The organism is Microbispora corallina, from assembly GCF_016863035.1.
GTDB lineage: Bacteria > Actinomycetota > Actinomycetes > Streptosporangiales > Streptosporangiaceae > Microbispora > Microbispora corallina.
In genome coordinates, this window is the sequence record NZ_BOOC01000001.1 from 1 (window position 1) to 54,403 (window position 54,403).

Sequence of the window (54,403 nt, forward strand, 5' to 3'; positions counted from 1 at the left end):
GCCGTCGGTCCAGAACGAATAGAAGTAGCCGTTGTTCGTGCCGGTCTGGTTGCTGGTGATCGCCGCGTGGGCGACGCCGGGCACCAGCGCCACGGCCATGGCCAGCGCCACGGCGCAGGCGCGGGCGAACAGCCCGGCACGGCCGCGCCCGCGGCCTCTGCGGCGGATGGGGATGTCGTACATCTGCGTGTTCCTCCTGGTGTGAGCCGGCTGGAGGCCGGGGGCGCGCGACGACCACGGCGGTGGCGGGCGGCCGGGTGGCGGCCGCCGCTCGCCGATGTCGTGCGGCGCGCGGGGGGTGGGCCGGTCGTCGTGCGGTCGACGTCCGGGGGACCAGGTCGCGACGGAGCGATTCGGATCGACGGAGCGCCCCGTCGGCAGCGAAACTATCGGTTGACTGGCGAAAGTATCGGCTCGCTGTCAGGCGCTTGTCAACGGTTCTCGAAACATCCCGGTAACCTCACCGTGGACGGAAGATTCCCGCGCAGCTCGGTCCCCGCCGCCACCTGCGCAGCCGCCATCCATGTCGATCGCCGAAGCATGCCGAAGCCGCGCCCCTGTCTCCGAAAGTTTCGGAAACCTTCTCGGTCTCCGTCAGACGGGCTCCGACCCTCCTGATGACGTCTCCCGTCGCGGTGTCGATCCGGGGACGAGTCGTTCGTATAGCTGGTGACGGGCCGGCGAGGGGCCGGCCGCGACGTGAGGAGGTCACCGTGGGCAGGGTCGTCGTGGTCGAGAACGTGACGCTCGACGGGGTCATGCAGGCGCCGGGCGGCGCTGACGAGGACGCGCGGGGAGGCTTCCGGCACGGCGGCTGGGCCCGCCCGTACGCCGATCCGGTCATCGCGGAGAAGATGGGCATGGGCAGGGCCATGAGCGGGGACGGCGGGCTGCTCTTCGGCCGCCGCACCTACGAGCAGTTCCACGGCTTCTGGCCGAAGCAGACCGACGGCAACCCGTTCACCGAGGTGCTCGACCGGCGACGCAAGTACGTCGCCTCGCGAAGCCTCGTGGAGCCCCTGCCCTGGAAGAACTCGGTCCTCGTGCAGGGTGACGCGGCCGATTCCGTGGCCGCGCTCAGGCGCGACGTCGAGGGCGACCTGGTCGTGCTCGGCAGCGGCGAGCTGGTGCGGTCACTGGCGCGGGCCGGTCTGGTCGACGTCTACACGCTGGCGATCCATCCGCTCACGCTCGGCACCGGGACGAGGCTGTTCGCCGAGGGTGAGCACGCGTACGGCACGCTGGAGCTGGTCGAGGCCTCGCCGGCCCCCAACGGCGTCATCGTCGCGACCTACCGCCCGGCCGGCTGAGAGGATCACGTGACATGCGGCAGTACCTGCTCAGTGTGTACCAGCCCGACGGCGAGCCCCCGCCACCGGAGGTCCTCGCCCCGATCATGGCCGACCTCGGCGTCCTCGCCGAGGAGATGAAGGCCGCCGGCGCCTGGGTCTTCTCGGTCGGTCTGCGCCCGGCGAGCAGCGCGACCGTCGTGCGCTACCGCGATGGCGAGGCGCTGCTCACGGACGGCCCGTTCACCGAGGGGAAGGAGCACCTCGGCGGCTTCACCGTCATCAACGCGCCCGACCTCGACGCCGCGCTGGAGTGGGGCGCCAGGATGTCCCGCGCCGCCACGCTGCCGGTCGAGGTGCGGCCCCTGGCATGAACGGCGACATGACCGGCGACATGAACGGCGATACGAACCGCGGTATGAACGGCGGCGACATCGAGGGGATCTTCCGGAAGGAGTACGGCCGGGCGGTCGCCGTCCTGGTCCGCGTGTTCGGCGACATCGACCTCGCCGAGGAGGCGGTGCAGGACGCGTTCGCCTCGGCCGTGCGGCGCTGGCCGGTCGACGGGCCGCCCCCCAGCCCGGCCGGGTGGATCATCACGACGGCCCGCAACCGGGCGATCGACCGCCTGCGCCGCGAGTCGACGCGAGCCGGCCGGCAGGCCGAGGCGCTGCTGGTGCACGCGCCCGGCGACGCACCCGATCCCGGACAGGAGGGCCCGGTGGACGACGACCGGCTCCGGCTGATCTTCACCTGCTGCCATCCGGCGCTCGCGCCCGCCGCCCGCGTGGCGCTCACGCTCCGGCTGCTCGGAGGGCTGTCCACGGCCGAGATCGCGCGTGCGTTCCTCGTGCCGGAACCGACCATGGCCCAGCGGCTCGTCCGGGCCAAGGCCAAGATCCGTGACGCCGGCATCCCGTACCGGGTGCCGCGCGACGCCGATCTGCCCGACCGCCTCCACGCGGTCCTCGCCGTCGTCTACCTGATCTTCAACGAGGGCTACACCGCGAGCTCGGGCGGCGAGCTCGCCCGCGACGACCTGAGCGCAGAGGCCGTACGGCTCGGGCGGCTGCTCGCGGCGCTGATGCCCGACGAGCCGGAGGTGCTCGGCCTGCTCGCGCTCATGCTGCTGATCGAGGCGCGGCGGCCGGCCCGCACCGGTCCGGACGGCGAGCTCGTGCGGCTCGGCGACCAGGACCGCGGGCTGTGGGACCGCGCGCTGATCGCGGAGGGCCGCGCGCTGCTCAGGGAGTGCCTGCGCCGGGACCGGCCCGGCCCCTACCAGGTGCAGGCCGCCGTCAACGCCGTGCACAGCGAGGCCGCCACCGCCGCCGGCACCGACTGGCGGCAGATCCTCGCCCTGTACGACCACCTGGCCGCGCTGACGCCCACGCCGGTCGTCGCGCTGCACCGTGCGGTCGCGGTGGCCGAGGTGCACGGCCCCGCCGCCGCCCTGCCGCTCGTGGACGCCCTCCACGGCCTCGACCGCCACCACGTCCTCCACGCCGTGCGCGCCGACCTGCTCCGCCGCCTCGGCCGTACGGAGGACGCGGCGGCGGCCTACCGGCGGGCCGCCGAGCTCACCGGCAACGCCGCCGAGCGCCGCTACCTCCGCTCCCGGGCCGCCTGCTGAATGTGTCGGCGCGTCGGGGGTCACGTGCCGGGCCGGTCGACGCGCTTCGCGGCCGTCGGGCTCGCCTGGTCTCCGACTGCGGTCAGGAGGATCCGGCGTTGCCGGTCGCTGAGGTCGGCGACCTGCTCTCCGGCGCCGATGCCGGTGGCGGCGAGAAGGGTGCGGACGGACTGGGCGGTGGCGCCGGGCAGGGCGCGCAGGACGCTGCGGACGGGGGTCTGCCGGGTGACCGGATCCGTGCGCTCGAGGACCTGGGTGAGGCTGAGCCGTCCGGACCTGACCGCCCGGCTCAGCTCACTCCGGCTGAGCGGCGCGGCCGCCTCCGGCGGCTGATCAGGCAGGCGGCCATGTGCCGTTGAACCCGCCGATGAGGTGGTGTGCGAGGTCGGCGGGAGCCCTGAGGCCGGGTGGTCCTGCTGCTTGCGGCGCGGGGGCGCGGTGGGTGCGGGCGTCACCGTCATGGCCGCCTCCGCGCTGTCCAGCTCGGCGGACATCGTCCCGCCGGCGGCCTCCTCGTGACCGTCGTCGCCGTCGAGGGTGTGCGCGCCGGCCAGGAGGATGCCCGCCCCCGCCGCCGCGCCGGCGGCGATGGCGATGTGCCGCGGGGACAGGCGCCCGCTCTCCTGTCTGCCGGCGGCGAGCTTCATCCCGACGATGGCGGTGCGACAGAGCACGCCCATGACGACGGCGAGCAGGATCGGGACGATCCGGTCCGGCAGGGGGCTGAGGGACGCGGTCAGCACGCCGACCGCCGGGCTGAGGCAGGCCACGACCAGCCAGGGGACGAGCCGCCGCCTGGCGATGTCGAGCAGCGCGGCCAGCGCCAGGCCCTCGCTGGCCGAGTGCACGACCAGGGCGATGACGACCACGACGGAGGCCGTCAGGGCGAGGGCGGCGCCCTCGATGGCCCGGTGCAGGGTGAGCGCGGCGGCGGTGCCCATGCCGCCGAAGACCGCCGCGTCCACGCCCTGTTTCACCCGCCGGTGCAGGCCGGGGGCGTGCATCCCGGCTCGGGGCGGCTGGTCGTCCGGGCAGGCGCAGCCGCGGCGGGTGAAGTAGGTGATGACGAGGAACCCGAATCCGGCCGACAGGCCCAGCGCCCAGGGCGGGACGCCGGCCTCGGCCGCCTCCGCCCACGCGTCGGGGGCGAGGTCGACGAGAGCGGTGACCAGGATCATCGCCGACGCGACGGCCAGCCACAGGCTCATCCGCTTCGAGTTGCGCCGGGCGAGGAACGCGCCGACGAGGGTGGAGACGCAGACGAGCAGGACCGCGCCCACCGCCTCCGGCCGGGGCGCCTGAACGGCGGACACGGGCCCCATGGCCCACACGACGGTCCATGACGACATGCGTGAGCACCTCCTTGATCTGCTGAACGGGTGGAAAGTCGTGGCCGGACCGCACGGCGGACGCCGGATGCGGCCTGTTTACTCTCCGTAGTTATCCAGTTACCTTCCCACTTACACATGTGAGCGAGTGGGCAAGTATGGATTGCCCGTTCGTGGCGGCGGCGAGAGGGTGACAGACCGATGGCCAGGCCAGGAGATGTCTTGACGGCAGGAATCGGCGGACACATACTCCGTCGAATGAGCGAGCGTTCACATGTCGTGCCCCTGGCGCCCGACGGCTGCGCGGTCCGGGTGGTGGACGCCGAACGGGTGGCCGGTGTCCGCGAGGCGTTGCCGTCCGAGGAGACGGTCGGCGACCTGGCGCGGGTCTTCGGGCTGCTCGCCGATCCGGGGCGGCTGCGCCTGATAGCGGCGATGCTCGAAGGGGGAGAGATGTGCGTGTGCGACCTGGCGGCCGCGACCGGCCACAGCATGTCGGCCGCGTCGCACGCCCTGCGACTGCTGCGCGCCAACCGGGTGGTGAGGGTCCGCCGCAGCGGGCGGATGTCCTACTACCGGCTCGCCGACAGCCACGTCCGGATGCTGTTCGACCTGGCCCTCGTCCACGTCCGGCACGAGGGTCACGCGCGTCCGGACGACGAAAGCGAGATGAGGCGATGACCGAGCACCCGCCCGCCCTGCCGTCCACTCCTGCGGACACCCCGGCCTGCGCCTGCGCGGACGCCTGCTGCGGCTCCGCCGCCGCGGCGGCGGTCCCCGCCTCCGGGGCGCAGCGAGCCGGTCGCGACGAGGGCTGGGTGCGGGCGGCCCGCTGGGCCAGGGCCCTGTCATGGGTCAGCCTGGTCTGGATGACGGTCGAAGGGGCCGCCGGCATCGCCGCGGGCGTGGCCGCCGCCTCCATCGCGCTGATCGGGTGGGCGCTGTCATCCGCCGTGGAGGGGCTGGCAAGCGTCATCGTCATCTGGCGCTTCACCGGCTCCCGCACCCTGTCGGAGACCGCCGAAGGGCGCGCCCAGAAGGCCGTCGCGGTCTCGTTCTGGCTGCTGGCCCCCTACGTGGCCGTCGAGGCCGTGCACAAGCTCGTCTCCGGGCAGGCGGCCGAGTCCAGCGTGCCCGGCATCGTCCTCACCGCGCTCAGCCTCGTCCTCATGCCGCTGCTCGGCATCGCCAAGCACCGGCTCGGCGCCCGGCTCGGCTCCGGCGCCACCGCCGGGGAGGGCACCCAGAATCTCCTGTGCGCCTATCTGGCCGGCGCGGTCCTGGCCGGTCTGGCCGCCAACGCGTGGCTCGGCTGGTGGTGGCTGGATCCCCTGATCGGCCTGGCCGTCGCCGCCGTCGCCGTCACGGAGGGACGCGACGCGTGGCGCGGTGAGGAGTGCTGCTGACGGCGCCACGAGCTGTATCGCGAGTCGGACTCATACCTTTACGGGCCTTCACGGATTCTCCAACTGCGGCTAGTTTTCCCGATCAGTACGTATCGGGGACCCCTGTCATTGGACCCGGAGGAGAGCCCAATGCGCATCGCCCTCGGCACGAGAGTGGGCGCCGCCACCGCGGCCGCCGCCCTCATGCTTCCGCTCGTACCGGCCTCGCCGGCGAGCGCCGACCCCGACCCCGCGCAGATCGCGCAGTCGGTGGCCGTGTCCGGCATCAAGAAGCACCTGCAGAAACTGCAGGAGATCGCCAACGCCAACGGCGGCACCCGCGCCGCCGGGACGCCCGGTTTCGACGCCTCTCGCGACTATGTGGCGAGCCAGCTCAAGAAGGCCGGCTACGCCGTCACCGTCCAGCCGTTCCAGTTCCCGTACTTCCGGGAGAACTCCACAGCGGTGCTCCAGCGGACCGCGCCCTCCCCCAAGACGTACGCCCCCACCCCGCCCGACGGCAGCAGTGTGGGCGACTTCGCCACGATGACCTACTCGGGGTCCGGCGACGTCACAGCCTCCGTGCAGAACGTCGACCTGATGCTGCCGCCCGGCCCCACGCCGAGCAGCTCGACCTCCGGGTGCGAGGCCGCCGACTTCGCCGGGTTCACGCCGGGCGGCATCGCGCTGCTCCAGCGCGGCACCTGCACCTTCCAGGTCAAGGCGGAGAACGCGCAGGCCGCGGGCGCGTCCGGGGCGATCATCATGAACGAGGGCCAGCCGGGGCGCACCGACACGCTCCAGGGCACGCTGGGCGAGCCGACCGTGCACATCCCCGTGGTCGGCGTCAGCTTCGCCGTCGGCCAGGAGCTCTCCACCGCCGGGACCGCGGTGCGCGTGAAGACCGACACCACGAGCGAGATCCGCACGACCCAGAACGTCATCGCCGACTCCAAGTGGGGCGACCCGGCCAAGGTGGTCCAGCTCGGAGCGCACCTCGACAGCGTGCCGGCGGGACCGGGAATCAACGACAACGGCTCGGGCAGCGCCACGATCCTGGAGATCGCCTCGAAGCTCGGCAGGATCCCGACGCGCAACAAGCTGCGTTTCTCCTTCTGGAGCGCGGAGGAGCTGGGCCTGCTCGGGTCCGAGCACTACGTCGCGAGCCTGTCGCCGGCCGACCTGGCCAAGATCAGGCTGTACCTGAACTTCGACATGGTCGCCTCCCCCAACTACGCGCTGAAGATCTACGACGGTGACGACTCGGACGCGGTGGGCTCGCCCGCCGGTCCCCCCGGATCCGACGAGATCGAGAAGCTCTTCGAGAAGTACTTCGACACCATCCGTCAGGGCCACGTGGGCACCGACTTCGACGGCCGGTCCGACTACGGCCCGTTCATCGCGGCCGGCATCCCGGCGGGCGGGCTGTTCACCGGCGCCGAGGGCGTCAAGACCCCCGAGGAGCAGGCGTTGTTCGGCGGCACCGCCGGCCAGGCCTACGACTCCTGCTACCACCAGGCCTGCGACACGATCGCCAACATCAACGACAAGGCCCTGCTGCTGAACGCCGGCGCCATCGCCACCGCGACCGTGGTGTACGCGTTCAGCCGCGACCTGCCCGGCCCGGACACGCGTACCACCGCGCGGACCGCGGCGGCTCGATCCGCCCAGACCGGCCTCCGCGGGCGGGCCGCCGAGTAACAGGACAGACCCGGCCGTGGCGTGGCCGTGACCGCGTCGAAGGACCCGGCCGGCGGCCCGCCGGCCGGGCCCAGGCGTCCGGCGATCCCCGAGATCCTGATCGCCGGACGCCTTCCCGTCGTCACGGTTGTGACAGAGCGGCCCGGTCCGTTCCGCCAGTGACAGTGGCCGGCGGGCCCCGGGTACCGGACCTGCTCGACGGGGTCAGCCGGCTTCCAGTGGCGCCCAGTCGCTCCAGCCGCCGTTCTTCGCGGTCTGCCAGATGTGGTACGGCTGACCGTCGCCGCGGGTGGCGACCACCTCGAGCCTGCCGTCCTTGTTGCGGCCCACGCCGAGCCCTGAGCGGGTGAAGCCGGTGAACGTGCCGAGCCTGTCCCAGCCGCTCCAGCCGCCGTTCTTCGCGGTCTGCCACATGTGCTGGATGACGCCGTCGACGCGAACCGTGAACGCCTCGATGCGTCCGTCATCGTTGTTGGCGATCGCCACCGGGGCCGTCGTGTCGATCTCGCCGTTGCCGCGGTTGTCGAAGCCGGACCAGCCGCCGGTGCTCAGCTGCCACATGTGGCAGAAGTCTCCCCGGTACACGTTGTTGGTCGGCATGATCGCGACGAGCTCGAGTCGTCCGTCCTCGTTCTTGGCGGCGGCTATCGTCGCCAGAGTGGTCTCGTTGCAGTGCTCCATCGGCGCCCAGCCGCTCCAGGCGCCACCGGGAGCGAGCTGCCACTTGTGGTAGATCGCCGGAATGCCGCAACCGTATGGGCTCGCTATGCCGCACCCCACGGCGAACGCCTCCAGCCGCCCGCCGTCGTTCTGCGCGGAGGCCACCGGGCCGTTGATCAGGAACGTGGTGGTCGGCCTGCCGAGGTTGAGCGACGACCAGGAGGTTCCCGGCGTGGCCGAGGTCTGGAAGACCGACCACAGGTCGGCGCCGTCCGAGAGGAGCACCTCGATGCGGCCGTCCTTGTTGGTGGTCACCGAGAGACCGGTCATCAGGTTCCACTTGCCGAGCTGCGCCCAGCCGCTCCAGCCGCCGTTCGCTGCGAGCTGCCACATGTGGTAAAGCCTGCCGTCGGCCGTCCCGGCGAACACCTCCATGCGGCCGTCCTTGTTCGACCTGACGATCGGCCCCTGGGTAACGACACCGTCGGGAATTCGGGCGCGGGCCTGCCAGCCGTTCCAGCCGCCGCTGGGAAGCTGGAAGTTCGCGTAGAGAGTGTCATCGAGACCGAACGCGAAGACTTCCAGTCGCCCGTCCTCATTTGTACCGACGACCGTGCCCCACAGGGCGGGTGCCGCCGACGCCGGTATCGCCGTCGAGACACCCAACGCCGTCAGCATGACCGCGACGACGGACAGCCCCATGAATCGCTTCATGAGCCGTCTCAAACTCTTGTCCGGCATCCAGCCCTCCAGTTCCGCGAGCCGGGAATCGGCTCGGGGTGAGGGTCGGACACGCGGTATAGGTCCGATATAGCCCCTGGTAGGCCGCCATTTCCTACCCGGGGTCGGCTCGGCCCGCCGCGCGAATCAGGGGCGCGGGAGAACGAGCTCGGCGCCGAGCTGGGCGTACAGTTCGAGCTGGTCGTAGAAGACGCAGTGGACGGCGATGCGATCGCCGTCCATGGTGCGCAGGGAGCACCCCCGCACGTTGACGCACCGGCCGGTGGCCTCGATGATCTCGCCGTTCGGCATCGAGAACGGGCCGTGGTGAGTGCCGGTGATGACCCACTGCGTGATCAGGACGTTGCCGCAGACGACGACCCTGCTCCAGGGAGTCCAGCGGACGTCGGGGAAGGCGGTGAGGAACGCGCCCAGGAACGAGGCGATCTCGTCGCGGCCCTCACCCACGCCGACCGGCGAGACGTAGACCGCTCCTTCGGTGTAGCACCGCAGGGCGCCGTCCAGGTCGTGCCTGTTCATCGCGTTGATCAGGTCGTCCGAAAGGCCGGTCAGGTTCGACATGCGCGAGTCCCCCTCGTCGCGGTCTCCACCCATCCACCACGCTATCCGGACGTGGGGAACCGTCTCAGCCCGAGGGTGCTCATCGAGCGAACGGCCACTCAGGCCCGAGCAGGCGACTCGGCGTCACGGGCCGCGGCGCTCAGCTTGGCCAGGGCGTCCTGGGAGGGACCCCCGGGCTCCGCCCTGGCGATGGGAAGACGCCGGCCGGTGGCACGTGGACGTGACCTTCCAGGGCCTCCCCCGTGAACGCTATGCGGACGCCGGATCGTCCTTCGCCAGGTGCAGGCCGAGCTGTGTGTACAGCTCCAACTGATCGAAGTACTCCCGGTGCGTGACGACCCTTCCGTTCTCGATGAACGAGGCGCAGGTCCCGCGCAGCGTGATGCGGCGGCCTGTCGGCTCCAGTTCCCGCCCGTCGGGCAGCAGGAACGGCCCGGTTTGCGTGCCGGTCCCCGTCCATTCGACCACCAGGGGATTGTCGGTGCCGGTGGCCTCGTACCACACCGTCAGGTGGAGGTCCGGAAAGCCCTTGAAGAACTGCTCGAAGATCCAAGCGATCTGTTCGCGTCCCTCTGCCAGTCCTACGGGCGAGACGAAGACGGCGTTCTCAGTGAACAAATCGAGCATTCGGGGCACGTCGTGGTCGTTGATCGCGTCGGCCAGCCTGCGCTTGATCTCCCACTTGTCAGCCATGGCCGTGGCTCCTCCGTGGTCGGATGTCAACCCATGATCACACTACCGAGAGTGAGGTCGATCACGAACCACGAGGCCGTCGCGGACACGCCAGGGAATGCCGGGCAATCTCCCAGTCGGGGCAAATGGGTGTATACCCGCGCCGCACCGCCGTTTCGAGCGGACAGCCCGTCCTGCCCTCGATCATGCAGGTGGACGGTACAGGGTGCGCAGGACGTCGAACTCGTTGCCCTCGGGGTCGGCCATGACCACCCAGCTCCGGCCGGCACCCTGTCCCACGTCCACCTTGACGGCGCCGAGGCCGAGCAGCCTGGCCACCTCGTCGTCGGTGCTGCCGTCGATCGGGCTGACATCGAGGTGGAGCCGGTTCTTCACGGTCTTGCCCTCGGGCACCCGGATGAACGTCAGGGTGGGCGGCATCTGGCGGGCCCGGACCTCCTCGACGGTCGGCTCCCAGGAGCCGATCTCGACCTTGCCCTCGGTCCGGTCGATCACCGTGAAGTCCAGGACCGCGCACCAGAAGGCCGCGAGCCGCTCCGGATCGTGGCAGTCGACGACCAATTCAGTGAACCTACTGGTCATGACTCCCTCAGACGGTACGGACGGGGGCTCAGTCTACGGGGGCCGCACCGCCCGTCCGGTACGTCCGGGTAGGCCAGGGCCAACCCTCGGGAATCGATCGCCTGAGGCATGTCATCCGCCCGCGACGTCCTCGGCCTCCCAGCGCAGCAGGTCGCCCGGCTGGCACTGGAGCACCTCGCAGAGCGCGGCGAGCGTCGCGAAGCGCACCGCCTTGGCGCGGCCGTTCTTGAGCACCGCCAGGTTGGCGGGCGTGATCCCCACCCGGTCCGCGAGCTCGCCCACGGACATCTTCCGCCTGGCCAGCATCACGTCGATGTCGACGGCGATCGGCATCAGATCACCTCGTCCAGCTCGGCCTGCATCTGCGCCGCCTCGACGTCGCGCGCGACGGCCTGGGCGAGCAGCATCCGCAGCACGAGCACGATGAGCGCGACCCCGAGGATGCCCACGCCGACCCCGCCCATGATCAGGGTGACGCCCGGGTCGTCCCGCTGGCCCGGCGCGTTGACGATCGTGACCGCGAACCACACGAGAGCGGCCGCCACGATCGCACCGATCACGCCGTCCACGTACCGGAAGGCGGCGTGGGAGAACACGGTTCCACGTCGCACCATCGACACCAGCCGCAGTACGCAGACCAGGGCGACCTGGACCGACACCATGCCCAGGATCGTGATCACGCGCAGCGGGGTCAGCGGGAGCGACCCGTCCTCCGGATCGGTGGCCAACGCCCACACCATCGATACCTGTATCAACACCGTGCCGGCGAGCACCACCAGGAGCACGGCACGCAGCGCATGCACTGTCAGCTTTCCCACGGCCTATCCTTCCATCGAGTCACGATAGGAATCTATCGAATGTCGATAGATGACGCAAGGTCGAAGCCGGCCTCACCGGAGCTGAAAGACCTGATGGCCAGTATGGGCCCGCAGACGGCAGAGGGCCGGCGACGGCAGGTACGGCGCCCCCGCCGGAGGCGGCGGCCATCACATGGCCGCGGGCCGCAGGCCCAGCCACTGCTCGGCGTCCCAGGCCTGGAACCGCTCGACCTCGGTGAACCCCAGCTTTGCCGCGAGGCGCATCGAGCCGACGTTGGCGCTCTGGGTGGTGAGCACCACCGGCTCGCCGGGAAGGACGCCGTCGAACCAGTCGAGTGCCGCCGCGCACGCCTCGGCGGCGTACCCGTGCCCCCAGGCTCTCGGAAGGAACAGGTAACCGAGATCGGCCTTCCCCACGGCAGCCGGGCGACGGTGCCCGGCCGCTCTCCTGAGCAGGATCTGGCCGATCATCGCCCCGTCGAGCTCGACGACGAAACTCCCCGGCCATCGCTCCGGCACCTCCGGCATCTCACGCTCAAGCTCGTCACGTGGGCGGGGACCGCCGAGGTAGGTGTGCACCTCCGGCGAGGCGAGCAGCTCGACGAACGTTGTACGGTCCCGCGCCTCGGGCTCACGGAGCACGAGCCGCTCGGTCCGGATCAGCTCAGGCGGCCAAGCCACATGTCCTAGATCTGACATGCGCGCACGCTAACAACCCTCTAGAACGACGTTCAACTCGGGGATGAACGCATGGCTCACCGGCCGAGCCATGGGCGCGGCCGGGTGAACAATCCCGGCTCGGGTGTTTCGTGATGCCCGCCGTGGCGGTGCAGTTCGCGGACGAGCACAGGCATGGGTCAGCGCGTCAGCCTCGATGGGCCACAAGATCGTCATGCAGGCCGATGCGCCCGATCTTGCCGCTCTTGGGATGAGGCCATCGTCGTGATCGCGCGGTCCGAGATTGGGCTGGAGTAGACGACGCTGGTCATGACGGAGCCGAGTCCGGCGATTCGGCCCGTCGTTGTTTCGAGGTGGCGCATGGAAGCGGCGAGGACCTTGAGCACGAAGCAGTCTTCGCCTGTGACGTGGTGGGCTTCTATGATTTCAGGTGTGGTCGCAACCAGATCATGGAACGGTTTGTAGTTGCCCGTGGGGTAGCGGAGGCGCACGAAGGCCAGGATGCCGAGTCCCAGCTGTTGCGGGTCCACCACTGCCGAGTACCCGCGGATCACACCGCTTTCTTCCAGCCGCCGCACCCGCTCGCTGACAGCACTGGCCGACATGGACACGATCCGTGCTAGCTCGGCGTAACTGGCCCGTCCGTTCTCCTGCAGGGCTTCCAGGATGCGCATGTCGGTCTGGTCGATGAAATCGGCGGCCATAGACAACAAATACCATTAGATCCCCGGTCGCAGCCCGGAACAGCCGGGGATCGCCTGTTCCGGTGTGTGGTGACACTTCGTAGTGTTTCACGCATGAACAACCCTGCTGCAAGCCCTGCACTGCGCGTGCCGCCCGCGCCTCCCATCGAAGCCGCCGCCTTCTTTACCGCACGCCTCACCTTCCAGGCGGACGTCTCCGACGTCCGCGCCTCACTCGACTCTGACAACCCGGGCTTCGTTCTGGTCGATTCGCGGGGGAGTGCCGGCTGGCAGCAAGGTCATGTGCCGGGCGCGGTTCACCTGCCCACCGCCGACATCCCGACCCGGGCCACAAGCCTGCTCGACCCCAAGGTCCCGGTCATCACCTACTGCTGGGGGCCTGGCTGCGACGGCGCCACCCGCGCGGCGCTCGCCCTCAGCCAGCTCGGCTACCGGGTCAAGGAAATGATCGGTGGTATCGAGTACTGGATCCGCGAGGGCTTCCCGGTTGTATCTCCGACCGGTACCGAGCAGCGTGAGGCGGACCCGTTGACCGCTCCCATCGGCTCCATCACCTGCGCATGCTGATGGACACCACACGGCTGGGCGGCACGGTCCGCCCAGCCGTGCCGGCCGACCTGCCTACAGTGGCGAGACTGTGCGCCGCCCATGCCACGTTCGAGCGCGCCGAACCTCTCCCTGACGATCTCGCGGCTCGCCTGGAGTCCGCCTTGTTCTCGGCACATCCGAGGGCGTGGTGTTTCGTGGCCGATCACAAGGGAGAACTGATCGGCTACGCAACATGCTCACTTGAGTTCTCCACCTGGCAGGCGGCCGACTACCTCCACCTGGACTGCCTGTTCATCACCGAGCCACACCGAGGGGAAGGCTGGGGGCGCAAACTGCTCGACGCCGTGAAGCGCACAGCAGCGGCCCTCGGCGCGGTGCAGGTGCAATGGCAGACGCCCGACTGGAACGCCGACGCCATCCGCTTCTATGACCGGGCAGGAGCCCAGGCATCCTCAAAGGTCAGGTTCTCGCTCCGCGTCTAGCCAACCGGTATGGGACTCCGGGTGGCGCCACGCTACAGATCACACGTCGTAGTTCTGATTAGTCCTTGATCCCCGCGCTGTCAGCTTGTCGCCGTTTGTTCTGGCACGCATCTGGCACGCGGTTCAGCCTGCGTAGCTGTCACTCGGGCGCTGAGCGCGCCGCCGGAGCTTGGGCTCCTCTCAGAGAGTCCAGCTTCGCCCGTGAGAGGATTGCTGTCATGACAGGTAAAGTGACTCCGGGCCGCGAGGTTGTGCTCGAGACGAGTCGCCTGCTGCTCAGACCTTGGCGGGTAGCCGAGGCTGTCGTCCAGCGTGAGCTGTGGACAGAACGGGATCCACGAGTGCCGCCACACCGCCGAATCGACGCGGATGGACACCCCACGGTCGCAGAGCTCGAGGATTCGATCCGCGCCAACCAGCCATCGTCGATCGGGTTGCTGGCGGTCGAGCGGAAGGCCGCTCGTGACGTTATCGGCTACTGCGGGCTGGTCGACAGCGGACGAGGATCGGAAGGGGAACCGGAACTGGCGTTCGAGCTGCTACGCCGAGTCTGGCGTCAGGGATACACGACCGAGGCCTCGTTGGCGGTTCTGGACTGGGCAAGATCGTCCGGGTACGAACGTCTGTGGGCCACGGTCTGGGAGTGGAACACCGCTTCTCGCCGTGTACTGGCCAAGGTCGGGTTCACCGAGACCGAGCGGAAGGAAGTGGACGCGGTCTACGGGACCACCCTGTTCACCACGAGAAGGCTCTGACGGTCGGCGTGGCTCGGTGCCGGGGTCGGCATTCGTACGGTCGCCGAGTACCTCGGTCACGCCGACCCTGGGTTCACGCTCCGGACGGACACCCACCTGATGCCGAACGCAGCGGATCGGGCGCGCAGGGCCATGGACGCGTTCTTCACGCAAGAGCAGACCGGGTCGAGTGCCCTGGTTGTGCCCTCAGGAAGATCAATACTGGCAGACGCGGGGTGCCCTTACTTCCACTGGAAGTAGACGAACAGGCGGCCGTGGTTCTTGGCGTCCTTGTCGATCCGGTGGTAGAGGGCCTTGATCTCCTTCTGCTCCAGGAAGCGCAGCACCTTCTTCTTGAGCTGCCCCGACCCCTTGCCGGGGATGATCTCCACCTGTGTCGCCTTCTTCCGGACGGCCTCCTGGATGATGCCGTGCAGCGCGCGGTCGATCTCGCTGCCCTTGTTGTAGATGTCGTGGAGATCCAGCTTGAGCTTCACGACCCCGAGTCTAGGACGACGCCCCCTCCCCCGTCTCACCCGAAAATCCCATGAAAAATCGTTCTATAGAACGATCTAGTCTGCAAAATGGTCGCCAGTTAGACTCCCTGTCAGGTTCGGCCACCCGGCACGGGTGGCCGTTCGCTCGTCGCCCACGGGGAGGGCCGCCGTCCTCCCGCGTCTTCCGGGCGGCGCGCACCCTCCTGCCGCCGGACGGCGAGGCCGCACCGGTTACAGGGAGGGTGTCGTGTCAAGGAAGCCCCCGCCTCGCTACTTACGCGCGGCCGCCGTCGTCGGCGGCCTCGGCCTGATCGCCGCGACGATCCCCGCGGGCTCCGCCGCGGCGGACCCGAGCCCCACCCCCTCGCGGTCGTGGACCGCGACGGCGCTGACGGGCGCCGAGCGGACACAGGGCGCCAAGTCCCCCAGCGGCCAGCTCGCCAAGAGCGACGAGGGCCTGTTGAGGTCCACCTCCGCAGACCAGACGACCGTCATGGTCAAGCTCGACTACGACTCCCTGGCCGCGTACAAGGGCGGGCTGTCGGGCCTGCCGGCGACGAGCCCCTCGGTCACCGGCCGCCCGCTCGACCTCAAGAGCGCCGACACGACCAAGTACGCCAAGCACATCGAGGGCATCGAGAACACCTTCCTCGGCGAGCTGGGCAAGAAGATCTCCGGCGCGCGCGTGGGGCAGAAGCTCCGCACGGTGTACGGCGGCGTGGCGCTCACCCTGCCCGCCAACAAGGCGGCCGACCTGCTGAAGCTGCCCGGTGTGGCGGCCGTCCAGGAGGACCGCAGGGAGCAGCCGCTGACCGACTCCAGCCCCGAGTTCATCGGCGCGCCCACGATCTACAACCGCCTGGGCGGGGCGAACTCCTCGGGCAAGGGCGTGATCGTCGGCATCCTCGACTCGGGCGTGTGGCCGGAGCATCCGCAGTTCAACGACCCGGGGACGCTGCCAGCTCCCCCGCCCAAGGCGGACGGCACGCCCCGGACCTGCAACTTCGGGGACAACCCGCTCACCCAGGCGAACGACGTCTTCCCGTGCAACCACAAGCTGATCTCGGGCCAGCCGTTCCTCGCGACGTACAACGCGCTGGTGGGCGGCGACATGTACCCCGACAGCGCCCGCGACTCCAACGGGCACGGCACGCACACGGCCACGACCTCGGCCGGCGGCCCGGCCGACCACGCCAACCCGCTCGGCATCGACCGCGGCCCGATCCACGGCATCGCCCCCGCCGCACACGTCGCCGTCTACAAGGTCTGCGGCGCGGAGGGCTGCTACCAGTCCGACTCGGTCGCGGCGGTCGCCCAGGCCATCGCGGACGGCGTACGGGTGATCAACTTCTCGATCTCCGGCGGCGCCGACCCGTACAGCGACCCGGTGGAGCTGGCGTTCCTCGACGCGTACGCCGCGGGCGTGTTCGTGTCGGCCTCGGCCGGCAACTCGGGCCCGGGCGCCGGTACGACCGACCACCGCGGCCCCTGGGTCACCACGGTAGCGGCCTCCACGCAGTCGCGGACGTTCCAGTCGACGATCACGCTGACCGGCGGGCCGTCGATCAAGGGGGCGTCGATCACGCAGGGGATCTCGACGCCGCTGCCCGTGGTGCTCGCCTCCGACCCGCCGTACAGCGACCCGCTGTGCGTCAACACGCCGCCGGCCGGGCTGTTCGCCGGCAAGATCGTCGCCTGCCAGCGCGGCCCCAACCGGGTGCTCAAGGGCGCGCAGGTCAAGAAGGGCGGCGCGGCGGGCATGATCCTGTACAACGCCACGCCGCTCGACATCATGACCGACAACCACTGGCTGCCGGCCGTGCACATCGACAAGCCGGAGACCGACGTCCTGCTGAGCTTCCTCGCCTCCCACCCGGGCGCGACGGCCACGTTCACGCAGGGCGAGAAGGCGACCTGGCAGGGCGACGTGATGACCACGTTCTCCTCCCGGGGGCCGGGCGGCGACTTCCTCAAGCCGGACGTCACGGCGCCCGGCCTGCACATCCTCGCCGGCCAGACCCCGACACCGGAGTCCGAGCTGGAGGGCCCGCCGGGGAACCTGTACCAGGCCATCGCGGGCACCTCGATGTCGTCGCCGCACGTCGCCGGCGCCGCCGCGCTGCTGTTCGCGCTGCACCCGTCGTGGACGCCCGGCCAGGTGAAGTCGGCGCTGGAGACGACCGCCACGACCAAGGTCGTCAAGCCCGACCGCACCACCCCGGCCGACCCGTTCGACTACGGCGGCGGGCGGATCGACCTGTCCAAGGCCGGGGACGCGGGGCTGACCCTCGACGAGACGGCCGCGCACTACGCGGCCTCGGCGGCCGACCCGCTCAACCGGATCGATCTGAACGTCCCGTCGGTGAACGCCCCGATCATGCCGGGCGTGATCAGCGCGAAGCGCACGTTCGTCAACACGACCAGCGGTTCGCTCACGTACGCGGCGACCGGGACGACCGTCAGCGGCGCGAACATCACCGTGCTGCCGCCGCTGTTCACGGTGAAGCCCGGCAAGAGCGTCACGGTCTCGGTCGTGATCACCGCCCCCGACCTGCCGGAGGGGCAGTACTTCGGCCAGGTCGACCTCAAGCAGGTCGGCGGCTCGCGTCAGCAGCACCTGCCGGTGGCGTTCTACCGGCGTGAGGGCGCGGTGCCGATCGACCAGACCTGCACGCCGACGACGATCGCCCGCAACACCGGCCAGTCCACCTGCACGGTGAACGTCCAGAACACCACCCTGGAGGACGCCGACGTCACCGCGGCGACCGTGCTCGACACCAGGCTCCGGGCGACCGCGGCCACCGGGGCGACCCGGGTCGGCACCCAGCTCGTGACGGCGCGCAAGACCCTCGCCGCGCGGCAGCCGGACAAGCCGTCGATCGCGCCGGGCGCCAACCCGGCCGGCGGGTGGCTCTCGCTGGCGGACTTCGGCATCGCGCCGACGCCCATCGGGGACGAGGAGGCGCTCAACTACAACGTCCCGGCGTTCACCTACGCGGGCGGCACGTTCACCAGGATCGGCGTCGTCTCCGACGGCTACACGGTGGCCGGCGGCACCAACGGCAACGCCGACATCCAGTTCGCGCCGCAGACGCTGCCCGACGCGGCGCCGCCGAACGGCGTCCTCGCGACGTACTGGACCGACCTGAACGGCACCGGCGCGCCCGGCGTCTACGTCGGCACCCTGAGCGACGGGGTGAACCGCTGGCTCGTCGTCGAGTGGCACGTCTACCTGTACGGCACCAGCGACCTGAAGGTCTTCCAGCAGTGGATCGGTCTCAACGGCGCCGAGGACATCTCGTACGCCTACGATCCCGGCCACCTGCCGGGCGACCCAGGGGCGGCGTACGGCCTGACGGTCGGCGCCGAGAACGCCGAGGGCACCGCCGGCAGCCAGATCAGCGGCCCGCCGACGCAGGACTACCGGATCGCCAGCACGCCGGGCGCCCCCGGCGGCACGCTCAGCTACTCCTTCACGGTGAAGGGCGCGTCCCCGGGCACCGGCACGGTCACGACCGGCACCTCCACCCCCCAGGTGAAGGGCATCACGGTCGAGGTCGACCGGATCACCGTCCAGTAGACGGCGCGCGAGGGGCCCGGCGGGTTCGCCCGCCGGGCCCCTTCTCGCCGCCGGTCAGCCGTGGAGGTAGCCGACCAGGGCCTCCTTCTCGGTCTCCAGTTCCTCGATCGCGCTCTTCACCACGTCGCCGATGCTGACGATGCCCACCAGGCGGCCGTCCCTGACGACGGGCACGTGCCTGACCCGGTGGTTCGTCATCGTGCGGCGCAGTTCCTCGACGTTCGCGTCCGGGGAGCAGGTCCGCACCTCGGAGGTCATGATCGAGGACACCGGCTCGTTCAGGACGCGGGCGCCGCGCTCGTGCAGCCGCCGCACCACGTCGCGCTCGGACACGATGCCGTCGATGGTCAGCCCGTCCTCCGACACCACCACCGCGCCGATGTTGAGCTCGGCCAGCGCGGCGAGGAGCTGGGTCACCGTCGCGTGCGGGCGCACGGTCGCCACGCCGGTTCCCTTGTTCTGCAAGATCGTACCGATGAGCATCGACACCGCCTTCCAGGGGCACCCGGGGGAGATCCCCGTCTCCCGCTCCGGCCGGCCGGCTGGAGCGGCATAAGCCTGTTTCCCCAGGCAACAGCGGTCGTCGTGGCCCGTCAAGGGCCTCGCCCCTAGCATGTGAAATAACGCTGCAGCCTTGGGAACGGGATGGCCGATGACGGAGAAGCTGAACACCGGGAGTCACGATCTGCCGATCAGCGACGAGCTCGCGGAGTTCATGCGCACCGGCTGGGGTGCCGCGGCGGGGGCCGATCCCGAGCCGCTCCCCGTCGCCCCGTACGCGGCCAAGCGGCGGGCCCGGCTCGCCGAGCGCTTCCCCGGCGAGCGGCTCGTCGTCCCCTCCGGCGTCCTGGTGGCCCGCAGCAACGACGACGACCACCGCTTCCGGGCGCACAGCGCGTTCGCCCACCTCACCGGCGGACAGCAGCCTGACTGCGTGCTCGTGATCGAGCCCTCCGGCGCCGCCCGGCTGTTCCTGCGTCCCCGCCCGCCCCGTTCCGAGGGGCAGGAGTTCTACCGCGACCGCCGGTACGGCGAGTTCTGGGTGGGGCACCGCCCCGACCTGGCCGAGGCCGAGGCCCTGCACCAGATCGAGTGCGTCCACATCGACCGGCTGCCCGACGCGCTGACCGGCCCGGCCCGGGTGCTGCGCGGCGTCGACCCCTCGGTCGACGCGCTGGTGCCCCCGTCCGGAACGGCCGACGCCGAGCTCGCCGCGGCCCTGTCGGAGCTGCGGCTGGTCAAGGACGAGTGGGAGGTCGCGGAGCTGCAGCGCGCCGTCGACGCCACCGTCCGCGGCTTCGAGGACGTCGTGCGGGCGCTGCCCGCCGCGCTCGCCCACCCGCGGGGCGAGCGGTACGTCGAGGGGGTCTTCGGGCTGCGCTCCCGCCTGGAGGGCAACGCGGTCGGCTACCAGTCGATCGTGGCCTCCGGCGCGCACGCCTGCGTGCTGCACTGGATCCGCAACGACGGCCCGCTCGACGCCGCCGACCTCCTGCTGCTGGACGCCGGGGTGGAGGGCGACAACCTCTACACGGCCGACGTGACGCGCACGCTGCCGCTGTCCGGCGCGTACTCCCCGGTGCAGCGGCAGGTCTACGAGCTGGTGTACGAGGCGCAGAGCGCCGCCATCGGCGTCCTGCGGCCGGGGGCGCGCTTCCGGGAGTTCCACGAGACCGCCATGCGGGTCATCGGCGACGGCCTGGTCGACTGGGGGCTGCTGACCCGGGCTCAGGCGGACGCGGGCCTCCACCGCCGCTACACCCTGTGCAGCAGCGGCCACATGCTCGGCCTCGACGTGCACGACTGCGCCCGGGCGCGCGCCGGGACGTACCTCGACGGCGTGCTGGAGGAGGGGCAGGTGCTCACCGTGGAGCCGGGCCTGTACCTCCAGCCCGACGACCTGACGCTCCCGCCTGAGCTGCGCGGGATCGGCGTGCGCATCGAGGACGACCTGGTGGTCACGGCCGACGGCGCCCGCCTCATGTCGTCCGGGCTCCCCCGCCACCCGGACGAGGTCGAGTCCTGGATGGCCGCCCTCACCGGCTGACCCGCGACGGGCCCGGACGAGGCCCGGCTCGGCGGGGGGCAGTTCACTTGATCGTCACATCGCTCCCCTATCGTGGGCAGCGTGCGCCCCCCGCTCGCCGTGGCCGGCTACACCGACGAGGTGCTCGACGTCGTCGGCGGCACGCTCACCGAGGAGGAGCACCGGCGGGCCGAGCGGTTCACCCGCAAGCGGGACCGCCTCGACTTCGTCGCCGCGCACCTCCTCGTACGACACTGCGCCGCCGAGCTCCTCGGCTCGCGGGCGTGCGTGCTGACCGTGGTGCAGCGGTGCGAGCGGTGCGGCCAGGGCCACGGGCGGCCGTGGCTGGCCGAGGCGCCCGAGGTGTCGATCAGCCTCGCCCACACCTCCGGATACGTGTGCGCGGTCGCCGGGGCCGGGCGGGTCGGGGTCGACGCCGAGCACGCCACCAGCGGCCCGGCCGACCACAACCTGAAGACGCTCGCGCTGACCCCGGCCGAGGCGACGCTGGTGGGCGACGACAACAGCAGGCTGATCCGCCAGTGGGTCCGCAAGGAGGCGCTGGTGAAGCGGGGCGAGCTCACGCTCGACCGGCTGCGCGAGGCGGACCTGTCCGCGCTCCCCCTGGGCGGCGCGCCGGCGGGGACGCTGGAGTGGGAGGGCCGCCACTTCACCGAGTGGGCGGCCGGCACGGTCATCGCCACCGCCGTCACCGACGAGCCGGCCGAGCTACGCCTCCTTGGCGGGTGACCGGCCCGGGGTCGGGTCGAGGAACACCTGCTTGATCTCGGGGAACCGCTCCGTCAGGCGCCGCTCCACCTGGTCGGAGGCGAGCTCCAGCCGCTCGCCGGTCGTCTCGTCCATGAAGTCGATCTTTGCGGCGACCATGACCTGGCCGGGGCCCATCATGACCGTGACGAGGTCGACCACGCCCTCGACCTCCGGCTGCCCGTTGAGCTCGGCGAGGATCTCCTCCTCAAGGATCTTCGGCGCGGCCTGGCCGATCAGCAGCGACGCGTTGGTCCTGATCAGGCTGAGGGCCACCCCGAGCAGCAGCAGGCCGATGACGATCGAGGCCGCGCCGTCCCACGCCGCCGAGCCGGTGAGCTGGGACAGGACGAGCCCGAGGGCCGCGACGGCGATGCCGGCGAGGGCCGCGACGTCCTCCAGCACGACCGCCTTGAGCATGGTGTCGGACGTCCGGGCGAGCAGGTCGCGCGAGCTGACCTGCCACCGGCGGGCCTCGCCGCGCAGCTGCGACAGGCCCTTCCAGAGGGAGACCGACTCGATCGCGAACGACACCGCCAGCACGATGTAGGAGACCAGGATGTCGCCCAGCTCCTCGCCGTGGACGATGGTCTGCCAGCCGTGCGTGAGCGAGAACCCGGCGCCCACGACGAGCGTGAAGCAGGCGGCCACGATCGCCCATAAGTAGCTGGCCCGGCCGTGCCCCAGGGGGTGCCGCCGGTCGGCGGGCCGCTCGCCCTGCCGGATCGCGGTGAACAGCAGCACCTCGGTCGCGGTGTCGGCCGCCGAGTGGGCGGCCTCCGAGAGCATCGCCGACGACGAGCTGAGCAGGCCCGCGACCAGCTTGGCCAGGGCGATCAGGAGGTTGGCCGCACCCGCGACCACCACAGTGCCGACGCTCTCGCCGCCTTCGTCCGCGCTCATCGGCACTCCCGTCCGCTCCGCCCCGCCTCGTGCGATCTTATGCTGGTCGTCATGGAAGACCCCCGCTGGCTAAGCCCGCAGGAGCAGCGCGCGTGGAGGGCGCACCTCGCCGCGCACCGGCTGCTCTTCTATCAGCTCGACCGCGACCTGCAGGGCAGCGGCCTGTCCCTCAACGACTACGAGATCCTGGTGAACCTCTCGGAGAGCCCGGAACACCGGATGCGGATGAGCGAGCTGGCCGACGCCACCATCCAGTCCCGCAGCAGGCTGTCCCACCAGATCTCGCGCATGGAGGCGGCCGGCCTGGTCGTGCGGGAGAACTGCGAGGACGACAGGCGCGGCACCTTCGCCGTCCTCACCGGCCGCGGCTGGGAGATCATCCAGAAGGTGGCTCCCGACCACGTGGTCAGCGTCCGCCGGCATTTCATCGACCTCCTCACGCCCGAGCAGATTGCCCTGCTCGACGAGATCTACACTCCCGTGGTGAACCACCTCCAGTCCGTACGCTCGCCGCGCTGAGCGCCGGGACGAACGGGCGCGCGGCCACTGGCCGCGTGGCGCGACGTGCCGGGGCGGCCCGCGGCCCCTCAGAAGGGGGCCGAACCGATACGCATGGATCCGCGTGCCTGTCGGGGCCGCTCGCTACGATCCGCCATGTGAGAACAATCGCCGGGCTGGTCGCAGCCGCCCTCCTGCTCCTGACGGCCTGCACCTCGACCGGCGGGGCGACCCTCCCCAGCGGGCCTGACCTGCTGAAGAAGTCGGCCGACGCGATGCGGGCGGTGAAGACCGTCGCCTTCACCATCGACACCAAGGACCGGCCCGCCGTCCCCGTCCGCCACGCCGAGGGCAGTCTCACCCGTGCGGGCGACGCCAAGGGCACGCTGCAGATCGAGATCGCCGGCCTGCAGGAGTTCGAGTTCGTGGTGTCCGGCGACACGGTGCGGTTCAAGGGCCCGACCGGCGGTTTCCAGACGATGACCCGGCAGCAGCTGACCGCGCTGTACGACCCGTCGGCCGTGCTGACCGGCGTGCCGGAGCTGCTGGCGACCGCGAAGGACGCCCGCACCGAGGGCGTGGAGAAGGTGGGCGGGTCCGACGCGTACCGGGTGGCGGTCACGCTGGCCCAGCAGACGCTGGCGAAGCTCATCCCCGGCGTGCAGCAGGGCGTCAACGGGACGCTCTGGGTCGACAAGGCCACCAGCCGGCTGCTCAAGATCGACCTTCCCCTCAGCGGCGGCTCTGTCGTCGTGACCCTGGGCGACTACGACGCGCCCGTGACCATCGCCGTCCCCTCCTCCAGCCCGTCGTGACCGCCTCGCTCGGCAGGAGGGTCGCGCTCGGCGCCGGCGGCGCGGCCGTGCTGCTGGCCGCGCTCGACGCGTACGTCGTCGTCACCGTGCTCGTCGACGTCGCGCAGGACGTGGGCGTCCCGCTCAACCACCTCGAACGCGCCACGCCCGTCGTCACCGGGTTCCTGCTCGGATACGTGGCCGCGATGCCGCTGCTCGGCCGCCTGTCCGACCGCTACGGCAGGAGGCCGCTGATCCACGCGTGCCTGGCCGGGTTCGCCGCGGGGTCGCTCGTCACCGCGCTGGCCGGGAGCGTCCCCGCGCTGGTGGCCGGCCGTACGCTCCAGGGGATCGCCGGAGGGGCGCTGCTGCCGATCACGATGGCGCTCGTGGGCGACCTGTGGGACGAGCGCGCCCGTCCGGTGGCGCTCGGCGCGGTCGGCGCCGCCCAGGAGCTCGGCAGCGTACTCGGCCCGCTGTACGGCGCGGGGATCGCCGCCGTCGCCGGCTGGCGCGGCATCTTCTGGATCAACCTGCCGCTCGCCCTCGCCGCCGCCGTGGCCGTCCAGTGGGCCGTCCCCCGCGAACGAGACGCCGCGACGGGCGGCGGAGGCGCCGCGCGCAACGGGGTGGACCTCGGCGGCGGCGTGCTGCTCGCGCTCGCCCTCGGCCTGCTCGTGGCCGGGCTGTACAACCCCTCGCCCGACCGCGCCGTGCTGCCGGCCTGGGGACCGCCCTGCCTCGTCGCGGGGGTCGTCGCGGGGATCCTGTTCGCGGTGTGGGAGGTCCGCTCGCCGGTGCGCCTGCTCGACCTGACCGGCGTCCCCCGGCGGCCGCTGCTCGGGACGCTCGCGGTGAGCCTGGTCGCCGGGGCGGCCCTGCTGGTCACGCTGGTCGACGTGCAGCTGGCCGCGCAGACGCTCATGGGGAAGGACGCCGTCGGCGGCGCCCTGGTCCTCACCCGCTTCCTCCTGGCGCTCGCCGTGGCGGCGTTCCTGGGCGGGGTGGCGGCCCGGCGGTTCGGGGAGCGGGCGGTCGCCGTGGCCGGCATGGCCGTGGCCGCCGCCGGCTATCTGATGATCTCGCGCTGGCCGCTCGACCCGGCGTCGGCCGGCCTGCGGATGGACCTCGACCTCGTCGTCGCCGGGCTCGGGCTGGGCCTTGTCGTCGCCCCGGTCTCGTCGGCGGCCCTGCGGGTCGTGCCCGCCGCCCAGCACGGCGTGGCCTCCGCGGCGGTCGTGGTGGCGCGGATGATGGGCATGCTGCTCGGCGTGTCCGCGCTGTCGGCCTGGGGGTTCCATCGGTTCCAGTCGCTCACCGCCCACCTCGACACGCCGCTGCCGTTCGGCGTGGACGCGGCCGAGTACGCCCGGCGGCTCGCCGCGTACACACGGCAGGTCACGGCGGCCCTGCACAGCGAGTACACCGAGATCTTCCTGATCACCTCGGTCCTGTGCCTGGTGGGAGCCGCGGCGGCCCTCACGCTCCCGGCGGCCCGGGGCGTGACCCGCGGGGTCCCGGCCTCCGCGCGGGTGGCCGAACACGACGGCGTCTGAGCGCCGGCGGGGCGGGCGGCGTCACCGCAGGGACGGCGTCGCCGTCCCTGCGGTGACCGGAGCGACAGGGGGCGGCAACCGGCCCCGGCGCCTGAACGGTCAGGAGCGCAGGTAGGCCAGCACGGCCAGGACCCGGCGGTGCTGGTCGCCGTCCTCGGCGTGCAGCCCGAGCTTGGCGAAGATGCTGCGGATGTGCTTTTCGACCGCGCCCTCGGTGACGACGAGGCGGCGGCCGATCGCCGGGTTCGACCGGCCCTCGGCCATGAGCCCGAGCACCTCCCGCTCGCGCGGGGTCAGCGACGCGAGCGGGTCGTCCCGCCGCCGGCGGACCATGAGCTGCGCCACGACCTGGGGGTCGAACACGGTCCCGCCGCCCGAGACCCGGCGCAGCCCCTCCATGAACTCCTCGACGTCCACCACGCGGTCCTTGAGCAGGTACCCCACCGCGCCGCGGGCGTCCGCCAGCAGGTCGTCGGCGTAGGAGACCTCGACGTACTGCGAGAGGATCAGCACGGGCGCGCCCGGGACCTTCTCCCTGGCCTCGACCGCGGCCCGCAGGCCCTCGTCGGTGAACGTGGGCGGCATCCGCACGTCGACCACGGACACGTCCGGCCGGTGCGCGACGACGGCGTCGACCAGGGCGTCCCCGGTGCCGGCCGTGGCCACGACCTCGCAGCCGAACTCCTCCAGCAGGCGGACGAGGCCCTCCCGGATCAGGACGGCGTCGTCGGCCACCACTACGCGCACGGAACCTCCGCCGTGATCATCGTGGGCCCGCCCGACGGCGAGCTCACCGTCAGCTCCCCCTCGACCGCCCGCAGCCGGTCGGCGAGGCCGGAGAGCCCGTGTCCCTTGGCGACGTGCGCGCCGCCGACTCCATCATCCCCGATCGTCAGCAGCAGGCTGTCGCCGATCCTGGTGAGCGTGACCCAGCAGGACGTGGCCCGGCTGTGCTTGGCGACGTTGGTCAGCGCCTCGGCCGTCACGAAGTACACGGTGTTCTCGATCAGGGCGGGGTAGCGCTCGGCGGTCTGGACGTCCAGCTCGACCGGGACCGTGCAGCGGCCCGCGAGCGCGGCCAGGGCGGGGGCGAGGCCGCGGTCGGCCAGGATGGGTGGCGCGATGCCGCGCGACAGCGCCCGCAGCTCGTCCAGCGTCTCCCGGGTCGCGGTGATGGCCTGCCCGATCGTGGCGTGCGCCGCGGAGGCGTCCCGCTCCAGCTCGCGCTGGGCCCGCGACAGCTCCATGGCGAGGTGCACCAGCCGCTGCTGGGGCCCGTCGTGGATGTCGCGCTCCAGCCGGCGCAGGGCGTTGGCCTCGGCGTGGGCGGCGGCGTTGCGGCCCTCGGTCAGGTCCTCGATGCGCTCCTGAAGCTGGGCCACGCCGGTCAGCAGCGCCTTGCCCAGCGACGCCTGCAGCACCGCGCAGGCCCGGACGACCGGGTAGAGCGTGAGCGCGGCCACCACGCCCATCGCGACGTAGAAGACGCTGTCGATCAGGTACCCCCGGCCGAGCCCGAGCAGCTCGGGCAGGCCGTGGTTGCCGGGGATGTTCGAGAAGATCCAGCCGTACAGGGGGTAGGTCAGCGCGGAGACGGTCGTCGCCCACCAGGTCACGGCCACGCAGAACGTGGCGACCGCGACGGGGAAGACCACCAGGGCGTGCAGGGCGTCGAGCCAGGGCTGCCCCCCGGCCAGCGGCGTGAGCATCCGCCGGAACCACCTCGCGCCGTCCGGGGACCGCGGGTACCGTGGCCGGACCGTGTCGACGCCGAGGACGGCGCGGATGCGGGCCCGCTCCACCTCGCCCATGCCCCGCGCGACGAGCAGGGTGAGGGCGAGGATCGGCACGCCGACCCAGACGACCAGCGTCCCGGCGCCCGCCGACAGGCCGGCCACGACGAGGCAGAACGTGACGGTCGCCAGGGGGAACCCGACGAGCAGGTAGGCCGTGTCACCGGCCAGGCGGGGCAGCAGTCGTCTCATGTCGTCCACGGTATTGAGCGGCGGCCCGCCGATCGATCCCGCCGACGGCAGTCCCGGTGGTAGGGCAGGCCCTACCACCGGGTCCGTCCGCTACTTCTTCTTGCGCTTCTCGCGGATCTTCATGGTGACCTCGATCGGCGATCCGGCGAAGCCGAACTCCTCGCGGATCCGCCGCTCGATGAAGCGCCGGTAGGTCTCCTCCAGGAAGCCCGAGGTGAACAGCACGAACTTGGGCGGCTCGACCGACGCCTCGGTGGCGAAAAGGATCTTGGGCTGCCTGCCGCCGCGCACCGGCGGCGGGGTGGCCTGCACCAGCTCGGTGAAGAACTGGTTGAGCCGGGACGTCGGCACCCGGGTGCCCCACGACTCCAGGGCCCGCTCGATCGCCGGGGCCAGCTTCTCGACGTGGCGCCCGGTCTTGGCGGAGATGTTGACGCGCAGCGCCCACGGCGTGCGGACGAGCTGGCGGTCGATCTCCTTCTCCAGGTAGTGGCGCCGGTCCTCGTCGACCAGGTCCCACTTGTTGAACGCCACGACCATGGCCCGGCCGGACTCGATGACCAGGCCGATGATCCGCAGGTCCTGCTCGGTCAGCACCTCGGAGGCGTCGATCAGCACGACCGCGACCTCCGACCGCTCCAGCGCCGCGCGGGTGCGCATGGCGGCGTAGAAGTCGGCGCCCTTCAGCTCCCGGTCGCGGCGGCGGATGCCGGCCGTGTCGACGAAGCGGTACGTCCGGCCGCCCAGGTCGATCAGCTCGTCGACCGGGTCGCGGGTGGTGCCCGCCACCGGGTCCACGAGCACCCGCTCCTCCCCCGCCAGCCGGTTGAGCAGCGACGACTTGCCCACGTTGGGCTTGCCCAGCAGGGCGATCCTGCGGGGGCCGCCACGCGCGCCGAACGTCTGCGGCGGCGTCTCGGGCAGCGCGTCCAGCACGATGTCGAGCAGGTCGCCGCTGGCCCGGCCGTGCAGGGCGGAGACGGGGTACGGCTCGCCCAGCCCGAGGGACCACAGCCCGGTCGCCTCCAGCTCCATCTGCTGGTTGTCGACCTTGTTGGCGGCCAGCACCACCGGCTTGCCGGCCCGGCGCAGCACGGCGCCCACGGCCTCGTCGGAGTCGGTCACGCCGACGCTCGCGTCGACCACGAAAAGGATCACGTCGGCCAGCTCGGCCGCGATCTGCGCCTGCTCGGCGATGCGCAGCGCCATCCCGGTGGCGTCCGGGTCCCACCCGCCGGTGTCGACCAGCGTGAACCGGCGGCCCCGCCAGGTGGCCTCGTAGGTGACGCGGTCGCGGGTCACGCCCGGGACGTCCTCGACGACCGCCTCGCGGCGGCCGATGATCCGGTTCACCAGCGTCGACTTGCCCACGTTGGGGCGCCCGACCACCGCGACGACCGGGAGCGGCCCCGCGTCGGGCTCCTGCTCGGCCTCGTCGCCGCCCAGATCCGCGAGCTCGGCCTCGATCCAGCCCGCGTCGTCGTCGTCGTAGTCCCCCGCCACGTCCACACCCTGCCTCATCGGCTGCTTCCTCTTTCCCGGCGTCCCGCCGGTCTCCCGGCGCCGGTCGGCCGTCCCGCTGGTCCGCGGGCCCGCCGGCGCCCTGGCCGTACGCCCGGAGGCGTCAGGTCCGCTCCTTCACCAGCCGCAGCACCTCGGCGATCACCTCGTCGAGGTCGAGCGGGGTGGTGTCCAGCTCCACGGCGTCGGCCGCCTTGGCGAGGGGATCGATCGTGCGGGTCGAGTCGAGGGCGTCGCGCCGCGCCATCGCGGCCCGCTGCGCCTCAACCGTGGTCCCGGCGAGCTCGGCCGTACGGCGGACGGCGCGGGCCTCGGCGCTGGCCGTCAGGTACACCTTCACCGGCGCGTCCGGGGCGACCACGGTGCCGATGTCGCGTCCCTCCACGACGATCCCCCCGGACGGGAGGGCCGCGGCGATGATCTCGCGCTGGAGGTCCACGAGCCGCCTGCGCACCTCGGGGACCGCGCTCACCGCGGAGACGGCGCCGGTCACCTCCGAGCCGCGGATGGGTCCGGAGACGTCGGCGCCGTCGACGGCGATGCCCGGGGAGTCGGGGTCGGTGCCCACCGTGAGCGCCGGCTCACCCGCCCGCGCCGCGATCGTCGCGGCGTCGGCGAGGTCGACGCCCCGCTGGAGCATCCACCACGTCACGGCGCGGTACATCGCGCCCGTGTCGAGGTATCGCAGGCCGAGCGCCCGGGCGACGCCGCGCGACGCGCTCGACTTGCCCGACCCCGAGGGACCGTCCATGGCGACGACCAGACCTGACACCGGCTGTCTCCTTCTCCCTGCGCGCCCGCCTTCGAGCTGTCGCCCTTGAGGCTACCGGGAGTCGGGACGCGGCCGGGCATCGGCGGCCGGGCCGGGGACGGTCAGGAGAAGATCCCCGGCCCGGGGGTCAGGATGCGGCCGGGGTCGTACCTGGCCTTGCGGCGCAGCAGGTCGGGCCACCGCTCGCCGTACTGGGCCCGCCAGTCGTCCCCGGTGAAGTCGAGGGAGCCGATGGGGTAGCGGGTGCCGCCGAGCGCCCTGGCCTTGTCGTACAGGCGCCGGTTGCGGTCGAGCATCTCGGCGGCGAAGGCGGGGTCGGGCCCGGGGGCCGGGGAGGAGGTGAGGACGTCGAACAGGTAGACGAACTCGCTGTTCCCCGGCGGGATGCGGAAGAAGGGCCGGGTCAGCTTCGACCGCCGCTGGGGGAAGACGAAGCCGATGCCGGTGGGCGGGCCGAAGTCGCGGGCCGTGAGCGTCGGCACCACCTCGGAGACGTACCCCTGGGCCGTCTCGCCCGGGAGGATCACGTCGAACCAGGGCTTGAGCAGGTCGTCCCAGGCGTACTGCCGCCGCCAGCCGTCGATGACCCGGTCGTACCGCTCCACCCACTCCAGGTAGGTGGAGTCGACCACGGCGGCCGAGGAGGCGGGCGCGCTCAGCCCGCGCAGCAGGCGCCCGTCGTCCGGCGCCCGGCCGTCGTCGTAGAAGACGACGCCGTTGAGCTGGTAGACGACCGTCTTGCCGTCGGGCGCGAACATCAGGATGTAGGCGCCGTCGAGCTCCCGCCGCTCCAGCAGCACGTGCAGGTCGGCCCAGACGCGGGCGGTGTCGGTGGTCGGGTACTGCAGCAGGTAGTTGCGGGCCCGCCCGCGGGCGGGCACCAGGTCGATCGTGGCCCGGGTGATCACGCCGCACTGGCCGAGGCCGCCCAGCATCACCTCGAACAGGTCGCGCTCCCTGTCGGGGGAGCATCGGTGAAGCCGGCCGTCGCCCGTGACCACGTCCAGCTCGCGGACGTGGTCGATCTGCAGGCCGAGCTCGTTCTGCGCGGGGAAGCCGCCGACCGACAGCGTGCCGCCGACCGACAGGCCGACGTACGTCGTGAACAGCGGCGGCGTGAGCCCGCGGGCGGCGGCCGCGTGGGCCGCCTCCCGCCACAGCACGCCGGAGTCGACGCTGATGGAGTCGGCGCCGACCGAGTGGATCGCGGCCAGCGACCGGTTCTCGATGATGAGGCCGTCGGTGAGGCCCTGACCGTGGGTGGAGTGCCCCTGGCCGCGGGTGGCCACCGGGATGCGGTGCTCGCGGCAGAAGGCGATCATCTTCTGCACGTCGCGGACGGAGCCGGGCCGCAGCACCGCGCGCGGCAGGCGCCTGACGATCCTGCCGAGGTCGCGGCCGTCGGCCTGCCGGGTGGGGAGGTCGGTGAGCAGGACGCCGTCCAGGTGGGGGATCCGCTGGACGCTCCGGGAGCCGGTGCTGGTCGCCCAGGCCCGGGTGGTGGGGTCGAAGCCGACAATGAGGGCGCTCGCCCCGAGAGTGCCGAGAAATCGTCGTCGTGTAACCACGTCTGGGACGCTAGTGATCGCCCCGAAGCCGGAACAACGCGCCTTTCGTGACATTGCGGATCACACGTCCAGCGTGCACAGGACCTCGCCGTTGGCGACGGCCTGGCCCACCTTCACGGCCAGCCCCGCGACCCGGCCCGCCCGGTGCGCGAACATCGGCTGCTCCATCTTCATGGCCTCCAGGACGAACAGCAGCTCCCCCTCCTCGGCCGCCTCGCCGTCCTCCTTGAGGATCTTCACGATCGTGCCCTGCATGGGGCTCACGACCGCGCCCTCGGCCGCCGGGGCCCCGCGGCCCCCGCCGCCCCGCCGGGACGTCCTCCGCGCGGCGGGGGCCCTCCCCGCGGGCGCGGGCGCGGCGGCGCCGAGGCCCGCCGGCAGCACGACCTCCACCCGGCGCCCGTCCACCTCCAGCACGACGGTCTCGGTGCCGGCGACGGCGCCGGCCTCCCCCGGCGGCCCGGCGAACGGCTCGATCCCGCCGGCGAACTCCGTCTCGATCCACTGGGTGTGGACCTCCAGGTCGAAGGCGAACGCCGGGTCGTCCACCACGGCCCGGTGGAACGGCAGCGTGGTCGGCAGCCCGCCGATCTCGAACTCGGCGAGCGCGCGGCGGGCCCGGGCGAGGGCCTGCTCCCGGTCGCGCCCGGTCACGATCAGCTTGGCCAGCAGCGAGTCGAACGCCTGGCCGACGGTCGTGCCCTCCACGACTCCGGAGTCCAGGCGGACCCCCGGGCCGGCCGGCGGCCGCCAGCGGGTCACCGTGCCCGGGGACGGCAGGAAGTTCCGCCCCGGGTCCTCGCCGTTGAGCCGGAACTCGATCGAGTGGCCGCGCACCTCGGGGTCGCCGTAGCCGAGCCGCTCCCCCGCCGCGATCCGGAACATCTCCCGGACCAGGTCGATGCCGGTGACCTCCTCGCTCACCGGGTGCTCCACCTGGAGGCGGGTGTTGACCTCCAGGAACGACACCAGGCCGTCCCGGGCCACGAGGAACTCGCAGGTGCCGGCCCCGACGTACCCGGCCTCGCGCAGGATGGCCTTGGAGCTGTCGTACAGGACGCGCAGCTGGCCGGGGGTGAGGAACGGCGCGGGGGCCTCCTCGACCAGCTTCTGGTGGCGACGCTGCAGCGAGCAGTCGCGGGTGGAGACCACGACGACCTCGCCGTGCGCGTCGGCCAGGCACTGGGTCTCGACGTGCCGGGGACGGTCGAGGTACCGCTCGGCGAAGCACTCCCCCCTCCCGAAGGCGGCGACCGCCTCCCGCACGGCGCTCTCGTACAGCTCCGGGATCTCCTCCAGCGTGCGGGCGACCTTGAGGCCCCGGCCGCCGCCGCCGTACGCGGCCTTGATGGCGACGGGCAGGCCGTGCCGCTCGGCGAAGGCCACCACCTCAGCGGCGCCGGAGACCGGGCCGGGGGTGCCCGGGGCGAGCGGCGCGCCCACCCGCGTGGCGATCCGCCGCGCCGACACCTTGTCGCCCAGCTCCATGATCACGGCGGGCGGCGGGCCGATCCAGGTCAGCCCCGCGTCGATCACCGCCTGGGCGAAGTCGGCGTTCTCCGACAGGAACCCCCAGCCCGGATGGACGGCGTCCGCGCCCGACTTCAGCGCCGCGTCGAGCACCTTCCCCACGTCGAGGTAGCTGGTGGCGGGGGTGTCCCCGCCCAGGGCGAACGCCTCCCCCGCCAGTCGCACGTGGGGAGCGCCGGCGTCCGGCGCCGCGTACACGGCGACGCTGTCGAGCCCCGCGTCCCGGCAGCCCCGGACCAGCCGGACCGCCACCTCGCCCCGGTTGGCGATCAGCACCTTGCGCACCGCGTCTCCTCTCGGGTCTCCCCCTCGGACCGCCCGGTGACGGCGGTCACCACCACGTCTCCCGGTCCAGCCGCCAGCCGGCCTCCACCGACCAGCGGGGGCGGGGAGCGGGCCGCTCGGGCTCCCGGCCCTCCCGCGCCCGCCCGGACGCGGCCAGCACGGCCAGGACGGCGGCCAGCTGCTCGTCGGTCGGGGCGCCGCGCACGACCGCCGCAGGCTCGCGCACGACCGGCACGGGCTCGCGCCCGTCCGGCGCCGTCGCCGCGCTCATGCCGGGGGGTTGGCGTGCTTGCGGTGCGGCAGCACGGCCTGCTTGCCCCGGAGCGTGGCGAGGGCGCCGGCCAGCACCCTCCGGGTGTCCCTCGGGTCGATCACGTCGTCCACCAGGCCGCGCTCGACCGCGTAGTACGGGTGCATGAGCTCGGCCCGGTACTCGTCGATCAACTTGGCCCGGGTGGTCTCCGGCTCGGCCGCGGCGGCGATCTCCTTCCGGAAGATCACGTTCGCGGCGGCGTCCGCGCCCATGACCGCGATCTCGTTGGTCGGCCACGCGAACGACAGGTCGGCGCCGATCGAGCGGGAGTCCATGACGATGTACGCCCCGCCGTACGCCTTGCGGACGATCATCTGGATCCGCGGGACGGTGGCGGCGCAGTAGGCGTGCAGCAGCTTGGCGCCGTGCCGGATGACCCCGCCGTGCTCCTGGTCCGTGCCCGGCAGGAAGCCCGGCACGTCGACGAACGTCACCAGCGGGATGTTGAACGCGTCGCACATCTGCACGAACCGCGCCGCCTTCTCCGAGGCGTGGATGTCGAGCACACCGGCCATCGACATCGGCTGGTTGGCGATGACGCCCACCACGTGCCCGTCGATCCGGGCCAGCGCGCAGATCACGTTGGCGGCCCACCGCTCGGAGAACTCCAGGAACTCGCCGTCGTCGACGATCTCCCCGACGACCTCGCGCATGTCGTACGGACGGCCGGCCTCGGCGGGCACGATGTCGAGCAGGGCCTCGCAGCGCCGGTCGGGCGGGTCGAGCGTCGGCGCGACCGGGGGGCTCTCCAGGTTGCTGGCGGGCAGCAGCGAGACGAGATACCGCACGTCCTCCAGGCAGCTCGTCTCGTCGTCGTGGACGAACGTGGCAACGCCCGAGCGGGTGGCGTGCACGTCGGCGCCGCCCAGGCCGTCCTGGCTGATCCGCTCGCCGGTGACCGCCTCCACCACGTCGGGGCCGGTGATGAACATCTGCGAGGTCTCGCGGACCATGAACACCACGTCGGTGAGCGCCGGGGCGTAGGACGCGCCGCCCGCGCATGGGCCGAGCATCACGCTGATCTGCGGGATCACGCCGGAGGCGCGGACGGTCCGCTGGAAGATGCCGCCGTAGCCCGCCAGGCCGGTCACGCCCTCCTGGATGCGGGCGCCGGCGCCGTCGTTGAGGCTGATGAGGGGGGCCCGGGCGGCGTACGCCAGGTCCATCACCTTGTGGATCTTCTGGGCGTGCGCCTCCCCGAGGGAGCCGCCGAACACGCGGAAGTCGTGGGCGTAGACGAACACCCTGCGCCCGTCGATCGTGCCCCACCCGGTGACGACGCCGTCGCCGTACGGGCGGCGCTGCTCCATGCCGAACCCGGTCGCCCGGTGCCGGCGGAAGCCCTCGATCTCGGTGAACGAGCCGGGGTCGAGCAGGATCTCCAGGCGTTCGTGCACGGTGAGCTTCCCCCGTGCGTGCTGCGCCTCCGTCGCCCGCGCGCCCGGCCCATCGGCCAGCCGCCCGCGCATCCGGTCCAGCTCGGCGACCCGGCCCCGCATGGACGCGGGCGGGTCTTCGGCCACGACTTTCCTGTCGTCGAGCAGTGTCATTCGCGAAGGCCTTTCGACAATTCATCCGGGCATTCGCTGGAATGATTTCAAGAAGGGCCGCCGGGGCAAAGGAGAGTCACCCCTAGGAGGCATGCGCATATGTCTTAGGTGACATGGCCCGCGACTCCGCGGAATGATGGGATCGACGCTGTGGAGAACACTGCCCGCAATACAGGAGGAGCCCCGTCGTGAGGATCGACTTCCACGGTGTCACCGTCGGGCCGGACGTCTTCGAGAATTGGTCGGCGCAGGCCGAGAAAATGGGCTACGGCGCCGTGTGGATGTCCGAGACCCAGCACGACCCGTTCGTGAGCCTCGCCGCCGCCGCACTGCGGACCGAGCAGGTGGACATACGGACCGGAATAGCGGTGGTGTTCGCCCGGAACCCCATGTCCACCGCGATCCTGGCGAACGACCTCCAGTTGCTGTCGCGCGGCCGGTTCGCCCTCGGGATCGGGTCGCAGTTGCAGAGCCACATCACCCGGCGGTTCTCGATGCCGTGGTCCCGGCCGGCCGCCCGCATGCGGGAGTACGTGCTGGCCCTGCACGCCATCTGGGACTGCTTCGAGGACGGCGGCCGGCTGCGGTTCCGGGGGGAGTTCTACCGCCACACCGTCATGAGCCCGTTCTTCAACCCCGGGCCCAACCCGTACGGACGGCCGCGCGTGCTGGTCGCCGGCGTGGGCGAGAAGATGACCGAGCTGGCCGGCGAGCTGTCCGACGGCTTCCTGGCGCACATCATCGCCACCCGGAAGGTCCTCGACGAGGCGACGATGCCGCTGCTGCGCGCCGCCCGAGAGCGGGCCGGGCGCACCATGGACGGCTTCGAGCTGCACGTCACCCCCATCGTGGCGACCGGGGCCGACGAGCGGGAGTACGAGACGGCCGTCGCCCGGGCCCGGTCCACCATCGCGTACTACGCCTCGATCCCGAGCTACGCGCCGGTCTTCGACCTGCACGGCCTGAGCGGCCTGTGCGAGGAGCTCTACCGGCTCGCGGCGAGCGGGCGGTCGTCGGAGATGCCCGGCCTGGTCGACGACGAGGTGCTCGACACGTTCGCGGTCACGGGCGAGCCGAAGGAGGCCGCCCGCAAGATCCACGAACGGTTCGCCGATCTCGCGACCAGCGTCGCGTTCTTCCAGCGCGACGACGAGAAGGCCCCCGAGGGGTGGCAGCCCCTCTACGACGAGCTGCGGCACCTGCTCGGGGCTTGAGGGGAAACACGAGAGGGGCTCCGGCGATCCCGGGGCCCCTCGTTCCGTCTCCGGCCCCTGTTCCGAGAGGCCCGCGTCTGGAGCCCGGACGCCGAGGAGCCCGGACGCCGAGGAGCCCGGTCCCCGTACGGGACCGGGCTCCTCTGTGGGTGGGGTGCGGCGGATCAGGCCTGGGCCTCGGCGGCGTCGGCCGGGGTCACGTGCTCGGGGGCGAACAGGCCCAGCTCGCGCAGCAGGGTGAGCTCGTCCCTGGCCCCCCAGTGCTCGACGGCCTGGCCGTTCTCCACCCGGTAGAAGTGCAGGTGCTGGATCTCGAACTCCTTGCCCGTGGGCGGCACCCCCAGGAAGTCGCCGGTGTGGCGTCCGCTGAACGTCACCCGGCAGGCGAACTTGTCGCCCTCGGAGATGAAGTCGTCCACCTGCCAGCGCGCGTCGGAGAACGCCGAGCGCATGTACCGGGCGGTCGCCAGGTACCCCTCGGGGCCGCCGCCGACACCCTCCGACGCCTCGTGGTCGACGAAGTCCGGCGCGATGTAGCGGTGCGCCGCCTCCTCGTCGAGCTCGCCGAAGACCTTGGCGATGCCGATCGCCACCTCGAGGACCTGCTGCGCGGCGTCCGGCGGGCGCTCCTCGAGCGGCGCCAGCATCTCCTGGACCTCGTCAGCCATGCTCGTCCCTCTCTTCGCAGTCGTTCGCAGTCGTTTCTGAGGCGCTCTCAGTGACCCAGTCCCTGGCCGCCGCTGACCGGGACGAGGGCGCCGGTGATGAAGCTCGCCTCGTCGCTCGCGAGGAAGCGCACCACCGGCGCGACCTCCTCCGGCCGGCCCGACCTGCGCAGCGCGGTGATCCCGTGCAGGTACGCCCGGTGCTGGTCGGTGAGGCCCGACACCATGTCGGTCTCGATGAGACCGGGGTAGACGACGTTCACGGTGATCTTGCGGGGGCCGAGCTCCCAGGCCAGCGTGCGGGCGAAGCCCATGAGCGCCGCCTTGGACGCCGAGTAGTTGGTGACGCCGGGCGAGCCCCAGAACGCGGTGGTCGAACCGATCATGATGATCCGCCCCCAGCGGGCCTTCACCATGTCGTGGACGGCGCAGCGGGCGGCCCGCACCGTGCCCATGAGGTTCGTGTCGATCACCGCGGCGAAGTCCTCCTCGGACATCGCCAGGAAGAGGTTGTCCCTGGTCGTGCCGGCGTTGGCCACCAGCACCTCGACCGGCCCCTGCTGGGCCCTGACCTCCTCGAAGGCCCGCTCCACCGAGGCCGAGTCGGTCACGTCGCAGCGGACGCCGAACAATCCCTCCGGGGGCTCGCCCGACCGGTAGGTGATCGCGACCTTGTCGCCGTTGTCGGCGAACGCGCGGGCGATCGCGAGGCCGATGCCCCGGTTCCCGCCCGTGACCAGAACAGAACGGGTCATATGGCCACTCCTAGGTGCTCGTTGAGGGCGGCGACGGCCTCGGCCGTACCGGTGAAGTGGACGGCCCGCCACCCGGCGGCGCGGGCGCCGTCGCAGTTCTTCGGCAGGTCGTCGACGAACAGGGACAGCCCGGCCGGGACGCCGGAGCGCTCCACGGCCAGGTCGAAGATGCGCCGGTCGGGCTTGCGGCAGCCGACCTCGAAGGACAGCACGACGTCGTCGAACAGCTCCGCCGGGTCGACCATCCGCCGCCAGTGCAGGTCCCAGGCGGGGACCATGTTGGACAGCATCCCGACGAACAGCCCGCGCTCCCGCAGGCCGCGCAGCGCGGCGACCCACTCGGCGTTGGCCTCGCGGCCGTCGAACCACGCGTCGGCGAGGGTCGTCAGGCGCATCTCGACGCCGTGGTCGGCCCGCAGCACCTCGCCGATCTGCGCGACCCACTCCGGCTCGCTCACGAGGGGGGTGTCGATCGGCAGCATGATGTCGTCGGTGCCGTACGACGCGGTGACCTTGAGGATGGCGTCGATGAGCGCCTCCTGCGGCAGGTCGTGCGCGGCGCAGAACCGGGCCATCGTCACGCTGATGGGCGGGGTGAGCACCCCGCCGAAGTCGGTCCAGACCGCCGCCACCGGCTCCGCCGTCATCGCCCCGCCTCCCCGCTCAGCCGCAGCCGCATCTCGGCCACGATCCCGTCGCCCTGCGCGAACCTGACCTCGACCGCGCCGCCGGGCCCGGCCTCCGCCTCCGCGACGCAGGGCAGGTCCAGCTCGGCGAAGCGCAGGAAGCGCCCCGACACCTCGTACGGCACGGCCTCGTCGCCGGCCAGGACGACGGCGAGCTGGCGGGCCGCCTCGGCCAGGGTGGTGGCGGGCAGGTGGTCGTACTCGTGGTCGAACAGCGACCGGTTGGCGAACGAGGGCGCGACCAGCGCCCGCGCCCGTCGCGGTGCGCGCTCCACGTCCGCGACGACGACGTTCAGCGGGTTGCTGCGGCCCACCTCGTGGGGCAGCGCGCGCGACACGCCCTCCGGGTCGCCCAGGTCGCGGGTGGACGGCGCGGGCGTGCCCCGCATGAGCCGCCGCAGGGCCTCGTGCTCGCCCGGCGTGACGACGTTGACCTCCATCGTGTGCACGCCGGCCGGCTCGCCGTCCAGGACGAGGTCCTGGGTGACCGAGCCGGTCCGCACCCGGCCGCCGCGCGTCCTGCGGGCGTCGAACCGGTTGTCGATGCGCAGCTCGCCGGGCAGGTGCCCGGCGAGGAGCGGGCCGTCGAGCGTGATCGTGAAGCTCGCGACCATCATCATCGCCCGGGGCGGCAGGCCCAGCAGGTGCGCGCCCGCGATGCCGGCCTGCCGGCCGGCCTCCAGCACCAGCAACGGGTCGAACACAGCGGGCCGCGCGGTGTGGTCGCTGTAGTAGCCGTGGCTGAGCGGAAGCTGCGCCGCGGCCAGGAACCGGGCCTCGCCGGCCGGGCGGATATCGGTCACGAAGACCTCGGCGACCGAGGCGCGGTGCACCAGAGCGCGGTCGATCGTGCGACCGAAACTCAGCTCCACCGGCTCGGCGAGATCGGCGACGGCTTCCGTTGTGGCCGCCATCGTCACCCCCCTGGATAGACGGTTGTGGCATCACTTTCGCAGCCGCCGATGAAAGGCCGCTAAATTCGCGATAAAAGCGGCGCGATGTCACTTTCGATCCGTTCCCTTGTTCCTCGGGAGGGCCGGTGGTTAACGTCGTCGGCGAGAAACGGTCGGATATTGAGAAGGGGAATCCGCGAATGACTGTTGATGTCAGCGCCCTGCAGGAGAAGATTCGCGACATCATCGAGCAGGAACTCGAGCTGGAGCCCGGCGAGCTCACCGGGTCGGGTCATTTCATCGACGAATACGACGCGGACTCGCTGTCGCTCATCACGATTCTCGCCCGGATCGAGAAGGAGCTCGGCGTCGCGGTTCCGCAGGACGAGCTGCCGAACATGCCGAACCTGGACGGCGTCTACGCCGTGGTCACGAAGGTCGCCGGCCGGGAGCCCCAGAATGCCTGACCGGCGCGTCGCCGTTACCGGCCTGGGGGCGGTGAGCTGCATCGGCACCGGTGTCGAGGCGTTCACCGCCGCCATCCGGGAAGGGAGGAACGGCGCCTCCGAGATCTCGAGCTTCGACACGGACGGCTTCCCCTACACGGTGGCCTGCGAGGTCAAGGACTTCGAGCCGGAACGGCTGCTGCGGCGGATCGACACCGCCCGGTGGGGCCGCAGCGCGCTGTTCGCGGCCGCGGCCGCCCGGCTCGCGGTGGAGGACTCCGGCCTCGACCCCGGCGACCTGTCGGCCGCGCGGACCGGGTCCATCATGGGCACCACGGCCGGCGAGTCGCAGGTGCTCATGGAGGTCGTCGACCAGTGGATGAGCCAGGGCCTCAAGGCCGTGGACCCCCGCCTGGTGCCGATGGCCCCGGCCAGCCAGATCGCCAACGCGGTCAGCGCCGAGCTGCACCTGACCGGGGACTCGCAGACGATCCCCACGGCCTGCTCCGCGAGCAACATGGCCCTCGGCTACGCGTACGACCTCGTGCGGACCGGGCAGGCCGACTTCATGCTGGCGGGCGGCGCCGACGCGGTGAACCGCTCGTGCCACGCCGGGTTCTACCGGCTTGGCGCGCTCGCCGAGAAGGTCTGCCGGCCGTTCGACGTGAACCGCTCCGGCATCCTCACCGGTGAGGGCGGCGCCGTCCTCGTGCTGGAGCCCCTGGAGCACGCCCAGGCCCGCGGCGCGCGGATCTACGGCGAGGTGCTCGGCTACGGCGTCAACTGCGACGCAAAGCACATGGTGAACCCGGACGCGTCCAGCTTCGCCGAGTGCATCCGCATCGCCCACCGGTTCGCCGGGGTCGAGGCCTCCCAGGTCGGTTACATCTCGGCCCACGGCACCGGGACGCGGACCAACGACATCACCGAGGTCACCGCGGTCCGGGAGGCGTTCGGCGATCACATCCCGCCGATCAGCTCGGTCAAGTCCATGATCGGGCACACGATGGGCGCGGCCAGCGCCTTCGGCGCCATCGCCTGCCTCAAGGCGATCCAGGAGGGCTTCCTGCCCCCCACCGCCAACCTGGAGGAGCTGGACCCGGCCCTCGGCCCCGGCCTGGACGTCGTGCCGAACGTGGCCCGGCCCGGCCGGGTCGACGTCGCGCAGAACCAGGGACTCGCCTTCGGAGGCAACAACGTGGTGACCGTCTTCGGGAGGGTGGCATGACGGCCGGCGCGGCGGTGGCCGCGCCGGTCCGGCCGCTCCTCGTCACCGGGTGCGGGGTGGTCTCCCCCGCGGGCGTGGGGCTGGCCCCGCTGGCCGGGGCGCTGGAGAGCGGCCCCGCCGCCCCGGGCGCCCCGGAGGACTCGCCCGACGGGTACCCCCCGCAGCCGCTGTGGGCGCTGCCCGAGCTCCCGGTCGCCGAGCACCTCGGCACCAAGGGGCTGCGCCACGTCGACCGGTTCACGCTCATGGCCCTGATCGCCTGCCGGTCGGCGCTGCGGCAGGCGGGCGCCGAGGGCGACGGCGCGGACATCGGCGTGGTCGTCGCCACCAGCACGGGCAGCCTGCGGACGCTCTCGGAGGTCGCCTGCGACACCGTGCTGCAGGAGAAGCCGTACATGGTCAACCCGGGGAACTTCCCCAACGTGGTCATGAACGCCTGCGGCGGCCAGATCGCGATCAAGAACGGCCTGCGGGCCGTCAACTCCACGATCTCCGGCGGCCAGGTGTCGAGCCTGGCGGCCGTCCGGTTCGCCCGTACGGCGATCGAGGGCGGCCGCGCCTCCCGCGTGCTCGTCGGCGGCGTGGAGGAACTGGTGCCGATCTCGGCCTGGGGCTGGCACCTGTCGCAGGCCCTGGACGCGGAGGCGCCGATCGGCGAGGGCACGGCCATGTTCCTCCTCGAGGACGCCGAGGCGGCCCGGGAGGCCGGCCGCACCGGGCTGGCCGAGGTGCTGGCCTGCGAGGTCGGCTACCACGGCGTGGACGACGCCGACGGCAGGGCCCGCGGCCTGGCCGCGTGCGTCGGGCGGGCGCTGTCGCGCAGTGGAGTCCTCCCCGACGAGGTGGACGTGGTCTCCGTGGGCGCGGCGGGGCACCGGGACATGGAGGCCGTCGAGGAGCGGGCGCTGCGCGCCGCGCTGGGCCGCGACGTCCCCCTGATCCGGGCCGCCACCGCCGTGGGCGAGTGCTACAGCGCCAGCGGCGCCCTGCAGCTGGCCGCGCTGCTCGCCTCCTGGCAGGAGGCCCCGGACGGCGACCCCCGCACCGGCCTCGTGACCAGCGTGGGCGACGACGGCAACGTGGGCTGCCTGGTGGTGCGCCGATGGCTCTGAACGTCGCGTGCGTCGGCAAGAGCTACCCGCCCAGCGAGCCGTACGAGGTGGGGCGGGAGAAGATCTGGGAGTTCGCGAACGCGATCCGCGACCCCAACCCCGTCTACCGGGACCCGGAGGCGGCGCGGGCGCACGGCCACCCGGACGTCATCGCCCCGCCGAGCTTCCCCATGGTGATCTCGCTGGAGGCCGAGCGCCAGGTCGTGTACGACCCGGAGCTCGGCGCCCGGAACCAGGTGCGGTTCGTCCACCGGGAGCAGCGGTTCGCCTACCGGCGGCCGATCCGCGCCGGGGACGTCCTCACCGTGACGGTCTCCATCGCGGCCATCGACATCATCGGTGACAACGACGTCATCACGTTCGAGAGCCGGATCGACGCCGGGGGCGACGAGCACGTGTGCACGGCGAAGTCGACGTTCGTCATGTTCGATCCCGAGAGGAAGGGCGAGCCCGCACCATGACCACGGTCATCACCCGTCCGGCGCCGGCCAGGCGCCGCTACGACGACGTGGAGCCCGGCACGAGGCTCCCGGGCCGCACCGTCACGGTCCAGCGCGGGGACCTCGTCCGGTACGGCGGGGCCTCGTGCGACTACAACACGATCCACTGGGACGAGCGGACGGCCGAGGCCATCGGCCTGCCGCACCCCATCGCACACGGCATGTTCACCATGGCCCTCGCCCTGTCCGTGGTCTCGGACTGGGCGGGCGACCCGGCGGCCGTCGTCGACTTCGGCGGCCGCTTCCCCCGGCTGGTCCCCGTGCCCAACGACGGGAAGGGCGTCCTGCTGGAGGTCGAGGCCGTCGTGGTGGAGAAGCTCGAGGCCCCGAACGTGCGGGTCAGCGTCGCCGTCCGCCTGGACGGCGCGAAGGTGCTCACGATGCCGCGGACGATCGTAGCCCTGGCATAGGGCGCGTCCCCACCTCGAGGATCTCCCGCTGCAGGCGGCGCACCTCGGGCGAGGGCTCCAGCCCCAGCTCCCGGTCGAGCACCCTGCGCAGGTCGTGGAAGGCGGTCAGCGCCTCCCCCCGCCGGCCCACCCTGTGCAGGGTCTCGATCAGCCGGGCGTGGAACCACTCGTTCAGCGGATTGGCCGCCACCAGGCCCCGCAGCTCGCCCACCAGCTCCCGGTGGCGGCCCAGCCGCATGTCGGCCTCGATCCGCAGCTCGAGCGCCCTGATCCGCGCCTCCTCCAGCTGGGCGAGGTGGCGGGTCAGGACGGGGCCGCAGGCCACGTTGCCGAGCGGCCTGCCCCGCCACAGGGCGAGCGCCTCGCGCAGGACGGCCGCCCCCTCGGCCGTCTCCCCCCGGGCGACCCCGGCCGCCCCGCGCTCCGCGAGCCGCCGGAACCGCTCGGCGTCGACCTGCTCCCCCGCCACCTGCAGCACATATCCGGTGGGCTCGGTCAGCAGCGGCGCCGGAGGGTCGCCGTCGGCCCCCAGAAGCCGGCGCAGCCGGTAGACGTGCGTGTGCAGCGACTGCAGGGCCGTCCGCGGCGGCGCGTCCTCCCACAGCTCCTCGACCAGCGTCTCCACCGGGACGACCTGGCCCGGCCGCATCAGCAGCAGGGCGAGGACCTGACGGACCTTGGGCCCCGGCGGTATCACCACGCGGTTTCCTGAACGTATCGCCAACGAGCCGAGAACAGTGAAAATACGCATTTCCAATTTCTCCCGAATAATTGGGATCGTATGGTGCCTGGTCCTCGGTGTTCGATCCGAACGTAATCAGGAGCCCCCACCTGGCTGCAACGCCGGGACCCTCAAGTGCCGCCAAAGACGCAGCACCATGCGCCTTTCGGGGCATCGATTACCTCCCAAGTGACATCCCGTCAGCCTCGAAGAGAAGTCCATATCCCGATAAAGTCGGAAACCGGTCTGCCATCTCGAAAGGAAGCCCGATGCCGCTGAATCCGGCGTTCAAGGGCCGGGTCTACCCGCCGACCGAGCCGTACGAGGTCGGCCGCGAGAAGATCCGCGAGTTCGCCGAGGCGATCGGCGAGCCCGACCCCGCCGCGGACCCGGACGGCCCGGTGGTCGCGCCCCCGACGTTCGCGATCGTGCTCACGATGCGGGCCGAGCGGCAGGCGGTGTTCGACCCCGAGCTCGGGCTCGACCTGTCCCGCCTGCTCCACCGGGAGCAGCGGTTCGACTACACCCGCCCGATCGTGGCCGGCGACCGGCTCACGGTCACCGTGCGGGTCGAGGACGTGGGCGGCGCCGGTCCCGCCGACGTGCTGACCCTGTCCAGCGCCGTGACCACGACGGGCGGCGAGCACGTCTGCACGGCCACCGCCACGCTCGTGACCATGGGAGACGAGGATGCCTGACGTCCCGCGCTACTCGGCCGTCCGGGTCGGGGACCGGCTGCCCCGCCTCACCCACCCGATCCGCCGCTACGACCTGGTCCGCTACGCCGGCGCCTCGGGAGACTTCAACCCCATCCACTGGAGCGAGAGCGCGGCCGAGGGGGCCGGGCTGCCCGGCCTCGTCGCCCACGGCATGCTCACCTTCGGCGTGGCGATGCGCCTGGTGAACGAGTGGGCGGGCCGCCCCGGGCGGGTGAGCGGCTGCGGCGCCCGGTTCACCCGGCCCGTCGTCGTGCCCGACGGGTACGACGGCACCGAGGTGGTGGTGGAGGGGGTCGTGGCCGAGAAGCTGCCCGGCTCCCGGGTGCGGATCGACCTGACCGTGCGGCACGGCGGCGAGAAGGTGCTCGCCCGCCCGCGCGCCGTGGTCGCGCTCGACGACTGACGACCCGACCGGCGGGCCCGAGCGGCGGGCCCGGCCGAGAGCGACGACGAGGAAGGCCCGGCTGCAATGCGACTGTTCGTCGGCGGATACTCCTGGACCGAGACCCTCGCCAGGGGCGTGCGCGTCGTGATGACCGATCCCGCGACCGGCGGGCTGGTGCTCACCGGCTCGTTCACCGACATCCCCAACCCCTTCCACCTGCTGCCGTCCCCTTCGGGGCGGACGCTCTACGTGGCCGCCAACGTGCCGGACGGCCGGGTGCACGTCCTCGGCGTCGGGCGGCACGGCTCGCTGGAGCACCGGGGCGAGCGCCCGGCCCTCGGCGCCGGCACCGTCCACCTGTCCCTGCACCCGTCGGGACGGCACCTGCTCGCGGTCAACCACGACTCGGGCGAGGTCGTCGTCTTCCCCGTGGAGGACGACGAGCTGCTCGGCCCGGCCGTGGACGTCGTGCGCCACGACGGGAAGGGCCCCGACCCGGTCAATCAGGCCGGGCCCCACCCGCACATGACCGCGACCGACCACACCGGGACGTTCGTCCTCGTGCCGGACAAGGGCGACGACCACGTCCACGTGTACCGGTTCTCCGCGTCCAGCGGGCACCTGTCGGCCCTCGGACGGACCCACCTCGGCGAGGGCGTCGGCCCGCGCCACCTCGTCTTCCACCCCTCGGGCCGGTACGTCTACGTCGTCGGCGAGCTCCAGCCGGTCATCGTGGTGTGCGGCTTCGACACGTCCGGGGCCCTGTGGCCGCTGGGCTCGGTGCGCACGGTGCCCGACGAGGCGGACGGCTGGATCGCGCCCTCCGCCATCGTGATCTCGGCCGACGGGCGGTACGTCTACGCGGCCAACCGGGGCCACGAGAGCGTGGCCGTCTTCGAGGTGGCCGCCGGGGGCGCGGTGCTGAAGCGGACCGGGGAGCACCGGTTCGGCGACCCGTTCACCACCATGCCGTGGGACCTGCTCGTCGATCCCTCGGGCACGGTCGTGTACGTGGCCAACCAGATGGCGGGGACGGTCGCCGCGCTGTCCGTCGACCCGGAGACGGGCCTGCTGGGGGCGCTGGGCGCGCCGGTGGCGGTGCCCGACGCGGCCTGCCTGGTGGCCGCGCCCGCCTGATCCCCGCCCGGTGTCCCGGGCCTGCGAGCGAACGAAGCCCTCCGGCCGGCGCCGGAGGGCTTCGCGCGTGCGGGGAGTCTCAGAAGTCGCCGAAGAGGCGGGTCGACTCGGCCTCGTGGGCCAGCCGGCGCAGCGACGCGAGGATCGTGTCGCCCATGGCGGTCCAGATGACGACGCCCTCGACGATGCTGTCGAGATCGCCGCGGTGCAGCAGCGTCTTCACCTCGTCGGCGGCCACGCGCTCGGCGGCGTCGGCGTAGGAGCCGAGGACCTTGGCGAAGTCGTCCTGGCCGAGCCGCCGCATGGTGGCGAGCGCGTCGGCCAGCGTGCGGCGGGCGGGGTTGGTGGGCTTGACCTGCCAGCCGCGTTCCTCCAGCAGCCGGTCGACCTCGGCGACGGCCTCCTGCCACGCCTCGTCCTCGGTGTAGTCGCGCGGCGCGGTCATCACGTACTGCGCCTTACCGATGGTGTCGAGCTGGGAGACGCCGGTGGAGAACATCAGGGAGAGCACCTCGCGGGCCGAGGCGATGGACAGGCCGCCCACCTCGACGAGGGCGCGCGCCAGCTTGAGGCGGCGCACGTGCGCCTCGCCGTACTGGGCCTGGTTGGGCCCGGTCCGCTCCCCCGGCGGGAGCAGCCCCTCCCGCGTGTAGTACTTGATCGTGGGGATGGGAACGCCGGTGCGCCTGCTCAGCTCAGCGATCCTCATGGTGTCTCTCCCTGTCGCCGCCTCCAAGGATAGATCCTGGTCGCGTCCGGCGTACCACGCCCGATTGCGCGGCACACCGGACGCCGTCAGGCGCTCAGGCGCTGACCTCGCGCACCGGCGCCGGCTCGGCGGGCCGCTCGCGCGGCGGGGACGGAGGGACGAGCGCGGCGCACAGTGTGGCCGCGGCGACCATCGCGGCGCCGCCCCACAGCGCCGCCCGCAGGCCCGAGGTGAACGACGCCGCCGTCGCGTAGCCGCCCGTCACCGCGAACACCTCGGCCAGCACGGCCACGCCGAGGACCACCCCGACCTGGCGCAGCGCGTTGTTGACGCCCGACGCGAGGCCCTCCTCCGAAGGGGACGCGAAGTCGAGGGTCTGCCGGGCGCTCAGCGCGAAGAACAGGCCCATGCCGGCCCCGGCGACCACCATGGCCGGCAGCAGCAGGAGATAGGACACGCCGGGCTCGGCCACGACGGCGAGCCACCCGAGCGAGGCGGCCTGCAGGGCGCATCCCGCGATCATGAGCCGCCGCACGCCGAGGCGTTCGCCGAAGATCCCGGCGAGCGGCGCCACGAGCAGCGGCATGGCGGTCCACGGCAGCGTGCGCAACCCGGCCTGCACGGGCGAGTAGGCGAGCACGTTCTGCAGGTACTGCGTCAGCAGGAAGACCGCGCCGAACATGCCGCCCTGGACGAGCAGGGCGACGGCGTTCGACAGCGTGAAGCCGCGCCGCCGGAACAGGTGCGGCGGCAGCACGGGATGGGGCGCCCGCCTCTCCCACGCCACGGTGGCCGCCAGCAGCGCCGCCCCGGCGGCCAGCGAACCCACCACCTGCGCGTCGCCCCACCCGAGCGCCGAGCTGCGCACCAGCCCGTAGACGACGCCGAGCAGGCCGCCGGTGACGAGCAGCGTGCCGCGGACGTCGAGCCGCGCGTACGGGCCGTGGCTCTCGGCCAGGCGGGCGAGGGCGAGCGGCAGCAGCAGCACGCCGATCGGGACGTTCAGCCAGAAGACCCAGTGCCAGTCGCCGAGCTGGACGATCATGCCGCCGACCCACGGGCCGAGGGCGATGGCGAGTCCGCTCATCCCGCTCAGGCCGGCGATGGCGATGCCGCGGCGCCTCTCGCCGACGGCCGTGACGACGAGCGTCAGCGACAGCGGGAAGATGACCGACCCGCCGACGCCCTGGAGCACCCGGGCGGCCACGAGCATCCCGGCGGTGCCGGACAGGGCGGCGGCCGCGGACGCGACGGTGAACAGCGCGACGCCCGCGACGAAGACGGTCCTGCGGCCGAAGCGGTCGCCCAGGATGGCCGCGCCCAGCAGCAGGATCGCGAACGACAGGGTGTAGGCGTTGACCGTCCACTCCAGGCTCTCGAGCGAGGCGTGCAGGTCGCGCCGGATCGTCGGCAACGCGGTGGTGACGATCAGGTTGTCGAGCGACGCCATGAACGCCGCGGTCCCCGTGATCAGAAAGGTGGCTAAGGCTCCGCCACGAACGCTCATCGTCCGGCCTCCAGTGATGACCTCTTGCCCCCCAACTTAGATAGTGGATAGTATCACTATCGATAATTAGATGGATAGTAATGCTCACCGCTATCTACGGTGGAGGCGTACATGTTCCGCACACTCGGCCGCTTCGCCATCCGAAGCCGCCGCTGGATCATGCTCGGGACCCTGCTGTTCGTCGTGTTCGCCGCCGTCTGGGGCACGGGCGTGTTCGGCCGCCTCGGCGGCGGCGCCGGGTTCGACGACCCCGGCAGCCCGTCGGTGCACGCCGACAACGTGCTGGCCGGCCCCCTCGGCCGGTACGCCAACGACGTCGTCGTCCTCTATGAGAGCGACCACCTCACCGTCGACGACCCCGCCTTCGCCGAGCCGGTGAAGCGGGCCCTGGCCGCCGTGCCGCGCGGTGACGTGACGCGGCTCGACTCGTACTGGTCGACCGGCTCCGCCGGCTACGTCTCGAAGGACCGGCACGCCACGTACGCGGCGGTGCAGCTGCGCTCGCCCGACGACCAGGTCCGCGTGCAGCAGCTGCGCAAGATCCAGGACAGCTTCGCGGTGCCCGGGCTGACCGTGAGGTTCGGCGGCACCACCTCGATGACCGACCAGGTCAACCGGCTCACGCTGCGCGACCTCGGCCTCGCCGAGGCGATCTCGACGCCGATCCTGCTGATCCTGCTGATCGTGGTGTTCCGCAGCGTCCTGGCCGCCACGCTGCCGCTGGTCATCGGCTTCACGGCGGCGCTGGGCTCGCTCGCGCTGCTGCGCTTCGTGACGCTGTTCGCCGACATCTCGACGTTCGCCATCCAGGTGATCAGCATCCTCGGCCTGGGCCTGGCGATCGACTACGCGCTGCTGGCCGTGACCCGGTTCCGCGAGGAGCTGTCGTCCGGCGCGTCCGTGGACGCCGCGGTCGAGCGGACGATGGCGACGGCGGGGCGGACGATCACGTTCTCCGGCGTCGTGGTGGCCATGTCGTTCGCCGGCCTCACGCTCTTCCCCTCGCGGTTCCTGCTGTCGATGGGCTACGCGGGCGCGGGCACCGTGGTCGTGGCCGTCGTGGCCTCGCTGACCGTGCTCCCGGCGCTGCTGAAGATCATGGGCACCCGGCTCAACCCGGCGCGGGTGCGCGTGATCGACCCCACGACCGGCCGGTGGTACCGGGTCGCCCACGCCGTCATGCGCCGCCCGCTGGCGAGCACGCTCGGCATCGTCGTCGTCCTGGTCGCCCTCGGCCTGCCGTTCCTCGGGGTGAACTGGGCGCGGCCCGGCGACTGGGTGCTCCCGGCGAACGCTGACGCCCGCGCCGTCACCCAGGAGGTGGGACAGCGCTTCGCGGCCGATCCCGGCAAGCTCGTGACGGCCGTCGTCGAGTCGCCCCGCGCGCTCGACAGAGGCGCCCTGGACGCCTACGCCGCCCGCCTCGACGCGGTCCCGGGCGTGAACGGCGCCAGGGTCACCGGCGCCGCCGGCGACCAGGCCCGGCTCACGCTCGGCTACGCCATGGACCCGATGTCCCGCGACGCCCGCCGGATGGTGGACGGCCTGCGGGCCGTCGCCCCGCCCCCCGGGACCACGGCCGCGTTCACCGGCATGCCCGCCTCCCGGGTGGACATCGTCGACATGGTCACCTCCCGGATGCCGTGGATGGCGCTGTTCGTGACCGTCGTGTCGTTCGTCGTGCTGTTCCTGGCCTTCGGGTCCGTGGTGCTGCCGGTGAAGTCGGTGCTGCTCAACCTGCTGTCGCTGTCGGCCTCCTTCGGCGCGATCAAGCTGATCTTCCAGGACGGCTGGCTCGACGGCGTGCTCAACTTCGTCCCGGTCGGCGCGGTGGACGTGAACTTCCCCGTGCTCATCGTGGCCATCGCCTTCGGCCTGGCCATGGACTACGAGGTGTTCCTGCTGTCGCGGGTCCGCGAGGAGTACGAGCGCACGGGCGACGTCGCCGAGTCGATGGCCCGGGGGCTGCAGCGGACGGCCCGCGTCATCACGAGCGCGGCCCTGCTGGTGGCCGTGGTCGTGGGCGGGTTCGTCCTGTCCGGGATCACGTTCATGAAGATGGCCGGCGTCGGCCTGGTGATCGCCGTCGCCGTCGACGCCACGATCGTGCGCGGCCTGCTCGTCCCGGCGACGATGCGGCTGCTCGGCCGGTGGGCCTGGTGGGCCCCGGCTCCGCTGGCCGCCTGGTGGCGCCGCCACGGCGTGCCCGAGCACGGGCACGGGCACGACGCCGCCCCCGCCGCGCCCGCCGAGGTCGCGCCGCGGCCCGCCTGACCCCCGACACTCAGGGAGATCACATGCAGTACGAAGTGCTCGGCCGCACCGGGGTGACGGTGAGCCGGCTGTGCCTTGGAGCGATGATGTTCGGGTCGTGGGGCAATCCCGACCACGACGACTCGATAAAGATCATCCACCACGCCCTCGAGAACGGCGTCAACTTCATCGACACCTCCGACAACTACTCGGCCGGGGAGTCGGAGGAGATCGTCGGCAAGGCCCTCGCGCAGGCGGGGGCCCGGGACCGGGTGGTCCTCGCGACCAAGTGCCACTTCCCCATGGGCGCCGACCCCAACATGCGGGGCAACTCCCGCCGCTGGATCACGCAGGAGGTGGACAACAGCCTGCGCCGGCTCGGCACGGACTGGATCGACCTCTACCAGATCCACCGTCCCGACCCCTCCACGGACATCGACGAGACGCTGAGCGCGCTGACCGACCTGGTTCGGGCCGGCAAGATCCGCTACTTCGGCACCTCGACGTTCCCGGCCCACCTCATCGTGGAGGCGCAGCTCGTGGCCGCCCGCGGGTTCCGCGAGCGGTTCTCCGCCGAGCAGGCGCCGTACTCGATCCTCGTTCGAGGGATCGAGCGCGACGTGCTCCCGGTCTGCCGGCAGTACCGGGTGGGCGTGCTGACCTGGAGCCCGCTCGCCGGCGGCTGGCTCACCGGCCGGTACCGCAAGGACCAGGAGGTCCCGTTCAGCATGCGCAGCTTCGTCGTGCCCGGCAGGTACGACATGGAGCTGCCCGCCAACCAGCGCAAGCTGGAGATCGTCGAGGAGCTGGCCCTGCTGGCCGAGCGCGCCGGGATCAGTCTCATCGACCTCGCCCTGGCCTTCACGCTCCGCCATCCCTCGGTCACCTCGGTTATCATCGGCCCGCGTACCACAGAGCACCTTGACAGTCAGCTCGGAGCGGTGTCGGTCGAGCTGACCGGCGACGTGCTCGACGAGATCGACCGGATCGTCCCGCCAGGCACCACGCTCAATCCGCACGACGAGGGCTGGCAGCACCCTGAGCTGGCCGACCCCGCTCTGCGGCGGAGATAGTACAGAATTACACGAATAAAAATCTCTTTACACGGGATTAACATGACCTGATTCTCAACACGCTTCTCTACTATCCGTCATGAACGCAGAAACCCCTCCCCTGCCCATTGCCGAGAAACGCTCGATTTCTAGATAATTGTGGCGATCGATGCCTGCGGAATCGCGGGCCAGCACCATGTGACGGTCGTAACGCGGACCCCCCTTCTGGTCCGTGGCCAAAGTCGGGGGCGAACAAGGTGCAGGGGATCGGATATGGCGGAAAGCACGTCGCCGGAGGTGCTCGTACGGAGCCCGGCGTTACTGCAGGTGTACGAATCCCGCCTGCGTGAGCTGGCGAGTCCCGTGGTCCAGGACCCCCTGGTCTGGCGGGAGTGGCGCAGGCAGACGGAGAGTCTCCTGGAGCTCTGCGCGGAGTCCGGCGGGGGCCGGCCCGCGCGGGCGGCGATCGAGCCGCCGAGCCCGGCCGTACGCGCGGTCGGGCTCGTGGCGGCCAGCGCCGCCTGGGCGGAGCTGTTCCAGGCGGTGGCCGACCACCTGGCCGGGACGGCCTGGGACCCCGTGGAACGGGAACGGCCGCGCGACCACGTGCTGCCGGCGCTGAACCGGGCGATCCTCACGCTCGTGGGCGCCTTCGGCGCCGAGGCCGAGGCGGAGACGCTCGACCGGATCGGCGCCGAGCAGGAGCGGATCCGGATGGTCGTCGCCCGGGACGTGCACGACTGGGTGGGCAGCAGCATCAGCCTGGCCATGCGCCGGCTCGACCTCTACGAGCTGCGCCGCGGGACGCCCGAGGCGCAGGACGACCTGCGTCAGGTGCGCCAGGCGCTGAACGAGGCCTGGGAGACCGTACGGCGGCTGGTGAAGGGCCTGCGGCCCTGGCCGCCCAGGATCGGCCTGGAGGGCTCGCTGCGCGCGTTCGCCGAGGCGGTGAAGCCGCCGGGCGTGGGCCTGGAGGTGTCCGTGCGCGGCGAGGAGTCGTCCCTGCCCGTGGACGTGCGCGCCGAACTGCTGGCCATCATCAGGGAGGCCCTGCGCAACGCGCTCGCCCACGCCGGGGCCGGCGGCGTCAGCGCCCACGCCGAGATCCTGCCGGGGAAGGTGGTGGCCGTCGTCCAGGACGACGGCGCCGGGCTCGACCCCGGCCGGGCCTGGCACGGGGCCGGCCTCGCCTCCATGCGGGAGCGCACCGAGCTCCTCGCGGGCGAGTTCCGCATGAGCAGCCATCCGTCCGGTGGGACGAGGATCGACATCTCCGTGCCTCTCGGAGGGCGCCCGCATGAGCATTGAGCATCCCATCCGCATCGTCGTGGCCGACGACCACACGCTCCTGCGCGAGGCGCTCTGCGAGCTCCTGCGCTCCGAGCCCGACTTCCGCGTCGCCGGCCAGGCCGGGGACGGCCGCGCCGTCGTCTCCACGGTCGCCGCGGTCCGTCCCGACATCGTTCTTCTGGACGTCGAGATGCCGGGCCACCCGCCCGCGTACACGCTGAACCAGATCGCGCACGTGTCGCCGCACAGCACGGTCGTCGTGCTGACGATGCACGACGACCCGCACCTGGTGCAGGAGATGCTGTCGGCGGGCGCCCGGGGCTACCTGCACAAGGGCGTGAGCTGGCAGGACCTGACGGCGGCCCTGCGCAGCGTGCACCGCAGCTCCCACCGGGTCATCGTCTCCCCGCGCCCGCCGAGGACCATCGCGCAGTCGGCCCCGCGGGCCCTGCTGACCGAGCGGGAGGAGGAGGTGCTGGCTCTGGTCGCCCGCGCGCTCAGCAACCGGCAGATCGCCGTCCAGCTGTCGATCACCGAGGGCACGGTCAAACGGCACCTGCGCAACATCTTCGGCAAACTCGGCGCCGTGTCGCGGCTCGACGCCGTGAACCGGGCGAAGGTCTCCGCGCCGGCCTTCACCTCGCCCGTCCCGGCGCCGGCCCTCCCGCCCGTACGGATCGAGCGGATGCCGTCCACCTCTTGCGAACCGGTCGGCCAGAATGGATCCTGGAGCTATCGATAGTTGAACTATCCATAGGAGGATTGGCCATGCCGCTCCGATGGCATCGCCCGCTGATGCTCTTCTGCGGCGCGCTCGGCGTGCTCGCCGTCGTCTGCGTGGCCGGGCTGGCGTTCGACGACCGGGTGCTGATGGGCGAGCCGATCTGGCTCAAGCCGCTCAAGTTCTGCCTGTCGTTCATCGCCTTCGGCACCGTGATCGCCTGGATACTCCCGCTGATGCGCCGCACCCCGGGCCTGGCCCGGCTGGCCGGCAACCTCCTCGTGACGGCCGGGATCATCGAGATCGTGCTGATCGTCACCCAGGTCCTCCGGGGCCGGCGCAGCCACTTCAACGAGTCGACGCCGCTCGACGCCGCGATCTTCGGGGTGATGGGCCTCACCATCACGTTCCTCTGGATCACCAGCATCGGGATCGGCGTGCTCGCCCTGCGGCAGCGGCTCGCGGACCGGCCGACGACCACCGCGCTGCGGCTCGCGCTGGTGCTGTCGGTCATCGGCATGGCGGTCGCCTTCCTGATGGTCGGACCCACTCCGGAACAGTCGCAGGCGCTGGCGGACGGCACGTTCGACGGCGTCATGGGGGCCCACAGCGTCGGCGTGCCTGACGGCGGCCCCGGCATGCCGCTCACCGACTGGAGCACCACGGGCGGGGATCTGCGCGTCCCGCACGCGGTGGGCCTGCACGCGCTGCAGGCGATCCCACTCGTGGCGGTCATCCTGTCCCTGGCGGGCCGGTGGGTGCCGGCGCTGCGCGACGAGGGCGTCCGGGTGGGCCTGATCCGGGTGGCCGCCGCGGGCTACCTGGCGCTGGTGGCGCTGCTGACCTGGCAGGCCCTGCGCGGGCAGCCGCTGGTCCGGCCGGACGCCGCGGTCCTCGGCGGGCTGGCCCTGATCGCGGCCGCGGTGGCGGCCGGGTCCCTGGCCGTGGTCCTGGCCCGGCGCAGGCGGCCGGTCGCCCCGGTCCTCACCCCGGTGCCCGAGGCGGGCGTGCGATGACCCAGGCGCTGTTCCAGCTCACGTTCCCGCTCGCCGTGCCGTTCTGGGCCCTGATGATCTTCGCTCCGGGCTGGTCGTGGACCCGAAGGATCGTGTCCTCGCCCCTGATCGTCGTGCCGCCGCTGCTCGTCTACCTGGCGCTCGTGATCCCGGACTTCGGCGGCCTGTGGGCCGCCGTGAGCCGCCCGGACCTGCGCGTCCTCGGCGACTTCTTCGGCAGCCCGGAGGGCGCGGCCGCCCTGTGGGCGCACCTCATCGGGTTCGACCTGTTCGTGGGCCGCTGGATGTACCTCGACTCCC

At 72.0% G+C, this 54,403-nt stretch carries 57 protein-coding genes and 1 pseudogene (1 of these 58 cut by a window edge); 30 read left to right on the top strand and 28 right to left on the bottom strand.

What is annotated here, in order from left to right; translation table 11 throughout:
- Positions 1–183, bottom strand: a pseudogene (locus Mco01_RS00005) (glycoside hydrolase family 11 protein); the annotation flags it as partial.
- Positions 184–713: 530 nt separating this feature from the next.
- On the opposite strand from Mco01_RS00005, the gene Mco01_RS00010 reads away from it, so the two are divergent.
- The 3 genes from Mco01_RS00010 to Mco01_RS00020 are packed head-to-tail and all read left to right on the top strand — an operon-like array spanning position 714 to position 2,922.
- A complete protein-coding gene (locus Mco01_RS00010; RefSeq protein WP_204054851.1) occupies positions 714–1,310 on the top strand; it encodes a dihydrofolate reductase family protein in 597 nt (198 codons plus the stop codon).
- 14 nt (positions 1,311–1,324) lie between these two features.
- Complete coding sequence (locus tag Mco01_RS00015; RefSeq protein ID WP_204054852.1) at positions 1,325–1,663, top strand: YciI family protein; 339 nt, start codon at positions 1,325–1,327, stop codon at positions 1,661–1,663.
- Positions 1,660–2,922, top strand: coding sequence for an RNA polymerase sigma factor (locus Mco01_RS00020; RefSeq protein ID WP_239103221.1), 1,263 nt, complete (start codon positions 1,660–1,662; stop codon positions 2,920–2,922). The genes Mco01_RS00015 and Mco01_RS00020 overlap by 4 nt, the downstream gene beginning before the upstream one ends.
- Before the next feature lie 20 nt (positions 2,923–2,942).
- Here Mco01_RS00020 and Mco01_RS00025 read toward each other — a convergent pair whose 3' ends face one another.
- The gene (locus Mco01_RS00025; RefSeq protein ID WP_204054853.1) at positions 2,943–4,271 is read right to left on the bottom strand and encodes a hypothetical protein; all 1,329 of its coding nucleotides are present in this window, start codon (positions 4,269–4,271) and stop codon (positions 2,943–2,945) included.
- Positions 4,272–4,508: 237 nt separating this feature from the next.
- Here Mco01_RS00025 and Mco01_RS00030 point away from each other — a divergent pair, with 237 nt between their 5' ends.
- The 3 genes from Mco01_RS00030 to Mco01_RS00040 all read left to right on the top strand — a co-directional run bounded on the left by Mco01_RS00030 (position 4,509) and on the right by Mco01_RS00040 (position 7,336).
- Complete coding sequence (locus tag Mco01_RS00030) at positions 4,509–4,931, top strand: ArsR/SmtB family transcription factor (protein ID WP_204054854.1); 423 nt, start codon at positions 4,509–4,511, stop codon at positions 4,929–4,931.
- Positions 4,928–5,656, top strand: a complete 729-nt coding sequence (locus Mco01_RS00035; protein ID WP_239103222.1) for a cation diffusion facilitator family transporter — start codon at positions 4,928–4,930, stop codon at positions 5,654–5,656. Before Mco01_RS00030 ends, Mco01_RS00035 begins: the two co-directional genes overlap by 4 nt.
- Positions 5,657–5,785: 129 nt before the next feature.
- Positions 5,786–7,336, top strand: a complete 1,551-nt coding sequence (locus Mco01_RS00040) for a M28 family metallopeptidase (RefSeq protein ID WP_204054855.1) — start codon at positions 5,786–5,788, stop codon at positions 7,334–7,336.
- A 204-nt stretch (positions 7,337–7,540) separates the two neighbouring features.
- Here Mco01_RS00040 and Mco01_RS00045 read toward each other — a convergent pair whose 3' ends face one another.
- The 8 genes from Mco01_RS00045 to Mco01_RS00080 form a co-directional block, all read right to left on the bottom strand.
- Positions 7,541–8,710, bottom strand: coding sequence for a PLL family lectin (locus Mco01_RS00045; RefSeq protein WP_204054856.1), 1,170 nt, complete (start codon positions 8,708–8,710; stop codon positions 7,541–7,543).
- Between the two features lie 153 nt (positions 8,711–8,863).
- Positions 8,864–9,298: an ester cyclase gene (locus tag Mco01_RS00050; RefSeq protein WP_204054857.1), complete on the bottom strand. Its 435-nt coding sequence runs from the start codon at positions 9,296–9,298 to the stop codon at positions 8,864–8,866.
- Positions 9,299–9,547: 249 nt separating this feature from the next.
- Positions 9,548–9,991 carry an ester cyclase gene (locus Mco01_RS00055; RefSeq protein WP_204054858.1) on the bottom strand — a complete coding sequence of 148 codons (444 nt, stop codon included), beginning with the start codon at positions 9,989–9,991 and terminating at the stop codon, positions 9,548–9,550.
- A 183-nt stretch (positions 9,992–10,174) separates the two neighbouring features.
- A complete protein-coding gene (locus Mco01_RS00060; RefSeq protein WP_204054859.1) occupies positions 10,175–10,573 on the bottom strand; it encodes a VOC family protein in 399 nt (132 codons plus the stop codon).
- Positions 10,574–10,684: 111 nt separating this feature from the next.
- On the bottom strand, positions 10,685–10,906 hold the full coding sequence (locus tag Mco01_RS00065) for a helix-turn-helix domain-containing protein (protein ID WP_204054860.1): 222 nt from the start codon (positions 10,904–10,906) through the stop codon (positions 10,685–10,687).
- Positions 10,906–11,391, bottom strand: a complete 486-nt coding sequence (locus tag Mco01_RS00070) for a DUF2975 domain-containing protein (RefSeq protein WP_204054861.1) — start codon at positions 11,389–11,391, stop codon at positions 10,906–10,908. Before Mco01_RS00070 ends, Mco01_RS00065 begins: the two co-directional genes overlap by 1 nt.
- A gap of 168 nt (positions 11,392–11,559) precedes the next feature.
- Complete coding sequence (locus Mco01_RS00075) at positions 11,560–12,072, bottom strand: GNAT family N-acetyltransferase (protein WP_239103223.1); 513 nt, start codon at positions 12,070–12,072, stop codon at positions 11,560–11,562.
- Positions 12,073–12,281: 209 nt separating this feature from the next.
- Positions 12,282–12,773: an Lrp/AsnC family transcriptional regulator gene (locus tag Mco01_RS00080; protein ID WP_204054863.1), complete on the bottom strand. Its 492-nt coding sequence runs from the start codon at positions 12,771–12,773 to the stop codon at positions 12,282–12,284.
- Between the two features lie 93 nt (positions 12,774–12,866).
- On the opposite strand from Mco01_RS00080, the gene Mco01_RS00085 reads away from it, so the two are divergent.
- The 3 genes from Mco01_RS00085 to Mco01_RS00095 all read left to right on the top strand — a co-directional run bounded on the left by Mco01_RS00085 (position 12,867) and on the right by Mco01_RS00095 (position 14,559).
- A complete protein-coding gene (locus tag Mco01_RS00085) occupies positions 12,867–13,340 on the top strand; it encodes a rhodanese-like domain-containing protein (protein WP_204054864.1) in 474 nt (157 codons plus the stop codon).
- The gene (locus Mco01_RS00090) at positions 13,334–13,804 is read left to right on the top strand and encodes a GNAT family N-acetyltransferase (RefSeq protein ID WP_204054865.1); all 471 of its coding nucleotides are present in this window, start codon (positions 13,334–13,336) and stop codon (positions 13,802–13,804) included. The genes Mco01_RS00085 and Mco01_RS00090 overlap by 7 nt, the downstream gene beginning before the upstream one ends.
- Before the next feature lie 218 nt (positions 13,805–14,022).
- The gene (locus Mco01_RS00095; RefSeq protein ID WP_204054866.1) at positions 14,023–14,559 is read left to right on the top strand and encodes a GNAT family N-acetyltransferase; all 537 of its coding nucleotides are present in this window, start codon (positions 14,023–14,025) and stop codon (positions 14,557–14,559) included.
- A gap of 221 nt (positions 14,560–14,780) precedes the next feature.
- On the opposite strand, the gene Mco01_RS00100 is transcribed toward Mco01_RS00095, so the two are convergent.
- Positions 14,781–15,035, bottom strand: a complete 255-nt coding sequence (locus Mco01_RS00100; protein WP_036321177.1) for a Smr/MutS family protein — start codon at positions 15,033–15,035, stop codon at positions 14,781–14,783.
- A 247-nt stretch (positions 15,036–15,282) separates the two neighbouring features.
- Here Mco01_RS00100 and Mco01_RS39685 point away from each other — a divergent pair, with 247 nt between their 5' ends.
- Entirely contained in the window at positions 15,283–18,615 is a 3,333-nt protein-coding gene (locus Mco01_RS39685; protein ID WP_275410454.1) for a S8 family serine peptidase, read from the top strand.
- Between the two features lie 54 nt (positions 18,616–18,669).
- Here Mco01_RS39685 and Mco01_RS00110 read toward each other — a convergent pair whose 3' ends face one another.
- The gene (locus tag Mco01_RS00110; protein WP_036323608.1) at positions 18,670–19,098 is read right to left on the bottom strand and encodes a CBS domain-containing protein; all 429 of its coding nucleotides are present in this window, start codon (positions 19,096–19,098) and stop codon (positions 18,670–18,672) included.
- 169 nt (positions 19,099–19,267) lie between these two features.
- On the opposite strand from Mco01_RS00110, the gene Mco01_RS00115 reads away from it, so the two are divergent.
- Both Mco01_RS00115 and Mco01_RS00120 read left to right on the top strand, forming a co-directional pair.
- Positions 19,268–20,662, top strand: a complete 1,395-nt coding sequence (locus Mco01_RS00115) for an aminopeptidase P family protein (RefSeq protein WP_204054867.1) — start codon at positions 19,268–19,270, stop codon at positions 20,660–20,662.
- Between the two features lie 81 nt (positions 20,663–20,743).
- Entirely contained in the window at positions 20,744–21,391 is a 648-nt protein-coding gene (locus Mco01_RS00120) for a 4'-phosphopantetheinyl transferase family protein (protein WP_204054868.1), read from the top strand.
- Here the strand turns inward: Mco01_RS00120 and Mco01_RS00125 are convergent.
- Positions 21,371–22,312: a cation diffusion facilitator family transporter gene (locus Mco01_RS00125; protein WP_204054869.1), complete on the bottom strand. Its 942-nt coding sequence runs from the start codon at positions 22,310–22,312 to the stop codon at positions 21,371–21,373. The two genes, Mco01_RS00120 and Mco01_RS00125, sit on opposite strands and share 21 nt — an antisense overlap.
- Positions 22,313–22,363: 51 nt before the next feature.
- Here Mco01_RS00125 and Mco01_RS00130 point away from each other — a divergent pair, with 51 nt between their 5' ends.
- The 3 genes from Mco01_RS00130 to Mco01_RS00140 all read left to right on the top strand — a co-directional run bounded on the left by Mco01_RS00130 (position 22,364) and on the right by Mco01_RS00140 (position 25,160).
- Complete coding sequence (locus Mco01_RS00130; RefSeq protein WP_204054870.1) at positions 22,364–22,831, top strand: MarR family winged helix-turn-helix transcriptional regulator; 468 nt, start codon at positions 22,364–22,366, stop codon at positions 22,829–22,831.
- A gap of 137 nt (positions 22,832–22,968) precedes the next feature.
- The gene (locus Mco01_RS00135) at positions 22,969–23,625 is read left to right on the top strand and encodes an LppX_LprAFG lipoprotein (protein WP_239103224.1); all 657 of its coding nucleotides are present in this window, start codon (positions 22,969–22,971) and stop codon (positions 23,623–23,625) included.
- Positions 23,622–25,160 (top strand): MFS transporter, encoded by a 1,539-nt coding sequence (locus tag Mco01_RS00140; protein ID WP_204054871.1) that lies wholly within the window; start codon positions 23,622–23,624, stop codon positions 25,158–25,160. Before Mco01_RS00135 ends, Mco01_RS00140 begins: the two co-directional genes overlap by 4 nt.
- A 99-nt stretch (positions 25,161–25,259) precedes the next feature.
- On the opposite strand, the gene Mco01_RS00145 is transcribed toward Mco01_RS00140, so the two are convergent.
- The 8 genes from Mco01_RS00145 to Mco01_RS00180 form a co-directional block, all read right to left on the bottom strand.
- Positions 25,260–25,907 (bottom strand): response regulator transcription factor, encoded by a 648-nt coding sequence (locus Mco01_RS00145; RefSeq protein ID WP_204054872.1) that lies wholly within the window; start codon positions 25,905–25,907, stop codon positions 25,260–25,262.
- On the bottom strand, positions 25,898–27,145 hold the full coding sequence (locus Mco01_RS00150) for a sensor histidine kinase (RefSeq protein WP_204054873.1): 1,248 nt from the start codon (positions 27,143–27,145) through the stop codon (positions 25,898–25,900). Before Mco01_RS00150 ends, Mco01_RS00145 begins: the two co-directional genes overlap by 10 nt.
- A 90-nt stretch (positions 27,146–27,235) precedes the next feature.
- Positions 27,236–28,666, bottom strand: coding sequence for a ribosome biogenesis GTPase Der (gene der / locus Mco01_RS00155; protein WP_204054874.1), 1,431 nt, complete (start codon positions 28,664–28,666; stop codon positions 27,236–27,238).
- A gap of 103 nt (positions 28,667–28,769) precedes the next feature.
- Positions 28,770–29,417 carry a (d)CMP kinase gene (gene cmk, locus Mco01_RS00160; protein WP_204055188.1) on the bottom strand — a complete coding sequence of 216 codons (648 nt, stop codon included), beginning with the start codon at positions 29,415–29,417 and terminating at the stop codon, positions 28,770–28,772.
- A gap of 122 nt (positions 29,418–29,539) precedes the next feature.
- Positions 29,540–31,006: an FAD-binding protein gene (locus tag Mco01_RS00165; protein WP_239103225.1), complete on the bottom strand. Its 1,467-nt coding sequence runs from the start codon at positions 31,004–31,006 to the stop codon at positions 29,540–29,542.
- A gap of 60 nt (positions 31,007–31,066) precedes the next feature.
- Positions 31,067–32,821, bottom strand: coding sequence for an acetyl/propionyl/methylcrotonyl-CoA carboxylase subunit alpha (locus tag Mco01_RS00170; protein ID WP_204054876.1), 1,755 nt, complete (start codon positions 32,819–32,821; stop codon positions 31,067–31,069).
- A gap of 46 nt (positions 32,822–32,867) precedes the next feature.
- A complete protein-coding gene (locus Mco01_RS00175; RefSeq protein ID WP_204054877.1) occupies positions 32,868–33,092 on the bottom strand; it encodes an acyl-CoA carboxylase epsilon subunit in 225 nt (74 codons plus the stop codon).
- Positions 33,089–34,684: an acyl-CoA carboxylase subunit beta gene (locus Mco01_RS00180; protein ID WP_036321192.1), complete on the bottom strand. Its 1,596-nt coding sequence runs from the start codon at positions 34,682–34,684 to the stop codon at positions 33,089–33,091. The genes Mco01_RS00175 and Mco01_RS00180 overlap by 4 nt, the downstream gene beginning before the upstream one ends.
- Before the next feature lie 188 nt (positions 34,685–34,872).
- Here Mco01_RS00180 and Mco01_RS00185 point away from each other — a divergent pair, with 188 nt between their 5' ends.
- Entirely contained in the window at positions 34,873–35,898 is a 1,026-nt protein-coding gene (locus tag Mco01_RS00185; protein ID WP_036321194.1) for a TIGR03617 family F420-dependent LLM class oxidoreductase, read from the top strand.
- A gap of 164 nt (positions 35,899–36,062) precedes the next feature.
- On the opposite strand, the gene Mco01_RS00190 is transcribed toward Mco01_RS00185, so the two are convergent.
- The 4 genes from Mco01_RS00190 to Mco01_RS00205 are packed head-to-tail and all read right to left on the bottom strand — an operon-like array spanning position 36,063 to position 38,918.
- On the bottom strand, positions 36,063–36,566 hold the full coding sequence (locus Mco01_RS00190; protein WP_036321195.1) for an ester cyclase: 504 nt from the start codon (positions 36,564–36,566) through the stop codon (positions 36,063–36,065).
- Between the two features lie 47 nt (positions 36,567–36,613).
- Positions 36,614–37,318 (bottom strand): 3-oxoacyl-ACP reductase FabG, encoded by a 705-nt coding sequence (fabG, locus tag Mco01_RS00195; RefSeq protein ID WP_204054878.1) that lies wholly within the window; start codon positions 37,316–37,318, stop codon positions 36,614–36,616.
- The gene (locus tag Mco01_RS00200; RefSeq protein ID WP_036321198.1) at positions 37,315–37,965 is read right to left on the bottom strand and encodes an HAD family hydrolase; all 651 of its coding nucleotides are present in this window, start codon (positions 37,963–37,965) and stop codon (positions 37,315–37,317) included. Before Mco01_RS00200 ends, fabG begins: the two co-directional genes overlap by 4 nt.
- The gene (locus tag Mco01_RS00205; protein ID WP_204054879.1) at positions 37,962–38,918 is read right to left on the bottom strand and encodes an AfsA-related hotdog domain-containing protein; all 957 of its coding nucleotides are present in this window, start codon (positions 38,916–38,918) and stop codon (positions 37,962–37,964) included. Before Mco01_RS00205 ends, Mco01_RS00200 begins: the two co-directional genes overlap by 4 nt.
- Before the next feature lie 125 nt (positions 38,919–39,043).
- Between Mco01_RS00205 and Mco01_RS00210 the strand changes: the two genes are divergently transcribed.
- The 5 genes from Mco01_RS00210 to Mco01_RS00230 are packed head-to-tail and all read left to right on the top strand — an operon-like array spanning position 39,044 to position 42,593.
- Positions 39,044–39,364: an acyl carrier protein gene (locus Mco01_RS00210; RefSeq protein WP_198167008.1), complete on the top strand. Its 321-nt coding sequence runs from the start codon at positions 39,044–39,046 to the stop codon at positions 39,362–39,364.
- Positions 39,357–40,571: a beta-ketoacyl-[acyl-carrier-protein] synthase family protein gene (locus Mco01_RS00215; protein ID WP_204054880.1), complete on the top strand. Its 1,215-nt coding sequence runs from the start codon at positions 39,357–39,359 to the stop codon at positions 40,569–40,571. Before Mco01_RS00210 ends, Mco01_RS00215 begins: the two co-directional genes overlap by 8 nt.
- Positions 40,568–41,683, top strand: coding sequence for a beta-ketoacyl synthase N-terminal-like domain-containing protein (locus Mco01_RS00220; protein ID WP_204054881.1), 1,116 nt, complete (start codon positions 40,568–40,570; stop codon positions 41,681–41,683). Before Mco01_RS00215 ends, Mco01_RS00220 begins: the two co-directional genes overlap by 4 nt.
- Positions 41,674–42,144, top strand: a complete 471-nt coding sequence (locus Mco01_RS00225) for an FAS1-like dehydratase domain-containing protein (RefSeq protein ID WP_204054882.1) — start codon at positions 41,674–41,676, stop codon at positions 42,142–42,144. The genes Mco01_RS00220 and Mco01_RS00225 overlap by 10 nt, the downstream gene beginning before the upstream one ends.
- Positions 42,141–42,593, top strand: coding sequence for a MaoC/PaaZ C-terminal domain-containing protein (locus Mco01_RS00230; RefSeq protein ID WP_204054883.1), 453 nt, complete (start codon positions 42,141–42,143; stop codon positions 42,591–42,593). Before Mco01_RS00225 ends, Mco01_RS00230 begins: the two co-directional genes overlap by 4 nt.
- Here the strand turns inward: Mco01_RS00230 and Mco01_RS00235 are convergent.
- On the bottom strand, positions 42,559–43,293 hold the full coding sequence (locus Mco01_RS00235) for an AfsR/SARP family transcriptional regulator (RefSeq protein ID WP_204054884.1): 735 nt from the start codon (positions 43,291–43,293) through the stop codon (positions 42,559–42,561). The two genes, Mco01_RS00230 and Mco01_RS00235, sit on opposite strands and share 35 nt — an antisense overlap.
- 290 nt (positions 43,294–43,583) lie before the next feature.
- Here Mco01_RS00235 and Mco01_RS00240 point away from each other — a divergent pair, with 290 nt between their 5' ends.
- The 3 genes from Mco01_RS00240 to Mco01_RS00250 all read left to right on the top strand — a co-directional run bounded on the left by Mco01_RS00240 (position 43,584) and on the right by Mco01_RS00250 (position 45,555).
- A complete protein-coding gene (locus Mco01_RS00240; RefSeq protein WP_204054885.1) occupies positions 43,584–44,012 on the top strand; it encodes an FAS1-like dehydratase domain-containing protein in 429 nt (142 codons plus the stop codon).
- Positions 44,005–44,436 carry a MaoC/PaaZ C-terminal domain-containing protein gene (locus Mco01_RS00245; RefSeq protein WP_204054886.1) on the top strand — a complete coding sequence of 144 codons (432 nt, stop codon included), beginning with the start codon at positions 44,005–44,007 and terminating at the stop codon, positions 44,434–44,436. The genes Mco01_RS00240 and Mco01_RS00245 overlap by 8 nt, the downstream gene beginning before the upstream one ends.
- Before the next feature lie 66 nt (positions 44,437–44,502).
- Positions 44,503–45,555, top strand: a complete 1,053-nt coding sequence (locus Mco01_RS00250; protein ID WP_204054887.1) for a lactonase family protein — start codon at positions 44,503–44,505, stop codon at positions 45,553–45,555.
- 79 nt (positions 45,556–45,634) lie between these two features.
- On the opposite strand, the gene Mco01_RS00255 is transcribed toward Mco01_RS00250, so the two are convergent.
- Both Mco01_RS00255 and Mco01_RS00260 read right to left on the bottom strand, forming a co-directional pair.
- Entirely contained in the window at positions 45,635–46,264 is a 630-nt protein-coding gene (locus tag Mco01_RS00255) for a MerR family transcriptional regulator (RefSeq protein WP_204054888.1), read from the bottom strand.
- A gap of 94 nt (positions 46,265–46,358) precedes the next feature.
- Positions 46,359–47,771: an MFS transporter gene (locus Mco01_RS00260; protein ID WP_204054889.1), complete on the bottom strand. Its 1,413-nt coding sequence runs from the start codon at positions 47,769–47,771 to the stop codon at positions 46,359–46,361.
- Positions 47,772–47,882: 111 nt separating this feature from the next.
- Here Mco01_RS00260 and Mco01_RS00265 point away from each other — a divergent pair, with 111 nt between their 5' ends.
- The 6 genes from Mco01_RS00265 to Mco01_RS00290 all read left to right on the top strand — a co-directional run.
- Complete coding sequence (locus Mco01_RS00265) at positions 47,883–50,045, top strand: MMPL family transporter (protein WP_204054890.1); 2,163 nt, start codon at positions 47,883–47,885, stop codon at positions 50,043–50,045.
- 23 nt (positions 50,046–50,068) lie between these two features.
- On the top strand, positions 50,069–51,097 hold the full coding sequence (locus Mco01_RS00270) for an aldo/keto reductase (RefSeq protein WP_204054891.1): 1,029 nt from the start codon (positions 50,069–50,071) through the stop codon (positions 51,095–51,097).
- A gap of 252 nt (positions 51,098–51,349) precedes the next feature.
- On the top strand, positions 51,350–52,384 hold the full coding sequence (locus Mco01_RS00275; protein WP_204054892.1) for a sensor histidine kinase: 1,035 nt from the start codon (positions 51,350–51,352) through the stop codon (positions 52,382–52,384).
- A complete protein-coding gene (locus Mco01_RS00280; protein ID WP_204054893.1) occupies positions 52,374–53,108 on the top strand; it encodes a response regulator in 735 nt (244 codons plus the stop codon). Before Mco01_RS00275 ends, Mco01_RS00280 begins: the two co-directional genes overlap by 11 nt.
- 26 nt (positions 53,109–53,134) lie before the next feature.
- Entirely contained in the window at positions 53,135–54,103 is a 969-nt protein-coding gene (locus Mco01_RS00285; protein WP_204054894.1) for a hypothetical protein, read from the top strand.
- Positions 54,100–54,403 carry the 5' portion of an ABA4-like family protein gene (locus Mco01_RS00290; protein ID WP_204054895.1) on the top strand. Its footprint extends 152 nt past the window's final position, so 304 of the gene's 456 nt are visible here — the first part of the coding sequence; the start codon lies at positions 54,100–54,102; its stop codon lies off the right edge, out of view. Before Mco01_RS00285 ends, Mco01_RS00290 begins: the two co-directional genes overlap by 4 nt.

Excerpts from the sequence above, each read along its gene's own strand:
- Mco01_RS00220 (WP_204054881.1), top strand. The coding sequence starts at position 40,568 with ATGACGGCCGGCGCGGCGGTGGCCGCGCCGGTCCGGCCGCTCCTCGTC.
- Mco01_RS00025 (WP_204054853.1), bottom strand. The coding sequence starts at position 4,271 with ATGTCGTCATGGACCGTCGTGTGGGCCATGGGGCCCGTGTCCGCCGTT.
- Mco01_RS00225 (WP_204054882.1), top strand. The coding sequence starts at position 41,674 with ATGGCTCTGAACGTCGCGTGCGTCGGCAAGAGCTACCCGCCCAGCGAG.
- Mco01_RS00260 (WP_204054889.1), bottom strand. The coding sequence starts at position 47,771 with ATGAGCGTTCGTGGCGGAGCCTTAGCCACCTTTCTGATCACGGGGACC.
- Mco01_RS00205 (WP_204054879.1), bottom strand. The coding sequence starts at position 38,918 with ATGGCGGCCACAACGGAAGCCGTCGCCGATCTCGCCGAGCCGGTGGAG.
- Mco01_RS00255 (WP_204054888.1), bottom strand. The coding sequence starts at position 46,264 with ATGAGGATCGCTGAGCTGAGCAGGCGCACCGGCGTTCCCATCCCCACG.
- Mco01_RS00240 (WP_204054885.1), top strand. The coding sequence starts at position 43,584 with ATGCCGCTGAATCCGGCGTTCAAGGGCCGGGTCTACCCGCCGACCGAG.
- Mco01_RS00190 (WP_036321195.1), bottom strand. The coding sequence starts at position 36,566 with ATGGCTGACGAGGTCCAGGAGATGCTGGCGCCGCTCGAGGAGCGCCCG.
- Mco01_RS00125 (WP_204054869.1), bottom strand. The coding sequence starts at position 22,312 with ATGAGCGCGGACGAAGGCGGCGAGAGCGTCGGCACTGTGGTGGTCGCG.
- Mco01_RS00230 (WP_204054883.1), top strand. The coding sequence starts at position 42,141 with ATGACCACGGTCATCACCCGTCCGGCGCCGGCCAGGCGCCGCTACGAC.
- Mco01_RS00110 (WP_036323608.1), bottom strand. The coding sequence starts at position 19,098 with ATGCTCATCGGTACGATCTTGCAGAACAAGGGAACCGGCGTGGCGACC.
- Mco01_RS00090 (WP_204054865.1), top strand. The coding sequence starts at position 13,334 with ATGCTGATGGACACCACACGGCTGGGCGGCACGGTCCGCCCAGCCGTG.
- Mco01_RS00080 (WP_204054863.1), bottom strand. The coding sequence starts at position 12,773 with ATGGCCGCCGATTTCATCGACCAGACCGACATGCGCATCCTGGAAGCC.
- Mco01_RS00250 (WP_204054887.1), top strand. The coding sequence starts at position 44,503 with ATGCGACTGTTCGTCGGCGGATACTCCTGGACCGAGACCCTCGCCAGG.
- Mco01_RS00035 (WP_239103222.1), top strand. The coding sequence starts at position 4,928 with ATGACCGAGCACCCGCCCGCCCTGCCGTCCACTCCTGCGGACACCCCG.
- fabG (WP_204054878.1), bottom strand. The coding sequence starts at position 37,318 with ATGACCCGTTCTGTTCTGGTCACGGGCGGGAACCGGGGCATCGGCCTC.
- Mco01_RS00115 (WP_204054867.1), top strand. The coding sequence starts at position 19,268 with ATGACGGAGAAGCTGAACACCGGGAGTCACGATCTGCCGATCAGCGAC.
- Mco01_RS00045 (WP_204054856.1), bottom strand. The coding sequence starts at position 8,710 with ATGAAGCGATTCATGGGGCTGTCCGTCGTCGCGGTCATGCTGACGGCG.
- Mco01_RS00095 (WP_204054866.1), top strand. The coding sequence starts at position 14,023 with ATGACAGGTAAAGTGACTCCGGGCCGCGAGGTTGTGCTCGAGACGAGT.
- Mco01_RS00020 (WP_239103221.1), top strand. The coding sequence starts at position 1,660 with ATGAACGGCGACATGACCGGCGACATGAACGGCGATACGAACCGCGGT.
- Mco01_RS00245 (WP_204054886.1), top strand. The coding sequence starts at position 44,005 with ATGCCTGACGTCCCGCGCTACTCGGCCGTCCGGGTCGGGGACCGGCTG.
- Mco01_RS00270 (WP_204054891.1), top strand. The coding sequence starts at position 50,069 with ATGCAGTACGAAGTGCTCGGCCGCACCGGGGTGACGGTGAGCCGGCTG.
- der (WP_204054874.1), bottom strand. The coding sequence starts at position 28,666 with ATGAGGCAGGGTGTGGACGTGGCGGGGGACTACGACGACGACGACGCG.
- Mco01_RS00130 (WP_204054870.1), top strand. The coding sequence starts at position 22,364 with ATGGAAGACCCCCGCTGGCTAAGCCCGCAGGAGCAGCGCGCGTGGAGG.
- Mco01_RS00030 (WP_204054854.1), top strand. The coding sequence starts at position 4,509 with ATGAGCGAGCGTTCACATGTCGTGCCCCTGGCGCCCGACGGCTGCGCG.
- Mco01_RS00280 (WP_204054893.1), top strand. The coding sequence starts at position 52,374 with ATGAGCATTGAGCATCCCATCCGCATCGTCGTGGCCGACGACCACACG.
- Mco01_RS00065 (WP_204054860.1), bottom strand. The coding sequence starts at position 10,906 with ATGCCGATCGCCGTCGACATCGACGTGATGCTGGCCAGGCGGAAGATG.
- Mco01_RS00055 (WP_204054858.1), bottom strand. The coding sequence starts at position 9,991 with ATGGCTGACAAGTGGGAGATCAAGCGCAGGCTGGCCGACGCGATCAAC.
- Mco01_RS00085 (WP_204054864.1), top strand. The coding sequence starts at position 12,867 with ATGAACAACCCTGCTGCAAGCCCTGCACTGCGCGTGCCGCCCGCGCCT.
- cmk (WP_204055188.1), bottom strand. The coding sequence starts at position 29,417 with ATGGACGGTCCCTCGGGGTCGGGCAAGTCGAGCGCGTCGCGCGGCGTC.
- Mco01_RS00200 (WP_036321198.1), bottom strand. The coding sequence starts at position 37,965 with ATGACGGCGGAGCCGGTGGCGGCGGTCTGGACCGACTTCGGCGGGGTG.
- Mco01_RS00215 (WP_204054880.1), top strand. The coding sequence starts at position 39,357 with ATGCCTGACCGGCGCGTCGCCGTTACCGGCCTGGGGGCGGTGAGCTGC.
- Mco01_RS00150 (WP_204054873.1), bottom strand. The coding sequence starts at position 27,145 with ATGAGACGACTGCTGCCCCGCCTGGCCGGTGACACGGCCTACCTGCTC.
- Mco01_RS00285 (WP_204054894.1), top strand. The coding sequence starts at position 53,135 with ATGCCGCTCCGATGGCATCGCCCGCTGATGCTCTTCTGCGGCGCGCTC.
- Mco01_RS00180 (WP_036321192.1), bottom strand. The coding sequence starts at position 34,684 with ATGACACTGCTCGACGACAGGAAAGTCGTGGCCGAAGACCCGCCCGCG.
- Mco01_RS00040 (WP_204054855.1), top strand. The coding sequence starts at position 5,786 with ATGCGCATCGCCCTCGGCACGAGAGTGGGCGCCGCCACCGCGGCCGCC.
- Mco01_RS00015 (WP_204054852.1), top strand. The coding sequence starts at position 1,325 with ATGCGGCAGTACCTGCTCAGTGTGTACCAGCCCGACGGCGAGCCCCCG.
- Mco01_RS00050 (WP_204054857.1), bottom strand. The coding sequence starts at position 9,298 with ATGTCGAACCTGACCGGCCTTTCGGACGACCTGATCAACGCGATGAAC.
- Mco01_RS00060 (WP_204054859.1), bottom strand. The coding sequence starts at position 10,573 with ATGACCAGTAGGTTCACTGAATTGGTCGTCGACTGCCACGATCCGGAG.
- Mco01_RS00265 (WP_204054890.1), top strand. The coding sequence starts at position 47,883 with ATGTTCCGCACACTCGGCCGCTTCGCCATCCGAAGCCGCCGCTGGATC.
- Mco01_RS00175 (WP_204054877.1), bottom strand. The coding sequence starts at position 33,092 with ATGAGCGCGGCGACGGCGCCGGACGGGCGCGAGCCCGTGCCGGTCGTG.
- Mco01_RS00275 (WP_204054892.1), top strand. The coding sequence starts at position 51,350 with ATGGCGGAAAGCACGTCGCCGGAGGTGCTCGTACGGAGCCCGGCGTTA.